We start from the raw sequence: 53967 nt of genomic DNA on the forward strand, positions 1-53967 counted from the left end.
CGAAATCGCACCTTGAGCGAGACCTGGACCGCAACTTGGTCGGTTCCGGCGGGCGACGCCGCGCGGCCGCAGCCTTCGAAGAGCGAACCGCCGCGCAAGTGACGAATCTGCCCTTCAGTGTCCCATGTCGCAATCGTGCTGACTGCGACTTCGCTGACCAACGTTCTGCTCGTCGTCGATCGCTCAGTAGAGAGATGGGCCGTACGCGATAGCAAAAGGCTGAGCCGGTGGCAGGCGCGGGGCGCGGAACACTCGTCACTCGCGCCCGTTCCTCCACGATTGGAGGACAAACCCATGGCAAAACAACCTGAAGCTTTGGCTACCTTCGCGGCAAGCGCCCGTAACGATGGGAAGAAGCCTCGCAACATTGGCCTTCACGCAACGGATGAAACCAGACCTCTCCCCACCAATTCAAAACAGAAAACAGATGCCGCAACGAAGGTTCTGCGAGAGGGTGTGCTCCACAAGGACCAGGGAGCCGACGAAGCCGTCGATGCTCTGCCGGATAGAACGCGAGACATCAAACGGCGCTCCTGACCAGAGCGGCGAATATCGCCGGGTCATCAGACGTTTCGATGGCCTTGGGCTTAGGCGACATTGACTGTTGACCCGGCCCAAGGAGCAGCTTGTCTGAGTGCCTGAGAGCGCACATGTTCGGCGATCCACTATGGAGATGCATATGGCTAACGGCGTCGTGAAATGGTTCAACGAGACCAAGGGCTATGGCTTCATAACCCCGGACGGCGGCGGCAACGACGTCTTCGTCCATATCAGCGCTGTCGAGCGCGCCGGCCTGCGTGGCCTGAATGAAGGGCAGAAGGTTTCTTACGAACTCGTGGCTGACAAGCGGTCGGGCAAGCAATCCGCCGACAACCTCAAGGTCGGATAGAAACAAGGGTCATGCGTTCCCGGGGAGCCCATGCATTGATCGGACTGGCTACGCTGGTCGTCGTAGCTATGCTTTTCGGACTCGCATACTGGTTCAGCAGAGGGCAGACCGATACGGTCGACGTCCGGTTGATCTTCAACGGCAAGGTTTCGGGCTTGGGGCGAGGCTCCAGCGTCCTCTTCAACGGCCTGCGGGTGGGCGAGGTCACGGACATCGAGATCGAGCCCAGTGATCCCCGGCAGATCTACGCCATCCTGAAGATCAGCCGATCGGCTCCCTTGCGGGCGGATACCACTGCCCGCCTGGAAGGACAGGGCTTGGCCGGCATCGTCGCGGTGCAGCTTCGTGGTGGCAGCCCGAACGCCGCTCGGCTGACCACGGCTCCAGGACAGATGCAGCCGACAATCGTCGTCGAAGACTCCGCGAGCATTTTCGAGAAGGTCGGATCGACGGCAAAGAGCATCAATGAGTCCCTTGTCGCGATCGAGGGAGCAATCCAGGCCAACGCTGGGCCGATAACCGAGAAGATCAAGGAGGCCGAGCGCTTCTCGGCTTCCTTGAACGACAGCTCATCTTCCGTTGAGAAACTGATGAAGGGCGTTGAGACCGTAGCGGAATTCGTCACCCCGCTGCCGCAGAAACTGAAGACATTCGGCGACGACTACCTGAATTCCCTGCGTACGGTCGACAAAAATTGGATCGTCGCCATCATTGGAGATTTCGATCGGCTGACCAGCACTCTGGCTGATGTAGCCCCTGATGTGCGAAGCGTTATCAAGACAGCCGCTTCCGTGAGCGAAAAGCTCAACAGAGCCAGTGACAATGTCGATGGCGTCTTGAAGGGAGCCCAGTCATTCCTGAATGCCGCGGTCGATACCAATGGGCGGAGCGCGTTTACCGAGGTTGCCGAAACCGCAAGATCCCTGAGCGCCCTTGCAAGCAGCCTCGATCGCAGCTCAGCCGCCGCTACTGTCGAGATTGTCCGACTGACGGGCGCCGGCTTGAGGAGCGTCGAGAACTTTACAGCAAATGGGCAGGGCAGCCTCTCAGGGTTCATCCGGACCCTCGAAGGCGTCAATCGAGACCCTCAGAGCCTGCTCTTCGGCAGCAAGAACCGCATCCCCGAATATCGCGGTTCGCGCTAGCTGGCGATATTCAAGTTCATCCGTGTAGTCGGGCGGATAGCGCCGGGCGAGAGAGCTCTGTTCGCTGCGTCGCCCCGTATTCGCATGCACTCGCAGCCTAGCTTGAAACGTCAGCCTCGGTTCCGTCGAGGGACAGGCTCGCGACACAGATGGGAACACCGGTTTCGTTCCGAACGACGACACGCAGGCCAATATGATCAGAAGTCGGCAGCTTCTCGCCGATCATAACCGCCAGGATCGACTTTGCGGCATGCTTCGCTGCTTCGAGATCAGGAAAATCCACCCCCTCGTCATCCGTATCAGGGGCAGAACCGTCATCGGTATCAAAGTAAAACCGTGCCATCTCAGCAGAATGCCGCTCGCCCGCCCAAGTTCCTTGTCGAGCCTGAAATCTGCATCACTCGTCGTAGCGCTTCAAACGCAGATAGTTCGGGTCGAAATCAGCGCGCTGGCACAGACCTTCCCAATCCAGAATACGGATTAGATTCGCACGTACTTCTACCAACCTTTCCCGCTTGAGCTCTCGCAATTTCTTGTTGGTGTGAACGGTCGATAACCCCAGCACATCGCCCATTTCAGGCTGGTTGAGCGGCAAGCCGCATGTCACCCCATCCGACAGGCCGATGGCCTTCATTCGCGTCACGTACTCGCAGAGGAAATGCGCGATGCGCGCTGGAGCGCTCCGCTTCCCGAGACTGACTGTCCAGCCTCTCAGAATGGACGCCTCGACCAGAACTTCCAGCCAGAATGCCTTTGAAATCGCATAGGATTTCTGGAGCGTATGCTTGATCGCAACATGAGGGATGAAGCCGACCAGTGCTGGCGATAGCGTCCCGACGGTGTGATCCATCGTATCGATATGGATCGACTGAAGGTCAGGGATATCGCCTGGCATATGCAGCGAGAGAATTTGCCTTCCGCCGTCTCGAACGACCTTGTAACGGCACAGCAAGCCTTCGAGAACGATGCAGCACTGATTGTTATGGCGGCCTTCGAGAATGATGTCTCGACGCGCTTCGTAGCGCCTTATCGAGATAGGCAGGCTAAGGAGAATTTTGGTGTCATCTGCGGAAAGCCTTGATCGCGTTTCCAACTTCCTGACCAACGCATCGAGTTGCGACAAAGGCCGCATCAATGCACATCCAATGTCATCGTGTCGGCGTTCGACAGCGGCACAGAAGGACAGAGGTTCAGCAAAGCGATCGAAGGCGCAGTCATTACGCCTTCGTAGTCGGCTCAACCTCGGCAAGAGATGTCATTTGACAGAGCCAACGGGCAAGTTCGTCGAATTTTAGTGCCCGAGGAGTTCACGCTGCGCCCTTGGCCCTGCGCCCCCCATGTCAGGAAAACGGCACGGAGCGCACCGAGGACTTTCGCGCGAACAGTCTCCCGGCTGGATAGCGAACGGCATCGGGCCTGCCTCACCCCATGATCCCTATGGTCGCGATGTGGGGATGGCACCGAAGGGCGTAGGGTTGCGTTGTACGAGGCACCGCATTTGAACAGCTCAGGGAACTGGGTGATAAGTCCCGGCGTCGCGCCACCCGAATGGCAGGGAGCGAATGGACAAGCAGCTTTATCTTGAACGCCTCGTTCTCAAGCTCGAAACCCATATTCCCTTGCCGCCTGCCGAACGGCAGAAATTGCTGGATCTGCCGCTTACCCTGAAGCGCTTCGAAGCCGGCCAGGACATCGTCAGCGAAGGCGAGATCACCAAGCAGTGCTGCTTGGTCGCCGAAGGACTGGTTTGTCGCTACAAGATCGTCGGCGACGGCGTGCGGCAAATCCTGTCGCTTCATCTTCCCGGCGACATTCCAGATATCCACTCGCTGCTGATCGAGCGCATGGATCATTGCCTGGGAGCGCTGACGCCCGCGGTCGTCGGCCTGATTTCACATGATGCCGTCCGAGCACTCACGCGAGCATCCTATCGGATATCCGAGGCATTCTGGCGAGAAACGCTCATCGAAGCCTCGATCTACCGCGAGTGGATGGTGGGTATCGGGCGCCGCTCCGCACCCAGCCGCTTAGCTCATCTGCTCTGCGAGTTCATCACCAAGATGACAGCCATCGGCTTGTCGGACGGAGTGACCTGCAACCTGCCTTTGACGCAGCCGGAAATCGCCGATGCGCTCGGGCTGTCCACGGTTCATATGAACAAGAAGCTCAGGGAGATCCGGGAAGCCAAGCTCATCCGGCTCCGCGCCAATCGACTGACCATTCTGGATTGGAGAGGGCTTTGCGAATTGGCGGATTTCGATCCGGACTATCTGCACCTCCAGCCCGGTGCCGCCAAAATCGCAAGTGCTTGAGGAACAGCTTGGCGCTGGCTGCATTAGGCAGACATGCCTTGCTATTTCTTCCATACCCGCGACGGAGAGAAGCTCGAATTTGACGAGGAAGGCACAGATTTGCCCGATGACCAAAGCGCGCGAAATGCCGCCAAGGAATTGCTCGCCGCGTTGAACCGCGAGAAGCTGCCCAATGGCGACCACATGTCGCTTTCTGTCACCGTACAGAACGCCGAAGGGGCAGAAATCTACATAGCCAGTTTGCGCCTGGATGGCCTGCCGCCGTCGAAGCCAGCCAAGAAGGGTTAGGCCGTCACCTGCGCGCAGCTTCGCTCGGCCAGCGCCAGTTCATGACGGTCAGCGGATAGGTCTATGCGCGTGGTGCACGCAGATGCATTCGCTGCAATGTCATTTGCTGTTGCTCTGCAAGCTTTGATCGGCGCAAAGAGAGAACCCTCACCGGCTGGTTCTCCGCATGCCTATCTCTCAGGCGTTCTTTCAACGCTCGAACGCCCTGCTCCTGGCTGTCGGCATCGCCGTACTGGTCGTCATCGTCGCCACATCTCTCTGGCTGACAACCGCAAGCGAGCGCTATTTCGGCGAAGTGACCGCAGCCCGCGCCGTGCGAAGCGCAACCGCTGACTTGCTGTCTCTCGTGCAGGATGCCGAGACGGGCCAGCGCGGCTACCTGCTGACACGGGACGAAAGCTATCTTGCTCCCTACAGCGCAGCGGCCTCCCGGCTTCCCGACCAACGCGCTCGGCTTGAACGCGCCGCAGCGAGGCTGCCCGAGGTCACTCCCATCCTGCAGCGGGTCAATAGCGAGCTCGACCAGAAGATGGCTGAGCTCGCGGCAACCGTTGAAGCGACGCGCAAGGGCGACACCGAGACCGCGCTGAACCTCGTCCGCAGCGGCGCCGGCAAGCGCCTGATGGACGAATTGCGCGGCGATCTCAGCGCTATTCTCGCAATCTCGGAAAAGGAGCTGCGGGAGGCGATCGACGCCCAGGTCACGGCTGCGACCAGGTTGCGCTGGACCACGATCATCGGCGCGATCCTGATCCTCGCCATGGCCGGCGCGGCGAGCTGGACGATCATCAGCTACACGCGCGAACTGATCGCGGCGCGGCGCGAGGTCGAAACGCTCAATGTCGGGCTGGAAGAACGTGTGCGCGAGCGCACGGATGCGCTCGTCAAGGCGAACGAGGAGGTCCAGCGTTTCGCCTATATCGTGACGCATGACCTGCGCGCGCCGCTGGTGAACATCATGGGCTTCACCAGCGAGCTGGAGGCGATGTTCAAGCCGATCGAGGCCTATGTCGGCGCCGGGGCCACTGCCACGCCGGAGCAGAAGGCGGCGGCCGAGGAGGCGCTGCGCGTCGATGTCGCCGAGGCGATCGGCTTCATCCGTTCGTCGACCCGCAAGATGGATGGGCTCATCAACGCGATCCTCAAGATTTCCCGCGAGGGCCGCCGCGAATTGCGGGCCGAGAGCGTCGATCTGACCGCGCTGATCGAGACGGCTGCAGCGGCCGTCCACCATCAGGCCAGCGCGGAGGAAGGCGGCGGGATCGAGATCGACGCGCAGGTTCCCCGCATCACGAGCGATCGCCTGTCGCTCGACCAGGTCATGGGCAATCTCCTCGACAACGCCATCAAGTACCGGGCGCCGGATCGCCCCATCCGGATCGCCGTCCGCACGCGCCGGGAGCGCCGCGGCTGGGTGAAGATCGAGATCGAGGACAATGGCCGCGGCATCGCGGCGACGGATCACGAGCGCATCTTCGAATTGTTCCGGCGCTCCGGCTCGCAGAATACGGCGGGCGAAGGCATCGGCCTCGCCCATGTCCGCACGATGGTGCGCAATCTCGGTGGCGACATCGCCGTGCGCTCAGAACTTGGAAAGGGCACGACCTTTACCGTGACCCTGCCCCCCAACCTCGCGGCCGACAGACGGAGTGCCGAAGCGTGACCAATGGAAAGCCCGTCTCGATCATCATGATCGAGGACGATGAAGGCCATGCCCGCCTCATCGAGAAGAACATCCGCCGTGCCGGGGTCAGCAACGAGATCATCCCCTTCACCAACGGCACGGATGCGCTGAACTATCTGTTCGGTGCCGATGGCTCCGGCGCCGTCAGCGCCGGCCGCCAGCTCCTCATCCTGCTCGATCTCAACCTGCCCGACATGGGCGGCGTCGCCATCCTCGAGAAGGTGAAGGCGAACGTGCATACCAAGCGCTCGCCGGTGGTCGTACTCACCACGACCGATGACAGCCGCGAGATCCAGCGCTGCTATGACCTGGGCGCCAATGTCTACATCACCAAGCCCGTGGACTATGACGGCTTCGCCAACGCGATCCGCCAGCTCGGGCTGTTCTTCTCCGTCATCCAGGTTCCGGAAACGCCATGACCGGCTTGCGCGGTCGCCGTTGATGCCGAACCGGCCCATCAACGTCCTCTATATCGACGACGACGCCACGCTCGGGCGCCTCGTGCAGCGCATGCTCGCGCGCCACAACTATGTCGTGGAGCATGTCGAGACCGCCGAGGCTGGCCTCGCGCGTGCGGCAGCCGGCGGGATGGACGTCATCATCCTCGATCACGATCTGGGGACCGCTTCAGGGCTCGATGTCCTGGCTGCGCTGTCCACGGACGCGGCTGCTCCCGCAGTCATCTACGTGACCGCTTCCTCGGAGCTGTCGATCGCGGTGACGGCGCTGAAGGCCGGCGCCATGGACTATGTCGTCAAGACGGTCGGCGAGGATTTCGAGGTGCTGCTGCGGGCGGCGCTGGAACATGCCGTCGTCAAGACGCGCCTGACCCGGGCCCGCGAACAGGCCGAGCAGGAAGTCAGGGCGGCGCGCGACCGGGCCGTAACGCTGCTGGCCGAGGTCAATCACCGCGTCGCTAACAGCCTGTCGCTGGTCGGTTCGCTCGTGCGGATGCAGGCCAATTCGGTCGAGGATCCGGGCGCCAAGGCGGCGCTCGCCGAGACGCAGGCGCGCATCACCGCGATCGGCAACCTGCATCGCAGCCTCTACACCTCGGACGATGTTCGTGCCGTCGATCTCGCCGGCTATCTCCGCTCGCTGCTCGACGAATTCGCCCAATCGCTCGCCGGCTCCGGCCAGATGCCGGTGATCCGCTTCAAGGCGGAAGCCGTGCTGGCGAAAACCGACAAGGCGATCTCGATCGGGCTGATCGCGACGGAGCTGGTCACGAACGCGCTGAAATACGCCTATCCGAACGGCCAGGGCGAGGTCCGGGTCAGCCTCTCCAGCGAAGGCGATATCGTCACGCTCAAGGTCGTCGACGACGGGATCGGCTGGACCGGAACCGGCACGATCAGGGGGACCGGCCTCGGCAGCAAGATCGTGCGTGCGATGGCGAAGAGCCTCGCCACCGAACTGCGCTATGCCGATACGGGCGGACGCGGCACGCACGCCGTCATGGAACTGTCCCTCGCCGGCCTGGCACCTCCGGCGTCCGAAGCGGCCTGAACCGCGTCGGGCGCTGATGAGCTATGCGACGCCCGGAAGCCTGCGCAGCGCCGCCTCCAGCGAAGCGAGATTGTAGGGCTTGCGCAGCGTCGCCGCCTCGGCGACGCTGAGGATCGCGAGGTCGTCATAACCGGTCGCGAAGAGGAAGGGCACGCCGAGCTCGCGCAGGCGATTGCCGATCGGCTCGGAGGTTTCGGAGCCGAGATTGACGTCGAGGATCGCGAGATCCGGCGCCGTCCGGCCCAGGAACGACACGGCCTCTGAGACATTCGCGCAGACCTCGACCTGGCTCGCGCCCAAGGTCGCCAGCATGTCCTCGCAATCCATCGCGATGATGAACTGGTCCTCGACCAGCAGCACGCGCCTGCCTTCCAATGGCCGGCCGGGCTTGCCCTTGACCGGCACGGGGGCCTCCTCGGGAGACGCGGCATCCTCCGTCCAGCGGACGAATTTGGCGGGGATGCAGAGCTTCGCCGTGATGCCCTCGGGCTCGAAGGACAGATCGCTTCGCCCGCCGAGATCGTAGGGGATGCTGCGATCGATCAGGATGCTGCCGAAACCCTGGCGGGACGGCGGCCTGACCGGCGGTCCGCCGCGCTCCTGCCAGACGATCTCGCAATCCCCGCCGGCATTGGCGGACCAGTCGACCATGAGTTCGCCGGTCTTGACGGATAGCGCTCCGTATTTGGCGGCGTTGGTGATCAACTCATGGATCACGAGAGCGACCACCGAAAAGGCGCGGGCATCGAGGGCAACGGACGGCCCGCGAACTGTGATCGTGCCGCCGCTCGTCCGATAGGGCGAAGCTTCCGCGTTGACGAGATCGAGCAAGAGCCCGCCACCGCTCGCCCGCATGGCCTGGTCGTGGGCGATGGCAAGCGCCTCGATCCGCCCCTTCAGCGAAGTGACATAGGCCTCGATCGTCGCGCCTTCCGCGAGCGGATGGGCAACGATCGATTTGATCAGGGCGAGGATGTTCTTGACCCGGTGATTGAGCTCCTGATTGAGCATCTTCTGGCGGATTTCGGCCTTGTTCCGCTCGTCAGCCAAGAGTTCGCTCTGGCGCAGCACGACCTCGATCAGGGTCCGACGCGCGGATTCGGCAAGCTCGCGCTCCACCGGCGTCCAGGTCTTGGAGTGACCAGCCACGGTCTCCTTCCAGACGGCGAAGCTCTGCCGTGGCGTCAGGCGGTCGCCATGGGGGCCTGTCGTATAGGTCTTGTTGGGGTCGCCGCCCCATTCGATCGTATGGACCAGTTCCTTGCGGAAGAAGAACAGGTAGTCGCGCGGAAGCTGGGAGAGCGGGATCGCGAGCATACCCGCGAATGCGTCGGCGAAAATGCGTGCTGACGGCAGTGCCTCGGCCAGCGCCGTGGTTGCCCAGATTCGTCTTTCGCAGACCGACCCAGCGAAAGCGGCCAGTTCCTCAGCGAACTCGGCCGGCGGCGCGCTGCCTTCAGCCCGCCACTCGCCATTCACCCAGACGCCGACGCCGTCACTTTCGACGAGGTTGCGGAACTCCGCGAGATGCTGGCCGAGGAAGCCGGAGGCATCGGTGACATGCGCGGCGGACGAGAGCAGGCCGTTGAGGAAATCCCGCGCCTTCTCCGCTGCGAGCAGCATCTGCTTCTGCGTGAGGGCACCGAGCTGGAGCGCGAAGAACTCGCCGAAGATCTCCGCAGCGATCCGGCGGTTCATCGAGAGCGAGCGCGGGCTGTAATGGTGGCAGGCGATCAGGCCCCAGAGTGCGCCATCGACGATGATCGAGACCGACATCGAAGCCGAGACGCCCATGTTGCGCAGATATTCGCAATGGATCGGCGAGACGCTGCGCAGATGCGCATAGGACAGGTCGAGCGGCTCCCCAGCCGCATCGAGCACGGGCGTGATCGGAAAGCGCTCGCCGCTCGAATCCGAGACGACGCGAATCGGGTTGAGGAGATAGAGTTGCCGCGCCTGCTGCGGAATATCGCTTGCCGGGAAATGCTGCCCCATGAAGCTTTCGAGGTCGGGGCGCTTGGCTTCGCTCACGACCTTGCCCGAGCCGTCTGGCGCGAACTGGTAGATCATCACCCGGTCGTATTGCAGCACCGCCCGGAGCAGACGCGCTGCGTTCTTGATCAGCTGGGCCGGCGTCGTCACGTCCGAGAGCCGGCCGACCAGCGTCCGGGCGAATTCGAGCGGCGAGCTCGGCCCGGCCGGAACGCTCTCCTCGAACTCGATGATGGCGTTGCCCTTGAAGGCATGGATCGAAATGTCGAACTCGCGATCGAGCGCCGGAAGGCGGTAGCGGGGCATCAAGCCGGCTCGGGAGGGCACCCCGGAACGGGCGAGTGCATTGCGCATCTCATGCACGACCGGTCCGCCGAGTATCTCTTCGAGCCTGCGGCCGACGAGCTCGAACTCCCCCAGGCCGAGGAAGGCGCTGGCATTGCTGGAATGGCGCCTGATCGTCACCGCCTCGGCATCGCACACGATCATGCAGCCATGCGGCTGGACGCTGCCGGGGATATGGATCGGCTCGCGATCGCAGTTCGTCAGATCAACAGTCGTCATGCGGGGGAGAGTTCTTCCGAGGTGAAGGCCTGGATGGCATGCATGAAGACCGCCCTGCCCGCTTGAGCTGCGGCACCCCATGCCTGCCGGTCGAGCCCTTCAAGCGCGACCAGCAGCGTGCGCCAGCTGTCGAGGGAGCCGGCTTGCGCCGAGAGGTAGCGGGCTCCGTATTCAGGCCCGAATCCCAGAGCGCCGACTCCCATCACCAGCACGCGCGCGCCCAAGGCGGAGCCTTCGAGAACATAGGCAGCTCCCAGGAAGGCAGCCATGTCATTTGACAGATGGAAATGCTCGGCCGCGGGAAGCGGGAGCGCGAGGTCGGCGAGATCCGCCTCCAGCTCCGGCAGAAGTTGGCGCGGCTGCCATGAGGAGGTGCGCGCGGCATCGACATTCAACAACGCCGCCTCGACCGGCGCGCGATGGCGGTACGTCCCCTGCAGGAAGCGGGCATACGCGATGCGGTTCGAAAAAACGCCGACGATGGCATCCAGTTCGCGATGAAGCTCGCTCGTCTCGTCGCGCAGGAAACTTCTGATCTCAATCATTGCATCGGCATCCAGAATCGTTCCGCATCAGCATTGCTATAACCTGATATCGACGGAAACGGCGCTGTTTTCATTGCGGATTTTCCTGTCGCTCCGGTCCGCCCAGCATTCTTATCCAAGGGATTGGCTTGAAACCGGGCCGAGATCGCCTTAAGAACATACAGTGAACAAAAGGAAGAGTGATGGCACAGCTCTCGGTCCTGGAGAAGCTCGAAATCCTCAGCGACGCTGCGAAATACGACGCCTCCTGCGCGTCGAGCAGCACCACGAAACGGGATTCGCGTGATGGAAAGGGGCTGGGCTCCACGACGGGCGCCGGCATCTGCCATTCCTATGCGCCCGATGGCCGCTGCATCTCGCTGCTCAAGATCCTGCTCACGAATTTCTGCAGCTTCGACTGCGTCTTCTGCATCAACCGTTCGTCGAGCAATGTTCGCCGCGCCCGCTTCTCGGTCGAGGAAGTCGTCGCGCTGACCCTGAATTTCTACCGCCGCAATTATATCGAAGGCCTTTTCCTGTCCTCGGGCATCATCCGCTCGGCCGATTACACGATGGCCGAGCTTGTGCGCGTCGCCGAAACGCTGCGCCGGCAGCATGGGTTCCGCGGCTATATCCATCTCAAGCTGATCCCCGGCGCGAGCCGCGATCTGATCGAGCGCGCCGGGCTTTTCGCCGACCGGGTGTCGATCAATGTCGAACTGCCGAGCGAGGCGGCGCTCGCGCGCTTTGCTCCTGAGAAGCAGGCGGGCGAGATCAAGAGCGCGATGGGCGGCCTCAAGCTGAAGATCGATGAGGCGCGCCAGGAGCGCGACAAGAGTGCGAAGGCCCCGGCCTTCTCGCCGGCCGGGCAGAGCACGCAGATGATCGTCGGTGCCGATGGCGCGAGCGATTCCGCCATCCTAAAGCGCAGCGCCTGGCTCTATGGCAGCTTCGGCCTGAAGCGCGTCTATTACTCGGCCTTCAGCCCGATCCCCGATGCCTCCAGCCAGTTGCCGCTCCAGCCGCCGCCGCTGATGCGCGAGCACCGGCTTTATCAGGCCGACTGGCTGACGCGCTTCTATGGATTCGAGACCGAGGAAATCATGGGGCATGGCGAGATGCTCGACCTCGACATCGACCCCAAGCTCGCCTGGGCCTTGCGCGAGCGCGGGCGCTTTCCCGTCGACGTCAACCGGGCCGATCGCGAGACCCTGCTGCGGGTGCCGGGTCTGGGCACGCGCAGCGTCGATCGCATCCTGGCTTCGCGACGGTTCCGCCGGCTCCGGCTTGAAGATGTCGGTCGATTGACGCGCTCGCTCGCGACGATCCGGCATTTCATTCTCGCGGAGGGCTGGCGGCCGGGTAGCGGACTCGACGCGCCGAACCTGCGGGCCCGGCTGAAGCCGCAACCGCGACAATTGACGCTTTTCCCATGATCGCGGCCCGGCTGAACGGGCCTGCCGATTTTGCCGGCTGGCGCCGCGAGGCACGCCGGCTGGCGCTCGCCGGCGTCCAGCCCGAGGCCGTCGCCTGGCTGACGAGCGAGGACGATGCCGGATTGTTCATGATGGAGAATGCCGCCCCGGTCGCGGGCGGAAGTGCCGCCCTGACCGTGTCTCGCCGTTTCATCGAGCTTGCCGAAAACGTCGTCTGTCATCGAGATGCCGGCCGTTTTGTACTGCTGCACCGCCTGCTGCTGCGTTTGCAGGACGAGCCGCGCTTGCTCGACAATGCAGCCGATTCTGACATCGCACGCGCCGAGGCGATGGCCCGCTCGGTGCGCCGCGACCTGCACAAGATGACCGCCTTCGTCCGGTTCCGGGCGGTGTCGGGCGCGGACGAGGACGGCCCGTTCATCGCCTGGTTCGAGCCGGAGCATTTCATCCTCGAACGCGCCGCAAGCTTCTTCACGGGGCGCTTCGGCGGGATGGTCTGGTCGATCATGACGCCGCAGGGGTCATTGCACTGGGACGGCTCGGCCCTCCAACTCGGTCCCGCCGCCAGTAAGGCCGACGCGCCGGACGGCGATGCCATGGAAGCCTATTGGCTCACCTACTACGCCAACATCTTCAATCCGGCCCGCCTGAAGCCGAAGGCGATGAAAAGTGAGATGCCGGTGAAATACTGGCGGAACCTACCCGAGGCCGAATTGATTGTGCCTCTGATCGCAAGCGCCGCCCGGCGAGCAGAGGATATGGTGATGCGCGCCCCGACGCAGCCACCCGAACGACATGTCCGGCAGCTTCGGCATCGGCCCGAGACGGCCGCCGACGATCCCGTGATCACGTCCTGGCAGGATGCGGCCGCTGCCGCGCAACGCTGCCGGCGTTGCGAGCTTCATTGCCACGCCACGCAGACGGTCTTCGGAGAAGGCCCGCTGGATGCATCTATTCTGTTCGTCGGCGAGCAGCCCGGAGACCATGAGGACCTGGCAGGCCGGCCCTTCATCGGACCGGCAGGGCAGGTTTTCGATCGGGCGATGAGGGAGGCCGGTCTCGATCGGGCGCGCGCCTATGTCACCAATGCGGTGAAGCACTTCAAATTCCAGCTGCGCGGCAAGCGCCGCATCCACGAGAGACCCAATGTCGGGGAGATCAAGGCCTGCCGCTTCTGGCTCGATCTCGAACTGCAATTCGTGAAACCCCGGCTTGTCGTTGCCCTCGGCGCCAGCGCCCTGCGATCGCTGGTGGGGCATGCCGGCTCGTTGGCCAGTGCGCGGGATCGCGAGCTGGCGCTCGAAGATGGCACGCCGCTGCTGGCTACCGTCCACCCCTCCTTCCTGCTTCGCCTGCAGGATGAAGAGGCGCGGTCTCGCGAGTACGCCCGCTTCGTCGTTGATCTCGCCCGTGTGCAGCAACGGGTGTTCCGGCACTAAGCCATCTTGGTGAGACCTGAGCCGCTTTGCCGTGGCTCGCGGATACCGTACGACCGACCAACCGCTCTGCTTTCTCAGGAAAACGGCCTTGCCCGCCAGCGACGTCCATATCGCCTCGTTCCTCTCCGAGATGTTCGATCAGGCGCCGACTTTCATGGCGCTGCTGCAAGGGCCGGAGCATCGCTTCCAGCTGGCGAACCCCAGTTATCTGAGACTGGTGGATGGCCGCGACGTCATTGGAAAGACCGTCTCCGAGGCGCTTCCGGAAGCGGATGCGCAAGGCTTTGTCCGGATTCTCGACGAGGTCTATCGATCCGGCGAGGCCTATACGGCCTCCGGTGCGCGGTTCGTCATGCAGGGGCAGCCCGAAAGCCCGACCGCCGAGCGTTTCCTCGATTTCGTCTATCAACCCCTCATCGGTCCACAGGGCAACGTGACCGGCATCTTCGTGCAGGGAAGCGACGCCACCGAGCGCAGCCTGGCCGAACGGCGCCTGTCCGATAGCACCGCTCTCTACAAGGGACTGTTCGACGCGATCGACGAAGGCTTCTGCATCATCGAATTCTTCGACGGGCCGCACGGGCCGGACAGCGATTACATCCATATCGAGGCCAATGCGGCCTACGCCCGGCACGCCGGAATTCCGAACGTCGTCGGCCAGAAGCTGCGCGAGATGGTCGGTGCTGAAGCCGATTCATGGGTGGAGCGCTATGGCGCTGTCCTGCGCACCGGCACGCCCATTCGCTTCCAGCAGGAACTCGTCGCCACCGGCCGCTTCCTGGAGCTGGCTGCGATCCGGATCGAGCCCGCAAGCAGGCGGCAGGTCGCGGTCCTCTTCCAGGACATTACGGCACGCCGCCAGGCCGAGCTCGCTCTCGCCAAGCTGAACGAGACGCTCGAACAGATCGTGGCGGAACGCACGCAGAAGCTGCTCGCCGCGGAAGAGGCCTTGCGCCACAGCCAGAAGATGGAGGCGATCGGCCAATTGACCGGCGGGGTCGCGCATGACTTCAACAACCTGCTGCAGGTAATCTCGGGCAATTTGCAGCTCCTGGCCAAGGATGTCGCCGGGGACGAGAAGGCCGAGCGGCGCATCGCCAATGCCATGACCGGCGTCGCCCGCGGTTCGAAGCTCGCTTCGCAACTGCTCGCCTTCGGCCGGCGGCAACCGCTGGAGCCGAAGGTCGTCAATCTCGGTCGCCTGGTTCGCGGCATGGACGACATGCTCAGCCGCACCCTCGGCGAGGGCATCGAGATCGAGACGGTCGTGGGCGGCGGGCTCTGGAATTCCCTGATCGACCCGACGCAGGTCGAGAATGCGCTGCTCAATCTGGCGATCAACGCGCGCGATGCCATGAACGGCTCAGGCAAGCTGACGATCGACCTCGCCAATGCCCATCTCGATGACAGCTACGCTGCCCGGCACAGCGATGTCGCAGCGGGACAGTATGTGATGCTGGCCGTCAGCGACACCGGCTCCGGCATGTCGGCCGAGGTGCTGGCGAAGGCCTTCGACCCGTTCTTCTCGACGAAGCCCGAAGGAAAAGGCACCGGGCTTGGCCTGTCGATGGTCTATGGCTTCGTCAAGCAGTCCGGCGGCCACGTCAAAATCTATTCGGAACTCGACCATGGGACCACGGTGAGGCTTTACCTGCCCCGTTCGGTCCAGAAAGAGGCTGTCGAGACTGTCGTCGACAACAGCCCGATCGCGGGTGGGACCGAGACGATCCTGGTGGTCGAGGATGACGAGCAGGTTCGCAGCACGGTGATCGAGCTGCTCACCGATCTCGGCTATCGCGTTCTGCGGGCCAGCGATGCAACAAGCGCGCTTCACGTCGTCGAAAGCGGCGTTGCCATCGATCTGCTGTTCACCGACGTGGTGATGCCCGGACAATTGAAGAGCCCCGAACTTGCCCGGCTCGCGCGCGAGCGCCTGCCGCATCTCGCCGTGCTCTTCACCTCGGGCTACACCGAGAACTCCATCGTTCACGGCGGCCGCCTGGATGCGGGCGTCGAGCTCCTGTCCAAGCCCTATACACGGGAAGCGCTGGCGCGAAAGCTTCGGCTGGTGCTTGCCGCGCAGAAGGCTCGCGCTCCTCAGAAGGCGGAACAGGTATCGGCTGAGGACAAAGGTTCGGAGCCGGCCGCGCCAAAGCCTGCCGCCGTCCTGATTGTCGAGGACGATGCACTGATCCGCATGAATACCTGCGATATCCTCGAGGATGCCGGTTTCTCCGTCATCGAGGCAGGTAGCGCCGAGGAGGCCCTGCCGATCCTGCAGGATCACCCAGTCGATGTGCTCGTAACCGATGTGAAGCTCCCCGGCGCTTCGGGCATCGAGCTCGTGCGGATGGCGAGAGAGCAGAACGGCTCGCTTTGCGTTGTGTTCGCGACGGGTGACACCTCGGAGATCGACGTCAACAACGAGGTGGTCGTCTCCAAGCCCTATAGCCCGTCGGCCATCGTCAATGCGATCGCGAGAGCACGGAGTTCGTAAATCCGTGCCGTGATCGGCCGGCGCTCAGGTTGTACCACCAAGCTCCCCCGCCTTGGGCGAGAGGCGCCACGTCCACTTGCGAGACACCAGGGTCGACAAGAGCGCCCGCGATCCTCCGTGGTCCGCAAACTCCGCCAATCGTTCCGAACCGCGTCTTCAGGAACCTATCCGCTGCGCCAGCCGTTTTGCCTTTACTTTCGCTCGCCAGCAGGAGGGGCTCATGGACAGCATCATTTATCTCGTCGGTCTTGTCGTGGTCATCATGGCCATCCTGTCGTTCCTCGGTCTTCGATAGGAATTCGCCATGTCCATGTCTGGAACAGACGTCGTCGTCGCTCCCGTGACCGTCAACAAGGAGAACCGCTCCTATGTGCAATGGGGCCCAATCCTCGGCGGTGCGGTCATCGCGACAGCCATCTCGACCATCATGACGGTCTTCGGATCGGCGATCGGCCTGTCGATGGTCTCCGCCGATTTCGAGAAGAGCTCCAGCGCCACGGCGCTGGCGGTCGCAGGCGCCCTGTGGGCGCTCTGGGTCATGGCCTCGGCGACCATGGCCGGCGGCTATCTGGCTGGGCGGATGCGCCAGCCGAGCTTCGATGCCAATGGCGAGGAGCGCAAGGTTCGCGACGCGACCCATGGCCTGCTCGTCTGGGCGACCGGAGCGCTTCTGATCACCGTCGTCGCGACATCGTCGCTGTTCGGCGCGGCCAAGACCGCGGTCAGCGGCGTCGCCAATGCGAGCTCGGGCGTGGCCTCGCTGGTTTCGCAGAATGTCGATCCGCTCGCGATGGCGCTTGACAATGTCATGCGCGCCAGCGGTCAGCAGCCGCCGACCGCCCAGGAGCGTGACGAAGCCTCCCGGATCTTCGTCAGCGCGTTGAAGAACGGCAAGATCGAGCAGGTCGACCGGGACTATCTCGCCTCCCGGCTCGCCGCGCGGTCCGGCATCAGCGAGCAGGACGCGCAGAAGCGCATCGACGACGCCTATGCCCGGCTGTCGCAGGCCAAGGAAACCGCCAAGCAGGCGGCCGAGCGTGCACGCAAGATCGCGGTCCTGACCGCCTTCCTGACCGCGGCTGCGCTGCTGGTGGGAGCGGCTGCGGCGGCATGGGCGGCAACGCTCGGCGGCGAGCATCGCGACGAGAACCTGCTGGTCGACCCGACGCTCTGAATGATCGCGCCTGTGCAAGCCCGGCTCCGCCTGGAGCCGGGCTTTTTTGCGATCTGTCGAAACGATCGGATCGCCGCAGCGTTGCTCCAGCAGCACTTTCAGAAAGGGCATGCGATGATCGACCGGAACCACGAACGAAATGACAGCACCAACGGCCCGACCGAGCCGAACCAGCGCCCGCCCGAAAAGCGCGACGACGCTGCTGATGATGCGATGAAGGGGCCGAAGATCATCTCCGAGGGCAATCAGAAGCAGCGCGCGAAGGACCAGGACACTCCTCCCGCCGGTCCACATGCGAAGGAGTCGCAGACGAACACGGAGGCGACGCCGGGTTCAGGCGCACTCCCTCCGACCAAGCCCGTTCGTCATATCGACCCCGGCACTGGCTGACCTTCATCCACCTTCTCTCCGCGAAGTCGCGTTGGAAGGTGTTCCGTGGAAAAGCTGAAGACCTATCGCGCCAAGCGCGATTTCCGGAAGGGAAGTTTCGGCTGCGATATATCCGCGGGCTCAGCGGGATTGAACGTTCAGGATCTCGTGTTTTATGAGCTTGCTATGGCCGATGCGTCGGATCGAGGCTGCTGCGTGGCATGGCGTTGATCAAACTGCCCGCGGTGAATCTCCGCGCTGAAATCCTTGCAGCCACCTTGTCCTCAAACGCCCGAAGACCGTTGGAGATATCGCGGAGTTCACATGCTTCCGCCGAGCCTTCCGGCGCGCCAAACAGGTCTTCGAAGCGCCTCAATGCCCTGGCGAGGTCTTCGAAGTTGCAGATAGGGAGTTTGATCATCTCTCGCAGTCGGCAGATTCGTTGCGTCAGATCGTCCGGATATTCCCACTGGGGCGGGTCGCGGCCTCAGCTGGATCCGGGTGGCCGGCCGTCGAAGCGACATGCTTCTCCGCGGCAGCACCGTCCGGATCATTGGCTTCATAAGGAGGGTGGGGGCCGCTCGCATGACGTGAACGCGGGTTTGGGCCCGCCCTCGACTCGCCCTCATCGCCTGGTTGTCCCGGTCGGCGGGGCGTGTCGAAATGTCCAGGCGCAGACGCCGCGCCGGTCAGCTGGCGATCTTCCCAGTCTTTGACTGTTGCGACCAGCCCAGCCAATTCGTCCGCTTCGGTCGAGCCTGCTTTAACGTCAGCGAGCTGGTGAATTCTGGCTTTAGCCGCCTCATATGCGGCCGTGGAAGCAATTGCCATGGGCCTCATTCCCTTTGCATCCCAGTCGGCAACGAGCTTCGCAATGATGCCAATACTGGGGTTGGTGATGTGAACGCGGGCTGCGCCGTCTTCGACGAACCAATCATCGCCTTCGCGGCGAATGGTGAGCGTCGCGCTCACGTCTTCGCTCCGCTATCGAGTGCCATGCGGCGAAGCTGTGCCTCCACAGCATCCGCTGAGGAGCCGACTTCGCGGACAACGTCCTCCAGCTGCGCCTTGGATACGCCCAGCTTATCCGTCCAGTATCGGATCTGGTCTTTGCTGAGATGGATCTGTGAACGGTCCAGCGGCTCCCGCTTTCTCTCGTCGTCTGGCATGCGAACCTCCTGACGACGAATCAATCGGCCGGAAGGCGTAGAGTTCCGCAAATCCGCGCTATTCTCGATTTCCAGCGCTTTGGATGCGTCGCCCCATGAGCTCGACGAGCTCGCGAACGGTTTTGCATCGTTGCATCGCCTCGTCCGGCATCATGTCGCAATCGTATTCCCGCTCGATCGCGTTGCCGATCAGCGTCAGGTCGTCGATTGTGAAGCCGATATCGTCAACCTTGGCATGGGGTTCGAGCAGCTCGGGTTTGACCAGCCCTTCGACGGCGATGATTTCGAGCAGACGCTCCACCAAGCCAATCTCGGTCGGCTCCAGATCACCGGACCCGATATTTGTGTCGTCATCAGCGCCCATGCGTCGCCCGCCAGATCTCGACATTCAAAGCAAGTTGGATAGGCGCGCGCTGTTCAGGCACAATGTCCGCTGCTCTTGCTGGATCGGCGATGAGCCTGAGAGACGTCTGATGCTCAGCCAGGGATTCGATCATCTTGTCATGAGCCTCATTCCGCCGGGCGCCTGATCGCAACGGCAGTTCCAAGGAAGGAACTCCAAGGCCGTCACCAGCGTTCCCTTGATCTCCTGTCTCACCCCAGACAGCCCAAAACTAAGCCCCGTCAGCTCCGGCTGGCGGGGCCATTTTTCGTTTCGCGACACGTTGATCACCTGAAGTTTTCGGCTTCATGCCTGGAAGGACGAGCGAGTGGATCGCCCTCCCCGCACGGGCGATGCCCGGCCATTCTCGTTTCGGGGGCTCAGCAATCCTGACCGATAATGCAATGGAACGCGTTCGCTTGCCTCCACGTTCTCCCTTCATAGGACCTCAGGAGGATGACATGGACCATTCTAAGCATACGCGTCTCGCGACTACGGAATTGTCACCCGAGATTCTGGAAGGTGCCACGATCTACGGCCCCGGCGATGAGAAAGTCGGCTCTGTTTCCCATCTCCATGGATCCCAGGTCGTCATCGATGTGGGCGGGTTCCTGGGCATCGGTGCCAAGCCGGTATCCGTGGCGATCTCCGAGCTTGAATTCATGCGCGACGAAGATGGCGACGTGCACGCCGTAACGAACTGGACGAAAGACCGGCTGAAGGAGATGCCGGAACACATCGATCCATGATCGTCGGATCGGGAGCGCGAAAAGGTCAGTCGCTGTGTCTTCGAGCCGGAACTTCCCACGCGTTCGCATGTTGTCTGACCGCGCGGCTCCCATGCCAATGAAGCCGTGCCGCTGAGTGGAGCGGATAAAGCCCCGGCCAATCGGCTCCGCTCTTCTACCGCCGATCAGGAAGCGAGCCGCGGATGTACCGGCAGCGACCGATCGGCTGGTAGCCCGTGGAATTCGGTAGTGCTCGTCCCCGCGGCAGAGCAAAGGGCTGGAGGCCCACAAACCCCGTCGGCGATCCCGGCGGGGTTTTGTTATGCAACGGAACGATTTCCACGGATGCCCGTTCGCCGTTTGCGGGAGGAATTTCTAACATGCGCCAGTCCGCGGAATAGGAGACCATATGGGCGTCGTCGATGACGGCCGGCGATCCGCGGAGATTGAGGACGTTGAAGCCTCTTCCCTGGCGCCTCCTAAAACGGCGCCTATCCGCGGCGTACTGAAGTTGCTGGTGCGGGCAAGTTCGTCCCGATCCAGCCTCGGCCGACTAGGCGCATTGCTCATTCTGCTAGCCGCGCTTTCGGCCTTCGCGTTCCTGGGATACCTCTTGCCTTCGCTCCTGTGGTCAGCCGCTCGCTCGTGAGCGCACGGAGCGAAAGCTCGTATATCTGTTCGCGACCCATCGTGCCGTGAGTCACGTCTGGACGCGTGCGCTCAGCTGCAGGTCGTGAGCTGTGCTGAGCAAATCGTCACCGGAGCAGAGCTGCCCGACCGGGCTCCCGGAACGATCCAGCCCCGCCCCAGCGGCTTACCTTCCAAGGTATGGATGGTGACCTCGATATTGCCGGCGCGGCAGGCGTGAACGGCAGCAACATGGACGCCTGGTTCACCATCCCCGCTCGGGAAGCGGGTTGAGACGGGAGCTTCGGCAGATGGGCTGGCGCGCAGGCCGTCTCCCGACTGGATATGGAAGTCGAGCCGTGATCCGTGCACCCAGCCTCGACCGCGATACCAGCGGCCCAGCTTGCGCTTCTCGTCGGCTGTCTCGATGTCGTCGACGTTTGCATTCTCGATCAGAAAGAAGCCGTCCTTGACGGCGACGACGTCCACTTGCGCGCCCTCGTCGGGGCTCTGAAGACGCTTCCTTGCAGCCGGCAATGTGCCAACCACGGGAGCCTTCGCCGACGCCCCCGTACGCACATTGGTCTTTCCGTCAGCATCGACCACGAACGCATGGAACCGGCAGGCCTGAGCTCCAGCGGGCAACGGTGTCTTTTGGGCGTTGGCCGGTTCTGTCGCCAGCAAGAGGACAACGCTGACGGCGCCTGAAACCGATCTGATCGACGATCGATACATGATCCCTCCATAAACGCACGCCCCGCTGGCAAGGCACAGATTAGAAGGCTGCCGCGTCGACCGCCAGTTGCCGGTGACATGCAGAACCACTGCTATGCGAGGGCGTCACGCTCCGATAGGACGTTTCGCGCTGGCCCGCGTCCGTCAGCGACCTTGAAGGGCGAGCAGGTTGACGTCGATCGTCCGGGCGCGGAAGCCAGCCTCGCAATAGCAGAGATAGAACTCCCAGAGCCGGCGAAACGCCTCGTCGAAGCCCAACGGCGCGATTTCTGCCCAGCCTTCCAGGAAGCGCCGACGCCACTCCTTCAAAGTCATGCCGTAGCTGTCGCCGAAGTCGAGCTGTTCGACCACGGCGAGAGCGGCAGCCTCGGCGCTTCGTTTCAGCACCGGAACCGACGGAAGACTCCCTCCGGGAAAGATGTAGCGCTGGATGAAATCGGTGCCCTGCTGGTAGCTCTCGAACAACGCATCGTCGATCGTGATCGCCTGTAGAACGACCCGGCCGCCGGGCCTGAGCGAGCGGCTCAGGGTATCGAAGTAAGACGGCCAGTAGGCGCGGCCGACCGCCTCGATCATCTCGATCGAAACGATGCGGTCGAACTGCCCGGCAATGTCGCGATAGTCCCGGAGTTCGACGGTGACCCGCTCGGACAGGCCTGCGGCGGCGATGCGCTGCCGTGCCGCTTCGAGCTGGGCCGGCGACAAGGTGATCGCCGTCACGCGGCAGCCCTCGCGGGCCAGCCGCTCAGCCAGCGCCCCCCAGCCGCACCCGATCTCCAGGACATGCTCGCCGCCCGAGAGACCGAGCATGGCGATGATGCGGTCCAGCCGGCGCTGTTGGGCGGCCTCGAGCGTCTCGGCCGGCGCCTCGTAGAGCGCCGAGGAATACATCATGCTGGCGTCGAGCCAGCGGCCGTAGAAGTCATTGCCGAGGTCGTAATGCGCCGTGATGTTCCGGCGGCTGCCGCTACGGGTATTGGCGTTGAGGACATGCCGCAGGCGGTTGAGCAGCCGCGCCGGCCAGGCACCTGAAACCAGCTTGCGCAGCGTCGCATCGTTGCGCGCACCGAGCTCGATCAGTGCCGTGAGGTCCGGCGTGTGAAGGTCGCCGTCACGATAGGCCTCGGCCAAGCCGATATCACCGTCGAGCAGAAGCCGGCGGATCGAGCGCCAGTTGTTCAGGATCATCGTCGCCTGAGGCCCCGGCATGCCGGGCGCGCTGCAAATCCGCTCACCGTCTGGCGTGAAGACCGTCAGGTGGCCAACCGCGATCCGGGAGAGCACGCGGCGCAGGAACCAGCGCGACAGGCCCATTCCGCTCGACGGCGCAAACACCTGTTCCGACATGCGAAGGCGATGCTCGGTTTCCGGCCGGCTCATGGCTGCAGCTGTCCTTTCGCATGGGATGAGGCGATGCGGCCTCGACTGAAGGCCGGCTCAGGCGCGGCCGAATGCGGTTGCCAGGGAATGCGCTTCGCCAGCAGCCGCAACGCATGCCAGTGAATGGCAGCGGTGACCTTCAGCGTGAGGAGCGGATGAGTCGCCAGCAGCCGCAACAGCGCAGCGTCGCTGAGTTCCAATCGCTTGCCGCTCAGCGCGGCCGTGATCAGTCGCCCTTCGGCATCGCTACCATCGATGGCGATGGAGACACGCTCTCCCGGTGGTGCGACCGTGAAGTCGTAGCTCATGCCGAGCTTCATGAACGGCGAGACGTGGAAGACCTTGCCGGCCTCCTGCCTCAACGCGCCTTCAGAAGCACGGGCCGGCGCGACATAGCTGTGAACCTCGCCGAAGGTGTTGTGCACCTCGTAGACGGTGGCGCAGAGGCTGCCGTCGCGGCGATAGCAGAAATAGGTGCTGAGGGGGTTGAAGGCATAGCCGAGGATGCGCGGCATGGTCAGCAGCCGGATCGGGCCACCATCATGCGCGATTCCGGCTTTCGCCAGAGTTTCTTCGATCTCGGGTCGTAGAGGCCGACCGCTGCGATCCCCGTAATCCGCGTCACGAAATGCGTAGAAATTGAAGCGGTTGTGCGAGAACAGCTTGAGTTTCGCGGCCAGCCGATCGATTTCGTCGAGATCGAGAAGAAGCCAGAACACGCGATAGGCCAGCGCATGCGGCCGCGGCCGAAACCGACGATGCCTGACACGGCCGACATAGAGGGCCGATTGCAAGGTCATGCCGCCAGCTCCTGCCGGGGAGCGACCGGAATCCGCCCGGATTCATCGCGAACCTGCCAGGGCCGACGGACACCGCCGAGCGCCTCGGCGACCGCGAGCCCCGCCTGCAAGCCGTCCTCATGGAAGCCCGAACCGAAATAGGCGCCGCAGAACCAGCTCCGACGCACGCCCTGCAGCGACCAGAGCCGCTCCTGCGCCTCGAGCGCCGCCGCATCGAAGAGCGGGTGCTCATAGATTTCCTCGTGAAGGATAGTCTCTTCGCGCAGCGTATCCGGCGGATTGAGCGTGACGAAGAAGGGCCGCTCATCGGGCAGGCCCTGGAGTCGGTTCATCCAGTAGGTGACAGCACAGGCGGAATCCGGCTGCGCACGATGACCGATATGGTTCCAGCTCGCCCAGGCGCGGCGACGTTTCGGCATCAGCGCCGTGTCGCCATGCAGCACGGCGCGATTGCGGCTGTAGCGGAACGCGCCGAGGGCCTCGATCTCGCCCGGACCGCGGTCGGCAAGCATCGCCAGCGTCTGGTCGGCATGGGTGGCGAAGACGACATGATCGAAGGTCTCGGTCCAGCCGTCGCCGGTCAGAACGACAGCATTGGCTCCGCGCCGAACCTCCCGCACCGGCGAGCCAGCCCTCACCTCGCCCGGGAAGGCGGTGCGCAGCTTTTGCACATAAGTGCTGCTGCCACCGGTCACGGTGCGCCAGACCGGCCTGTCGGTGAGCTTCAGCAGGCCGTGATTGTGATGAAAGCGCAGGAAGGCTGCTGCGGGATAGGACAGGATTTCCGCGCAGGGCGCCGACCAGATGGCCGCAGCCATCGGCAGGAGATGGTCGTCCCGGAAGGCGGCCCCGTAACCGCCGGCAGCGAGATAATCGCCGAGCGAGACGCCGGCCGCACCGCCCGCAATCGCGTCCTTTGAGGCATTGCGGTAGAAGCGGGTGATGTCCTGCAACATCGCCCAGAAGCGTGGGCGCATCAGATTGCTGCGCTGGGCGAACAGGCCGGCGATGCTGGTACCGCTATATTCGAGGCGCCCGCCGTCGAGCGATACCGCAAACGACATCTCGGTCGGCTGCGTGGCGACACGCAAATGGTCCATCAGCGCGATGAAGTTCGGGTATGTCGCCTCGTTGTAGACGATGAAGCCGGTATCGACCGCGGTCTCCCCGGCAACGCGAACCGTATTCGCATGACCGCCGAGGCGGGGCGCGGCCTCGAACAGCACCACGTCATGCGCCTGACCCAGCAGCCACGCGGCCGACAGGCCGGAGATGCCGGCACCGATCACGGCGAGCCTCATTGCCTTGCCCTGCGCCCGCTCCATCGTCGCGTCCCTGCTTTTCATGACCGATATACGCGGCATGAGCCGGACTGGATTTGTCGCGGGGCCGCCGAAAATGCGCAGGCGGCGTGACCCAACGCCGGGTCACATGCGTAGACGAAGGGAAGCCGGGATAATCCGTGAGAGGTCGGAATGATGCTCGTGAGCAGGCTGAAGCGGATGGCTGCCGCGCTCAGCGCCTATGCGGCGCATCCCGATCCCCGAAGCGCCATGGCCAATACCGTCGCGCTGGTGATCGTTTCGAACCAGCCCTTCTATCCGCTTTATATCGACTGGGCGGTCTCGCCCGTCATCGCGCCGTCCTACCTGACTTTCCTGTCGACGCCGTTCTTCGCGGCTGTGCCGGCAGCCATGCGGCGCAGCACCTTGTTCGGGCGAGCGCTGCTTCTCTCGGCCGGCATCGGCAACACGTTGCTCTGTCGCGCCGCCTTCGGCTCCGGCTCGGGGGTCGAAATCTTTCTGCTTCCCTGTCTCATGCTGGCGCTGATGCTGTTTCGCCGCTCGGAACGCCTCTTCGCCCTCGGCTTCGCGGCTCTCGCCTTCGCCGCCTATCTGCTGCCGGCAGCGTTTCTCGGCGAGCCGCTACACCTTTACCAGACCGACGAATACGCAGCCCTGCAGCACCTGAATTTTTTGAGCGCCGCATCCCTGACAGTCCTGATCGGATGGCTCTTCTCCGGGCATCTCGACACAATTTCGCGCGCCGATGAAACCAACGATGTCCGGGGAGCGTAGAGGAGACGCATCCGCCGAAAGGACTTCGTCATGACGCGCCTTCTGCTTGCTCTCGCCCTCGCTGCCATTGCGATTGAAGGCGCGGCCGCCAGCGACATTGACGGCACATGGCTGCGCGATGACGGCAACGCACGCGTGCGCATCGCGCCTTGCGGCGACAAGATCTGCGCCACCAATCTCTGGATCGGCGACACCAGCAAAGGCGAGGCGGCCGGCGACAAGCTCGTCATGACGCTGGCCCGCCAGCCCGACGGAACCTTTTCCGGCAACGCCTATGACCCCAAGCGCGACTGGACCTACGCGATGACGATCACCGCGACGCCCGGCGCGCTGACCACGCGCGGTTGCATCGTCGGGCGCCTGATCTGCCGCGACGTGAACTGGAAGGCCGTCGAGTGATGGCGCGTGATCTCATCGCGGTGATCCGGCGTGGCGCTGCCCGCGTATCTCGTTCATGGTCGCCGCTCTCGCCCTGACTGTCGACGGCATGCGCGAGGCGGGAGCCAGCGCTCAAGGAGGTCGTTTCATCGCTTTGTTCGACCCCAATAGCCTGATTGCCGCCATTGCGCGCTCGGGGGACCGGGCTGCTTTCGCCACGCTGTTCGACCATTTCGCGCCGCGCGTGAAAGGGCTGCTGATGCGCGGCGGCGCCCCGGCGGAGCTGGCCGAGGAGGTCGCGCAGGAAACGCTGCTCGCGGTCTGGCGCAAGGCTGGCCTGTTCGACCCGGCGAAAGCGAGCGCCTCCACCTGGATTGCCACGATCGCACGCAATCTGCGCATCGACATCGCCCGTCGCGAAACGCGTTCGCGGCTGTCGCAAGTTTACGAGATTCTCCATGACGAAGCCCCCGAACAACCCGATGCGACGCTCTCCGGCGCCGAACGCGACGCGCGTGTGCGGGCCGCGATGACCCAGCTGTCTCCCGACCAGTACCGTGTGGTCGAGCTCGCCTTCCTGGAAGGCTTCAGCCACCAGGACGTCGCCGATCGCCTCGCCATCCCCTTGGGCACGGTGAAATCTCGCCTGCGCCTGGCATTGTCGCATCTGCGCGGCCGGCTGGAGGATCTGCGATGAGCATCATGCATCGCCCATCCGAGGAGACGCTCGCTGCCTTCGCCGCAGGACAGCTCGACGAAGGCCTGGCCGTTGTCGTCGCCTGCCATATCGAGGCGGATTCGGAGAGCCGACGGCGCCTGCGGGAGCTTGAGGCCGTGCAAGGCGCGCTGCTGGATACGATCGAGCCCGTCACGATGGCAACCGCTCCCCGGGATGTGGGAGCGGTCGCGCAAGCCGTACCGGTTCCCGGCATGGCGGGTTCTGCCCCCGAAACCGGGATGCCGCAGGTGCTTCGCCCCTATGGCCTTGGTCCGTGGCGGCCGATCGGCATCCGCATCGCCATGCGGCGCGTCGACGTTCCCGGCGCAGGCGCGCGCGTCTTCATGCTGCGTGCCGGCCCGGGGATCGCCCTGCCGCACCACAAGCATACCGGGTTCGAATGGACCACGATCCTCGCCGGTGCCTACGAGCACGAATACGGGCGCTATGCGGCCGGGGATTTCGACGAAGCGGATTCCGAGCATGACCACACCCCGCGCGTCGACCCTGTCGAGGGTTGCACCTGCATCGTCGCGATGACGGGAAGCGTGCAGCTGCAGGGATGGCTTGGCCGGCTGCTGCAGCCGCTGGTGCGGTTTTGACGCTCTCAGCCTTCGTCGTGGCTCTGGCCTTCGTGGCCGTGGCCATGTCGGCCTTCATGGCATTGGCGACGATGGTGGAGCGCCGCACCGGCAATTCCGGCTGGATCGACGTGGTCTGGACCGCCGGGCTGGGCCTGACCGGGATCGCGGGTGCGTTGCTGCCCTTCGGGGCCGGACCAATGCCGCGGCGCCTGCTCGTGGCAGGGCTTGCACTGGCCTGGGCGCTTCGCCTCGGCCTGCATATCGCGCAGCGCACGAGCGGCATCGCTGAGGATCCTCGTTATGCGAGACTCAAGCGCGACTGGGGCAGCGATGCCCCCCGGCAACTCGCCAGGCTGTTGCAGATGCAGGCGCTGGCCAGCATTCCGCTGGGATTGGGCCTCATCCTCGCGGCACATAACCCCACGCCTTCGCTTGGCTGGGGCGATATCGCAGGCATTGCCATTTTCGTGACAGGGCTGGTGGGCGGAGCGCTGGCCGACAGCCAATTGCGCGCGTTTGCCCGCTCAGGTCGCGGCGGCATCTGCGACCGTGGTCTCTGGCGCTGGTCGCGCCATCCCAACTACTTCTTCGAATGCGTGCTCTGGTGCGCCTATCCGGTGCTCGCGCTGGCAGTCGGCTACCCTTGGGGCTGGCTCGCCGTGTTGGCGCCGGCCTGCATTACAGCGCTGCTGACGCGCATCTCCGGCATCCCGCCTTTGGAGGAGCATATGCTCGCCAAGCACGGCGACGCCTATCGCGCCTACCAAAGCCGAACCAGCGCCCTGATCCCGCTGCCGCCGAAAGGAGCCACGTGATGACGATCATGCAGAAGCTCTCGACCTGGGGCGAAGGCCTCCCCGTTCCCGATGCCGTCAGTCGCATGGTCATCGCCTCGCTGGTCGGGCGAACGGATCGTTCGCTCGCGGGGCAGCCGGCTGATGCCGCAGCTTTTGCGCGCGACATGGCGGCGTTTCCGATCGCCGTTCATACCGACGCCGCCAACGCCCAGCATTACGAGGTGCCGGCCGCCTTCTTCGATCAGGTGCTTGGCGCGCGGCGCAAATATTCCTGCTGCTACTACGCCGATCCCGGCGACACGCTGGCGGCAGCGGAAGAGAAGGCGCTGGAACTGACCGCGGACCATGCCGATCTCGCCGACGGGCAGGACATCCTCGAACTTGGCTGCGGCTGGGGCTCGCTGTCGCTGTGGATGGCGGAGCGCTATCCTAAGGCGCGGATCGTATCGGTCTCCAATTCGGCCTCGCAACGCGCCTTTATCGAGCAGCAGGCGCAGCGCCGCCATCTCGGCAATCTCCGCGTCGTCACTGCCGACATGAACGCGTTTGCTACCGACGAGCGTTTCGACCGTGTCGTCTCCGTTGAAATGTTCGAGCACATGGCGAACTGGCGCGAACTCCTCGGGCGGGTTCGTGGCTGGCTGAAGCCGGACGGCCGCCTCTTCATCCATGTCTTCGCTCACAGGCAGGGCTGCTACCGCTTCGATGCGGCGGATACGGGTGACTGGATCGCGCAGGTTTCTTCACCGGCGGCCTGATGCCGAGTGCTGCGCTCGCACACCAGTTCCCGGACCTCTTCGCGGTGGAGGCCGAGTGGCGCTGGAGCGGCGAGCATTACCGCGCCACGGCAGAGGACTGGCTGGCGAATTTCGATCGCAATCTCGCGAAGATCGACCCGATCCTGCGCGAGACCTATGGCGCGCAGGCGCCGCTCTGGCGCCGCCGCTGGCGCCTGTTCTTCCTGGCGACAAGCGGCTTGTTCGGCCATGCCGGCGGCGAGGCCTGGGGCGTCCATCACTACAGGTTGCGCGCAACCTGACGGCCCGGGGCTAGACCCAGCCCCAGTCGGCAAGGCGGCGGACGACGCCAAAGGCAATCCATGTGCACAGGCCGACGACGACCGCGCCGTAGACGAGATCCACCAGCGTGATCGTCAAGGTCCACGGCCGCAGCGTGGCGTAGTTCGTCAGGTCGTAGGTCGCGTAGGCGAGCAGGCCGATGAGCGCGCCATTGATCAAGGCGGCGCTTGGGCTGCCCTCGCGCAGAGCCGGCATCAACGCGAAATAGACGACCCCGAGCGGGAAACCGAAATAGAACAGCGCCGCAGGCCAGTAGCGCACCTGCTCGACGATCAGGTCTCCCAGTACCGGGCGATAGAGTTTGGCCGTCATCGTGCTCAGCCAGATGGCATCGCAAATGCCGAATGCGATGAGGAAGGCGACATAACCGGCGATGAAGCGCATCGTGACCTCCAGGGGTTCCGCGAGGAGATACGCCAGGCAAGCTGACGTGGTTCAGTGTCGCCGACGATCCTGAACCATCGCGGCGCAGATCCATCCCGACGGCCGGAGCGTATGAATAGCGATGTTTCCTCGACCCTAGGCGGCCATGACGACCCGAATTGCCCGACGCACGATCCTGCCGCTGCTTGCCGGGCTCGCCCTACCTGCTTGCACAGCCCTGCGCCCCGGCGGCCTGACCGAGGGCGCGCGCGATGTCGCCTACGGCCCGCATCCCCGGCAACGGATGGATATCTATGTGCCTCATGGCGATGGAGGTGGGCCGAAGCCGGTTGTCTTTTTCATCTATGGCGGCTCATGGGCCAACGGGGCGAAGGAGACCTATTCCTTTGTCGGAGACGCCCTTGCCGCGCGCGGCTTCGTCACGGTGATCGCGGATTATCGCCTGGTGCCCGAGGTCCGCTTCCCGGTCTTCATCGAGGATGGTGCGCTGGCACTGCGCTACGTGCGGGACAACATCACGCGCTTCGGCGGCGCACCGCGGAACCTCCACCTGATGGGGCATTCCGCGGGCGCGTATAATGCGATGATGCTGACCCTGGACGGGCGTTACCTCGCCGCGGCGGGCATGCGTTCCAGCGACATCCGTTCGACCATCGGCCTCTCCGGCCCTTACGATTTCCTGCCGTTCGACATCGACGTCACGAAAGAAGCGTTCGGAAACGCGCGCGACCCCGCCCAGACGCAACCGATCAATTTCGTGCGCCGCGACGCTCCGCCGATCTTTCTGGCGACGGGCTCGGACGACACAACGGTCCTGCCCCGCAACAGCGAGCGCCTTGCGCGGGCGCTCAAGAAGGCTGGCGCCCAATCGGTCTCCCTGAAGATCTATCCGGGGCTTGGCCATGCCGGCACAGCGACCGCGCTCTCCAGGCTGCTGAAATGGCAAGCGCCTGTCCTCGACGATGCCGTCGCGTTCTTGCAAGCGACGTGAGGAAGTTCCCAACCGCTGGTCAGCGCCTCTGTTGCGGAGTTGCCCGGAAATCGACACACCCCTTGGGTGTCCTTTTGATCGTTGCGGCCGCTCACGATCGGCTCCGAAGTTGAAGCGCCGCATCGCACCGCTGACAGAACACCGTCAGCCGCCGAGCGTGGCCTGACCATCGTCATGACCACGCATGAACCGGCCCATGCGCGAAATCGGCGATCGCCCCGTCCTGCTCTACGGGGCCGGCCGCTTCGAAGCGGGGACGGTGGCCGACATGCGCGCGCCGGAGCGGCTGTCGACCCTCTGTTCTATCGGCATGCAGCGCCCGGACCACGCCGATGGCTGATCCCCCAGGCCCCTGCTTCACGCCGCATCCCGCCGGCGCCGGCGCGGCGCGCGGATGCCTGCATGGGGCAAGGGCGCGCCTTCAACCGGCCGCTGGCGCCGGCGGGCCAGGCAGCGGATCACGCCTGCGCGTGCTTGATCAGGTTGTTGCGGAGCTTGACGATCGACTTTTGCGTCTTCGCGAACTCGTCCGCCTCCATGCCTGTCGCCTTGACCAGACTCCGCTGCGCGCCCCGCTCGCGCAGGCGCCGCCCCTCCTCCGTCAGGCTGACGATCACCTGCCGCTCGTCGCCGGGATCGCGCTGGCGGCGCAGATAGCCGAGTTCCTCGAGCTTCTTGAGGATCGGCGTCAGCGTGTTGGATTCGAGAAACAGCTTCTCGCCGAGGCCCTTCACCGTCTGATTGTCATCCTCCCACAGCGCCACGATCGCTATCCACTGGGTATAGGTGACGCCCAGCTCCTCCAGGATCGGCTTGTAGGCCCGGCCAAAGGCGAGATTGGCCGAATAGACCGCGAAACACATGAAATCGGCGAGATTCCTGGTGGCGAGATCAGGCGGCTTCGATTGGGTCATCAACATCTCCCATATCCGTACAGGCCGGATGCAACCCATATAAATCGCATCCGATTAAATCGGAAGGGATTGACACGCGGCTACGCGCCCCTAGATAAAGCGCATCCGATTAAAGCGGATGCGATTCAAATCAGAAGGCGCAGCATCATGAGCACCAAGGTTCTCTATACCGGCCGAACCCACACCACCGGCGGGCGCGACGGCGCCGCTCGCAGCTCCGACGGCCGCCTGGACGTCACCCTCTCCCCGCCCGGCTCGTCCGGCGCCGGCACCAATCCGGAGCAGCTCTTCGCGGCGGGTTGGTCGGCCTGCTTCATCGGCGCGCTCGGCCACGCCGCCGGCGCGCGCAAGCTCCGGCTGCCCGCGGACACCGCCGTCGATGCCGAGGTCGATCTCGCCAATACCGATGGTGCCTATTTCCTGCAGGCGCGGCTCAATGTCAGCCTGCCCGGAATCGAGCGTGAGGTCGCCGAGGCGCTGGTCGAGGCCGCACATCAGACCTGCCCCTACTCCAAGGCGACCCGCGGCAACATCGACGTGGTGACCACCATCGCCTGACGCTCCAGCCGGTGGCCGCTTCCCCGCCGAGGGAACGGCCATCGGGTTATGGATGGCCGGCCGCCCAGGTAATCCGGGCCTGTCACCGACGACGCCATCGCCCGAGCGGGAGCGCCCCGATGTCGCTTTTCATTCTGTCCTATCTCGCGGGCGTTCTGACGATCGCGTCGCCCTGCATCCTTCCCGTCCTGCCGTTCATCCTGGCGCGCGCCGACCGGCCCTTCCATCGGGGCGGCCTGCCGATGCTGCTGGGACTGGCCGTCGCCTTCGCGGCGGTGGCGAGCCTCGCCGCCTTCGCCGGCGGCTGGGCGGTCGCAGCGAACCAGTTCGGCCGTGCCGCCACACTGGTCCTGCTCGCCATCTTCGGCCTCGGCCTCATCCTGCCCGCGCTCTCTGCCAGGCTCGCGGCGCCATTCGTCGCGGCAGGATCGCGGCTGACGCTATGGGCGCAGGACGGACGCTCACGCCTGGTTTCGTCAGTCGCACTCGGCGTGGCCACCGGGCTGCTCTGGACGCCCTGCGCGGGCCCGGTGCTGGGCCTCATCCTCTCGGGCGCGGCCTTGAGCGGCCCCGGCCCCCGGACCAGTGCGCTTCTGCTCGCCTACGGCCTCGGAGCCGCCACCTCGCTGGCCGCCGCGCTGCTGGCCGGGCGGCTGGCGCTCATGCGTCTGCGCCCGTCGCTACCTTGGGTCGAACGGGCACGCCGGCTCGCCGGTATCGCTGTCATCGGCAGCGTCGCTGTGCTGGGTCTCGGCCTCGATACCAGCCTGCTTCAGCGCCTTTCCACCGAACAGACCAACAAGCTGGAGAACACGCTGGTGAAACTCGTTTCGGATCCGGCGAGCCTCTGGCCGAACTCTGCGGTGGCTGCGAGCCCCGACACGATCGCCGGCCCCCTCGCCTCGCTGCTTGGCCGAGCGGGCTGGATCAACTCGGCCCCGCTCCGCGCCGAGGATCTTCGCGGCAAGGTCGTCCTCCTCAATGTCTGGACCTATTCCTGCATCAACTGCCTGCGCGCGCTGCCGCATGTGAAGAGCTGGGCGGCCAGATACGAAGCGCAGGGCCTCGTCGTCATCGGCGTCCACGCCCCGGAATTCGCCTTCGAGAAGGTCCAGAACAATGTCGCCCGGGCCAGCGCCGCGCTCGGCATCCGCTATCCGGTCGTGCTCGACAACGATTTCCGCATCTGGCGCGCCTTCGGCAACAGCGGCTGGCCGGGCCTCCATATCGTCGGGGCCGATGGCCGCATCCGCCATCAGGCAACCGGCGAAGGCCGCTACGAGCAAACCGAGCAGGTGATCCGGCGCCTGCTGGCCGAAGCGAACGCCACCGGCACCGCCGGCTCCAGCCAGCCGGTCGAGGGCCAGGGCACGCAGAAGGAGGCCGACTGGGGCAACCTGCGCTCGCCCGAGACCTATCTCGGCCATGACAAGGCCGAGCGTTTCGCCTCCCCCGGCTCGCTCACCCGCGACGAGCCGCGCGAATACCGGCATCCGGCCACCCTGCCGGCGAATTTCTGGAGCCTGTCGGGCAACTGGACGGTCGGTCCCGAATTCGCCGCGCTGAACGTCGCTGGCGGCGGGTTGCGCTACCGCGTCCATGCCCGCGACCTGCATCTCGTGCTGGTCCCCGGTACGCCCGACCGGCCCGTCCGGTTTCGCGTCAGGATCGACGGCGCAGCACCGGGCGCAAGCCACGGCTCGGATACCGACGAGCAGGGCTTTGGCACCGTTCGCGATGGCCGGCTCTACCAGCTCGTGCGCCAGGCAGGGCCCGTCGGCGACCGCATCGTCGAGATCGAGTTTCTCGACGCGGGCGTGCGAGCCTACGCCTTCACCTTCGGCTGACCTGACCGATCGCGGCGCAGTACGCACGATGCGCCCGACCGTGCCCGCGCGCATCCTGCTGCCATCCGCGGAGGTGACCCCGGCGACCAAGTGTTTTACATGCAAATCGACCGAGGGCAGCGAGTCGGGATGCCATGCAAGACGCAGCGGATGCTGAAACGCAGCACAAGAACCACGCGGTCTATTTCGTGCCGGGCCTGCATCGCGGCCTGCGCGCGCTGGAGATCGTCGCCGGCGCCGGCCGCCCGCTGGGCATCTCCGAGATCGCGGCCGAGCTCGGACTGACGCGGTCCTCGGTCTTCCGGCTGGTCTACACGCTGCGGCATATGGGCTTCCTGGAGGAGGAGCAGTCCAAGCAGTTCACACTGGGGCCGCGCGTCCTCAATATCGGCTTCGCCTTCCTCGCTTCCAAGGACATCATCGAGATCGCCCGCCCCGAACTTGAGGCGCTGCGCGACGAGACGCAGGTCTCGGCGCATCTGGCGATCCGGGACGAGCGGGACGTGCTGTACCTGAGCTGCGTCCAGACCCGGTCGGGCTTCCTCAGCAACATGAATGTCGGCTCGCGCGTGCCGGCCTATGCCTCGCCGATGGGCTGGCTGCTGCTCTCCGGCCTGCCGCAGGCGGAGATCGCGGAGCTCTTCCGCAATACGGTGCTGGAGCCGCTGACAAACCAGACTCCGACCTCGCAGCAACAGCTGGCCGAGGCCGTCTCGGCGGCGCGCGCGCGCGGTCATGTCCTCAGCCGGGGTATCATGGAGGCGACGGGCAGCTCGATCTCGGCACCGGTCGTCAACCGCCGCGGCGAGGTCGTCGCGGCCATCGACATTTCTGGCCCGGACTCCGCCTTCGACCTCGGCGCCATCGAAGGGCGCTATCTGGCGGCGGTGCGAGCGGCGGCCGCGCGCATCTCCGCCCGGCTCGGCTAGCAGCCGCCGGCAGCTCTAGAGCCCGAGGATCGCGCGCGCCTCGGCCGGCGTCGCAAGCGAACCGCCGAGATTTTCGAGGATCGTGCCGGCTTTCTCGACCAGCTCGGCATTGTCGCGGGCCAGCACGCCCTTGCGGATATAGACATTGTCCTCCAGCCCGACGCGGACATGGCCGCCGAGCAGGAAGGCCTGGGCCAGCAGCGGGAACTCGTGGCGGCCGATGCCGAAGGCCGCCCAGATGCAATCCCGCGGCAATTGCGAGGCGAAGTAGAAGAGCGTCTCGGGGTTGGGGATCGCGCCGTAGCGCACGCCGAGCACGATCTGGATCAGCAGCGGGTTGCGCAGCGTGCCGTCCTCCTGCAGCGCCTTGGCGAGCTGCAGGTCGCCACCATCGAAGATTTCAAGCTCCGGCAGCACGCCCGACGCATAGATGCGCCGGGCCATCTCGGTGACGTTGCGCGGCGTGTTGATCACGACGGCGCTGCCCGAGAACATCGTGTTCAGGTCGAGCGTGCAGATTTCCGGCTTCAGCGCCTCGACATGGGCAACGCGCCGCTCCGGCGTGGTCAAGGTCGTGCCGGGTGCCGCGACCGCGGGATTATCGAGGCCCGGAACGTAGCGCCCGCCCTCCCCGGTTGAGAGGTTGAGGATCACGTCGGAGCCGGACTGGCGGATGCGGTCGACGATCTCCTGGAAGAGGCCGAGATCCATGCTGCCTTTGGTCGTCGCGGGATCGCGGGCGTGGATATGGACGACAGCCGCGCCCGCCTTGCCGGCCTCGATGGCGGCGGTGGCGATCTCGGCCGGGGTCACCGGTAGGCCGGGATGCTGGTCGCGAGTCGTGAGATTGCCAGTGACGGCGCAGGTGAGGATGGTCTTGCGGGACAAGGCGGCGGCTCCTCAGGCGGCGGTGGCGGACAGGGTGGTGTTGAGCGCGCGCCCGAGCTTGCCGACGATCTCGTCGACATGGCCGGCATCGATGATGAAGGGCGGCGCCAGCAGGACATGGTCGCCGTCGACGCCATCGGCCGTGCCGCTCGACGGGTAGCAGATCAGCCCGAGCTCCTGCGCCTCCTGCTTGATCCGGGCCGCCAGGTTCTGCTTCGCCGCAAACGGGCGCTTGCTGTCGCGATCGGCAACCAGCTCGATCGACTGGAACAGGCCGCGCCCGCGGATGTCGCCGACATGCGGATGCTGGCCGAAGGCCTCGTGGAGCCTATCCGACAGCAGCGCCCCCATCCGCTGGACATTGCCGAGCAGGCCATCCTTCTCGATCGTGTCGATCACGGCGATCGAGGCGGCGCAGGCGACGGCATGGCTCATATAGGTATGGCCGTTGGCGAGCAGGCCGGAGCCATCCTCGATCGCCTTGGCGACGCGCTCGCTCGCCAGCATCGCGGCGATCGGCTGGTAGCCGGCGCCCAGCCCCTTGGCGATGGTGATGATGTCCGGCCGCACGCCTTCCTGTTCGCTGGCGAAGAAGGCGCCGGCACGGCCCATGCCGCACATCACCTCGTCGGCGATGAAGAGCACGCCATGACGGTCGCAGATCTCGCGGATGCGGGCGAAATAGCCGGGGACGGCGGTGACGGTGCCGAGCGTCGCCCCGACGATCGGCTCGGCGACGAAGGCGGCGACGGTCTCGGGGCCGAGCCGCTGGATCTCGGCATCGAGCTCGTCGGCGACGCGCAGGCCGTAGGCTTCGAGCGTCTCGTCGTCGCGCCGATTGCGATAAGCGTAGCAGGGCGCGATCTGCGAGGTCTCGATCAGGATCGGCTGATACAGCTTGCGCCGGCCGGGATGGCCACCGACCGCAAGCGCACCCAGCGTATTGCCGTGATAGCTCATCCGCCGCGAGATGAAGCGGCTGCGCTGGGGCTGGCCGATCTCGACGAAGTACTGTCGGGCGAGCTTCATCGCCGCTTCCATCGCCTCCGAGCCGCTGCCGAGGAAGGCGACGCGCCCCTGCCCGAACCCCGCCGGAGCGCGATCGATCAGCATCTGCGCCAGGGTCTCGCTCGGGCCGTTCGTGAAGAAGGAGGTGTGAGCGTATTCGAGCTGGCCAAGCTGGGCCGCGATCCATTCCATCACGCGCGGGTGGGCATGGCCGAGGCAGGAGACGGCGGCGCCGCCGCTGGCGTCGAGATAGCGTTTACCGGCAGCGTCGACGAGATGGACGCCCTCGCCTTTCACCGCGAGCGGCGGCGTGCTGCGAAGGTTGCGGTGGAGCACGGCGGACCGCTTCGGCATGCTGTTCGACGGTGGCACGACGTTCTCCGCGGGCGTCACAATTCTGTTGATATACAAAACACAGTTCCATATAACAAACAATAACGGAGTAGCCGCCCCTTGAGCCTGTCAGCGCAACGCCCCTTCCACGGTATCCGGGTGCTCGACCTGACCCATGTCCTGGCGGGCCCGTTCTGCGCCTATCAGCTCGCCCTGCTTGGGGCCGATGTGATCAAGATCGAGCCGCCCGGAATGCCCGACACGGCGCGCGGACGTGGGCCGGACGATGCGCTCAACGCCGCCGGGCTCGGCATCAATTATCTCGTCCAGGGCTCGAACAAGCGCTCCCTCGCGCTCGATCTCGCCACGACAGAAGGCCATGCGATCCTGCTCGACCTCGTCGCGAGCGCGGATGTGCTGGTCGAGAACTACCGGGCCGGCGCGCTGGCGGCACTCGGGCTCGGGCCGGAGACGCTGCAGGCGCGCAATCCCCGGCTCATCTGCTGCTCGATCACCGGCTTCGCCCGCGGGCATGAGCGCGAGGCGGTGAATGCCTATGACAATGTCATCCAGGCCGCCTCGGGCGTGATGGCGCGTACGACCGGACGCGCGGGCGAGCCGGTGAAATCCGGCGCCTCCTTCATCGACTATGCGACCGGCTATGCCGCCGCCTTCGCGATCTCGGCCGCGCTGTTCCAGCGGCAGGCGAGCGGCGTTGGACAGGTGATCGACTGCTCGATGTTCGAGACCGCCCTGACCCTGATGGCTCCGGAAGCCGCCGCCGCCCTCTATGAAGGCCCGAGCCAGTCGCGCCCGAAAGAGGCCGGGCTCGGCACCTACGAGACGGCGGACGGACTCCTGATGCTCGGGGCCTTCAACGCCCGGCAGAACCGGCGGCTGTGGGGGGCGCTCGGGCGTCCAGACTTCGCCGCGCTTGATGGCTGGCCGCAACTCTGGGCCTTCGCACCGGCGATGCGCGAGGCGCTCGTTCCGATCATGCGCACGCGCACCGCCGCCGAATGGGAAGACTATCTCCACGGCATCGGCATCCCGGCCGAGCGGGTGCGCAGCCTCGACGAAGCCGTGCGCCTGCCGCATCTCGACAAGCGCGGCTTCTTCCACGCCTTGCAACCGGACGCGGCGAGCGCCGCCCCGGTCTCGGTGCCGTTGGCGCCCTTCTCTTATGCAGCAGCCGGCCCGGCGATCGACAGGCCCCCGCCGCGACTGGGCGAGCACAGCACCGAGATCCTCGGCGAGATCGGCCGCACGCCGGCCGAGATCGCCGCGCTGAAGGAACGGGGCGTCATCGCATGATCGGCAGCTTTCCCCGCCATGAGGCCGAGCTGCTCACGCGCCTGCCCGAGGCGCTGCACTGGACCGGCGAGCCGACCGACTGGGTCCGCACGACGCGGCCAGGCCAGCGCCTGCATTCCTTCCTTGAGGGCCCCTGCTTCGACGACGAGGGCCATCTCTGGCTGGCGGACGTGCCCTATGGCCGGCTGTTACGGATCGCACCGGACGGAAGCTGGCAGCTCGCCTTCGAATATGACGGCGAGCCGCATAGCTTGCGCCCGCGCAGCGACGGCACCTGGCTCATCGTCGATTACCGTCACGGGCTGCTCATCTGCGATCCCGCGGCGCAGAAAGTCACCACGCTCTGCGGACGCGTGAACACCGAGCCCTTCCGCGGCCTGAGCGACCTCACCATCGCGCCCAATGGCGATGTCTGGTTCACCGATTCCGGCCGCTCCAGCCTCTCCGACCCGACCGGCCGGGTCTACCGCTTGCGGCAGGGCGAGACCAAGCCGGAGCTGATCCTCGCGAACGTGCCCTACCCGAACGGCATCGCGCTCTCGCCGGATGGCAAGCTCGTCTATCTCGCCGCCACCCGCGCCAACGCGGTCTGGCGCTTCCTGGCCGAGGCGCCCGATCCCGCCTGGCCGATGGCCGGCACCTTCCTCCAGCTCTCCGGCGGTCTCGGTCCCGACGGGCTCGCGGTCGATGCATCTGGCCGGCTCGCCATCGCGCAGGCGCAAGCCGGACGGCTCTATCTCGTCGATGCGCTCGGCGATCCCGTCGCCGTGGTCCATACGCCGGGCGGGCTCTGGACGACGGCCTGCGCCTTCTCACCCGACCAGTCGACGCTGTTCATCGTCGAGGCCCAGACCGGCAGCGTCTTCCGCATTCCCATGGCCCGGCTCCTCGCCGCCTCCCCCTCAGGACAATCCGCATGACCCTGCTGACGAAGGACACGCTCAAGGGCTTCGTGCCGGCCGTCGTCACCCCTTTCGACGAGCGCGGCGAGATCATGGAGGACGCCTTCGCCCATCTGGTCGAGCATCTGATCGGCATCGGCGCGCAGGGCATCTGCGTGGCCGGCGACAATGGCGAGAGCTGGGCACTCGACCGTGACGAGCGCGCGCGGCTCACCCGCATCGCCGTCGATCGCAGCGCCGGGCGTGTCCCGGTGATGATGGGCTGTACGGCGCCGGGCTCCAGGCAGACGATCCAGTATGCGCAAGCCGCGCGCGATGCCGGCGCCGCCGGCATCCTCGTCATGCCCCAGACCTATGTGATGAAGGCGACGCGCGAGGAATTGCTGCGGCGCTTCGACTTGCTGGGCAAGGCGGTCGACATGCCGATCGTCCTCTATAATTCCCCGCGCCGCGCCGTGATCGAGCTCTCGATCGACGATGTCGAGGCGATCGCGGGCATCGCTCCGGTCGTCGGCATCAAGGAATCCAACCGCGATATCGGCCACCTCACCCGCTTGCTGCACCGGATGGGCGACAGGATCGCGGTGATGGTCGGGCCGGCCTATTACATCCTCGCCGGCAGCGCGCTCGGCGCCTCCGGCTTGATCGCGACCGGCCCCGAGCTCCTCGGCAGGACAGCCGGGCAACTCATGGAGATCGGTCGCAAAGCGCCGGGCGCCGCCTATGTCGACGCGCACTACAAGCTCACCATCGTCTACGAGACGCTGATGTCGCTGGGCACCTGGCCCTCCTCCTTCAAGGCGGCGCTGAACCTTCAGGGCCTGCCGGCCGGCGTGCCGCGCGATCCGCTGCTGCCGCTTGCCGGACCGGCGCTCGACAAGCTGCGCGCAACGCTCGACGAACTCGGCCTCCTGCCCGGCGACTGAGATGAAAGGCGATCTGCGCATCCTGCCGATAGGCGCCTGGAAGCGGGAGGTCAGCTTCAGCTTCGACGGCGAGACGCTGAGTGCCGCCGAGGGCGAGACACTGGCCGCCGCGCTCCATGCGCAAGGGCGCCGGGCGCTGCGAATCCATCGCGACGACGGCGGCCCGCGCGGGGCCTTTTGCTTCATGGGCGTCTGCCAGGAATGCGTCGTACTGATCGACGGCCGGCAGACGGAGGCCTGCCGCACCCTCGTCCGCGAGGGCCTCGTCGTCGAGAGGCTGCGATGAGCCCCCCGCTCGATCTCATCGTGCTTGGGGCAGGCCCCGCCGGAGCCGCGGCAGCGATCAAGGCGCGCGCGCTTGGCCTGTCGGTCGCGGTGATCGACGAGGCGGCGGAAGCGGGCGGACAGGTCTATCGCGCACCCTCCGCCGGGCTGGAATCGGCTCCGGCCGATGCCGAGCGGGCGAAGGGCGATGAACTCCGCGCGAAACTCGCGGATAGCGGCGCGATCCTCCATGCCAACCAGCGTGTCTGGTCGCTGACGCCGGGCTTCTCCGTCATCGCGATCGGCCAAGAAGGCCCCCTGACACTGGAAGCGCCCAACCTGATCGTGGCCGCTGGCGCGGTCGAGCGGCATATCCCGGTCTCCGGCTGGACCTTGCCCGGCGTGATCGGGCTCGCCGGGGCCACCATCCTGCTCAAATCGCACCGCGTCCTGCCGGGCCGGCGCGTCGTGGTCGCGGGCTCGGGGCCGCTGCTTCTGCTCGTCGCCAGCAAGATCGTCGCCGCAGGCGGCGAGGTCGCGGCGATCGTCGATGCCTCGCACCGCGCAGGCTGGCTCGCCCGGCTCGGCGCGATGGCAGCGCGGCCGGACCTCATGGCCAAAGGCGCAGGCTGGCTGCTGCACCTGCTGAAAGCGCGGGTTCCGATCCATTCAGGCGCAGCCATCCATGCGATCCATGGCACGGATGGCGTCACATCGGTCGAGATCGGTCGCATCGACGGAGATTGGCGGCCGGTTGGCGATCCGGTTCGGACGATCAAGGCCGATGCGGTCTGTCTCGGCTTCGGCCTCTCGCCGTCGACCGAGGCCACGCGGCTACTCGGCGCCCGGCACCGTTATGCGCCGGAGCTCGGCGGCTGGGTCCCCGAGGTGAGCGCTTTGCTCGAAACCTCCGTGCCGGGCTTGTTCGTGGCCGGCGATGGCGGTGGCATCCGTGGTGCCGATGCGGCTCCGCTCTCGGGCGAACTGGCAGCCATCGGCATCGCGCGCCGGCTCGAACATGGCGGGGATTTGGAACGGGAGGCTGCGACGGTGGCAGCACGCTGGCGCCGATCGTCTCGTTTCGGCGCGGCCATGTCGGCGCTTGCCATGCCGCCACCCGGCGCCGCCGCCCTGATCGATACAGAGACGACCGTTTGCCGTTGCGAGGGCCTGACCCGCGCGACGTTGGACGCCGCGATCACGGCCGGTGCGAGGACGTTGGCCGACCTCAAGGCGACGACGCGCTGCGGCATGGGGCCTTGCGGTGGCCGCGTCTGCGGCGAGGCGGCGGCCATGCTGATCGGCGCGGCGACCGGCCAAAGCCGCGAGACGATCGGCCAGCCGAGCGCCCGGCCTCCCCTGCGCCCGGTCCCGCTCGCCGCTATTGCCGGCACCTTCGACTACGACGACCTCCCGATCCCCGCCCCGGCCCCGTTATGAGCGATCTCTACGATCTCGCTGTGATCGGCGGCGGCATCCTCGGCAGCGCCGCCGCCTGCCGCGCCGCCGCGGGCGGGATGCGGGTGATCGTCATCGAGCAGCGGACGATCGGCAGCGGCGCGTCCGGCGTGAATGCCGGCACGCTCTCGCTGCAGATCAAGCGCGTCAAGCTGATGCCTTACGCCCTCAAGGGCCACGAACTCTGGGAGCATGCCGGCGCGCATGTCGGCTTCCACAAGACCGGCGGCATCACACTCGCCTTCAACCAGCGCGAGGCCAATCTCCTGCACGAGCGCATGGCACTGAAGCGCGAGGCGGGCGCACCGATCGAATTGATCTCGCCGGCCCGCGTTGCCGAGATCGAGCCCAACCTGTCGCGCAAGGTCGTCGCGGCGAGCTGGTGCGCCGAGGACGGCTACGCCAATGCCAGCCTGACGGGCGCCTATTACCGCGCGCTGCTGGAGGCGGCAGGTGTCGCCATCCGCGAACACACGCCCGTCACCGCCATCGACAGCAGCGGCGGCGGTTTCGAACTCGCCACGCCGGCAGGCCCGATCCGCGCCACCCGCCTGCTCCTGGCCTGCGGTGCCTGGCTGAAGAGCGCCGGCGCGATGATCGGGCTCGACCTGCCTGTCCGGGCGCGCGTCAACACCGTCTCCGTCACCGAGTGCGGCCCGGCGCTGGTCGGCACCGTGATCGGCCATGCCACCGGCCTGCTGACACTGAAGCAGAAGCCGAACGGCAGCGTGCTGATCGGCGGGGGATGGCAGGGCACCGGCTCACCGGAACAAGGCTGCGGCGCGGTCGATCCCGAGACGCTGCTGCCGAATCTCAGGCTCGCGATGTTCGCCGTGCCGGGCCTTGACCGCTTCCGCGTGGTGCGCTCCTGGACCGGCTTCGAGGCCAATGTCCCGGATTTCTATCGCTCGCAGGCGCTGCGCCCGGCGTCGAAAACGCCTTCCTGCTGGGCTGCGTGCGCGGGGGCTACACCATCGGCCCCTATATCGGCGCGCTGATGGGCGACCTCATCCTCGGCCGGGAGCCGGAGCTGCCGCTCTTCGACCCCTGCCGTTTCTCCACCGACGCCGCTGCCGCGGCCTGATCGCACAGGTGACTTCACTCATGGCCAAAGATCTCAATCGTCTCGACGAGCGCGTCGCGATCGTCACCGGCGGCGGCACCGGCATCGGCAAGGCGATCGCCGAGGCCTTCGCGCAGGCCGGTGCCCATGTCGTCGTCTCCGGCCGCACCCGCGAGACGATCGAGCCGGTCGCGCAGGCGATCGGCGGTACGGCCGTGCCCTGCGACGTCGCGAAGCTCGACGAGGTCGAGGCGATGTTCGCGCAGGCGCAGGCGATCACCGGCAAGGTCGATGTTCTCGTCAACAATGCCGGCCAGAGCGGGCCGATCGGCAATATCGTCGATGTCGATCTCGATGCCTGGCGAGCTTGCGTCGAGATCAACCTGTTCGGCACGGTGAATTGCCTGCGGGTCGCGAGCCGGATCATGAGCGCGCAGGGTTCGGGCTCGATCGTCAACATGTCGTCGCTGATGGGCCTCAAGGGCTATCCGATGCGCAGTGCCTATTGCGCCACCAAATTCGCCGTCATCGGCCTCACCGAAACGGTCGCGCGCGAGATCGGCCCGGCGGGCGTGCGCGTCAACGCGCTCTGCCCCGGCGCGGTCTCCGGCGAATTGATGGACCGGGTCGTCGCGAAGCGCGCCGCCGTCGAGGGGCGCGATCCCGCGGAGATCATCAAGCAGAACTACACGGATGTCGCGGCGCTGCGCCGCTGGGTGACGCCTGAGGAGGTCGCCGCCGCCGCCCTGTTCCTGGCGTCCGACGCCTCCTCCTCGCTCACGGGCGAGCGCATCAAGACCGATGCCGGCCGCTTCTGACGATGTGTCAGCGATCTTGAATAAAACAAAGTTTTGTATATAAACAAAATCAAAAGAGGGGTGAAGCGATGCGCAGATGGTTCGGCGAGGCCGCGCGATGAGCGATGCGTCCGGCACCAGCAACCGGCTGCCTCCTCTCGCCGAGGACACGGTCGGTCCCTATTACCCCTACTCATTCCTCGACGGCGACCGCAGCGACCTGACGCGGCTGCATTACGGGCTGAGCGTCGGCCCCAAGGGGCAGCAGATCATCCTGCGCGGGCACCTACTCGACAGTGACGGCCAGCCGGTCGACGATGCGCTGGTCGAGTTCTGGCAGGCCAACGCCGCCGGCATCCTGCGCACGCCCGACAGCGATGGCCATCCCGGGCTCGATCCCTTCTTCGACGGGTTCGGGCGCCTGATCACGACCGCTGAACCCTTCGAGTTCAAGACGGTCAAGCCTGGCCCAATCAGGGCCGATAACGGGACGCCGGCGCGCGCGCCGCATATCACGCTGACCATCTTCTCGGACGGGATCACGCGGCTGGTCACGCAGGTCTTCTTCGAAGATGAAGCGGATGCCAATGCCGCCGACCCTCTGCTGGGGAGCCTGCCTCCGGAGCTGGGCGCGCGACTGATCGCGAAACGGATGGGGTCAGCGGGCGGAGACGTCACGCTCTACGAGATCGCGATCGTGATGCGCGGCCCCGGCGAGACACCCTTCTTCGACGATCTTTCGAGCTGAGCGGAGACGTCCATGACCCTGAATCGCGGACGCCTGATGCTGCCCGGCCCGACTGACGGTGCCGCCGAGCGGCGCGTGCCGATCGAACGCCTGCACCTGATCCCGGAAGCGGCTCGGCAGAGCTTCGTGCCCTGGCTCTCCGACCTGCCGGGGCTCAAGCTCGGCGAGAACGACCTCACCCGCATCGCGCCCGGTCGACCGCAGGCCGAGGGCGAGGTCATGGAAATTTCCGGCCGCGTGCTCGACGAGTTCGGCCGGCCCGTGCGCCACACCCTCGTCGAGATCTGGAACGCCAACAGATGGGGGCGCTACACCCATGTGAAGGACCCGGTGCGCGAACGGCTCGACCCGAATTTCCTCGGCTTCGGCCGGACGATGACCGACGAGGCCGGGCGCTACCGATTCCGCACGATCCGGCCGGGCTCCTACCTGGCGCGGCCGGACATCGACCGCTGGCGACCGGCCCATGTCCATGTCTCGATCCGCGGCGGCTCGGCCCGACTGATCGCGCAGATGTATTTCGAGGGCGACCCGCATCTCGCCCGCGATCCGATGTTCATCCTGCTCGGCGAGGCGCAAGGCCGGCATTTCGGCCAGCCCGCCGGCCAGGGCCCGAACGGCGAAGCGCTCTACCACTGGGACATCGTGATCGGCGGCCGCAACACCGCCTATTTCGAGAGTTGACAGCCAGGATCAGCATCTCGGCGCAGCCTTTGTCGGGAGCCGACGAGACGTTCGGATGATCCTCACGTGTCGCTAGCCCGCTCTGAAGAGCGGCGCTCACGTGAATCAGGTCACGCATTCAATCGGCGGCGTGCGACACCGTGATGCCGGCCAAAGCGCTGACTCTGTGCATGACAATCCCGACGCGCTTGCCGGACCCCGCTCCTCGGTTATGCTGGAAAAAACGCATAATCCTGGGAGGGGCGATGATAATCTGGTCGATGATCGTCTGGTTGGCCTGTGCTGCGGTCTTTCTCGAACTGGTCGAACGGGCTCCGTCCATCGACGGTTGAAGCGCGCACTTGATCGGCCCGCGGGGTGAGCGGCCGGCTCGGGAAGCCGAAGCGGCTCGCATGAGTCGCTTGCCCGCAAGGTCGGATGCCTGCGGCGCAGGCAGCCCGGCGCCGCAGGGCGCCCTTGCGGACGGCCTGAGGTCGACCGAAATCACCACGCCATGACGGCGCGCCTCAGGCTGTCCCGGCCGCCGCGAAGGCTTTTCCGACGATCTGCCGCGCATCCTCCTGGATCGCGGCCAGATGCGCCTCGTCCCGGAAGCTCTCGGCGTAGATCTTGTAGACCTCCTCGGTGCCCGACGGGCGCGCCGCGAACCAGCCATCCGCCGCCGTGACCTTGACGCCGCCGATCGGCGCGCCGTTGCCTGGGGCATGGCTCAGGATCGCGGTGATCGGCTGACCGGCGAGCTCCTTCGTCGCGATCTGCTCGGCCGACAGGTTCTTGAGAACAGCCTTCTGGCTCGCGCTCGCCGGCGCATCGACGCGCGCATAGCGGGGCTCGCCGAGCTCCGCCGTCAGCTTGCCGTAGAGCACGCCGGGGTCGCTGCCGGTCTTCGCGGTGATCTCGGCGGCGAGCAGGCCGAGGATGATGCCGTCCTTGTCGGTCGTCCAGGCAGAGCCATCCATGCGCAGGAAGGAGGCGCCCGCGCTCTCCTCGCCGGCGAAGCCGAAGCTGCCCGAGATCAGCCCGTCGACGAACCACTTGAACCCGACCGGCACCTCGACGAGCTTCCGGCCGAGCTTGGCCGCCGCCCGGTCGATGATCGCGCTCGACACCGCCGTCTTGCCGATCGCGGCATCCGCGCGCCAGCCCGGCCGGTTGGCGAAGAGGTAGGCGCTCGCCGCCGCGAGATAGTGGTTCGGGTTCATCAGCCCGCTGCTGCGCGTCACGATGCCGTGCCGGTCGGCATCGGTATCGTTGGCGAAGGCGACGTCGAAGCGGTCGCGCATGCCGATCAGGCTCGCCATCGCATAAGGCGAGGAGCAGTCCATCCGGATCTTGCCGTCCCAGTCCGCGGTCATGAAGCCGAAGGTGGGATCGACCTCCTTGCTGACGATCGTCGCGTTCAGGCCGTAGCGATCGATGATCGGCTGGTAGTAGTCGAGCCCGGCGCCGCCGAGCGGGTCGATCCCGATCACGACGCCGGCCTGCCGGATCGCCTCCATGTCCACGACGCTGGCGAGGTCCGAGACATAGCCGGTGATGTAGTCGTGCCGGTGGACATGCTCGCTCTTCAGCGCGGTCTCGTAGGGGATGCGCAGAACCCCTGCGAGCTTCTCGGTGAGGAAGGCATTGGCCCGCTTCTCGATCCAGCCGGTCGCGTCGGTATCGGCCGGCCCGCCATGCGGGGGGTTGTATTTCAGGCCGCCATCGGCCGGCGGATTATGCGAGGGCGAGATCACGACGCCATCGGCGAGTCCGGCGGAGCGGCCGCGATTATGCGCGATGATCGCATGCGAGATCACCGGGGTCGGCGTGAAGCCGAGTTTCTCGTCGATGATCGTGGCGACGCCATTGGCCGCGAAGACCTCCAGCACCGTCTCGAAGGCATTGCGCGAGAGCGCATGCGTGTCGATGCCGAGGAAGAGCGGCCCGTCGATGCCCTGCTCGCGGCGATAGAGGCAGAGCGCCTGCGCGATCGCGAGGATATGCGCCTCGTTGAACGAGCGCAGCAGCGCCGAGCCGCGATGGCCGGAGGTGCCGAAGGCGACCTGTTGCGAACGCTGCGCGGGATCGGGTTGCTCGTAATAGGCTTTGGTGAGGGCCGCCACGTCGACGAGTTGGCCGGGCTCGAGCCGCTTGCCGGCCAGGGGACTCACGGAATCGCTCATGTAGGCTCTCGTTCTAGGCACGTCAGGATGCGACATCCCTATAGACGCCGGCATGAACAGAGTTGCAACGGAATGCGACAGTCTCGCGGCACAGGCGAGGATCACGCGCCGGCAGCGCGTTCCTTGGCCGCCCTGTCCTGCATCAGAGCCCGCTCCCTGGCGTTCTGCGTCAGCGCCACCGCGCTGTCGAATGCGTCTGCCGCCTCCCGGTGGCGGCCGAGCTTGGCGAGCAGGTCGCCGCGCACGCCCGGCAGCAGATGATAGCGTTTGAGCGCCGGTTCGCCGGCCAGAGCCTCGACCAAGGCAAGCCCTGCCGCCGGCCCATCCGCCATGCTGACCGCAACGGCGCGGTTGAGTTCCACGACCGGCGACGGCGTCACCTGCCCGAGCACGGTGTAGAGCGCGACGATGCGCTTCCAGTCGGTCTCCTCGGCCGTGCGGGCACGGGCATGGCAGGCCGCCAGCGCCGCCTGCAGCAGATAGGGGCCGGGCGCCGCTCCGGCGAGCCGCTGTGCCTGCTCAAGCGCGGCAAGACCGCGCCCGATCAGCAGGCGGTCCCAGCGGGCGCGGTTCTGGTCGAGCAGCAGGATCGGCTCGCCATCGGCACCGACGCGCGCCCGCAGCCGCGAGGCCTGCAATTCCATCAGGGCGACGAGGCCGTGGACCTCGGGCTCGTCAGGCGCCCGCGCCGCGAGGATGCGCCCAAGCCGCAGCGCCTCCTCGCACAAGGACGGTCTGACCCAGTCCTCGCCGGCGGTGGCCGAATAGCCCTCGTTGAAGATGAGGTAGACGACCTCCAGCACCGAGGCGAGGCGCTGGCCGAGCTCGACGCCGGCCGGCACCTCATAGGGCACCTTGGCCTCGCTCAGCGTCTTCTTGGCGCGCACGATGCGCTGCGCCATCGTCGGTTCCGGCACCAGGAAGGCGCGCGCGATCTCGTCAGTCGTGAGGCCGCCAAGCAGACGCAGCGTCAGCGCGATCCGCGCCTCCTTGGGCAGCACGGGATGACAGGCGGTGAAGATCAGGCGCAGCAGGTCGTCGCCGACCTCGTCATCGAGCGCCTCATCGATATCCGGCATCGCCGGCCTTTCACTGTCGATATCGCGGCCGATCTCGTCCTGCTTGCGCCGGGCCATGATCTCGTGGCGGGCGGTGTCCGCGGCGCGGTGCTTCGCGACCTGCATCAGCCAGGCCGCCGGATTGCGCGGAACGCCCTCTTCGGGCCACTGCTTCAGCGCCGCGACCAATGCGTCCTGCGCCAGTTCCTCGGCCCGGCCGACATCGCGGGTCAGGCGTGCGAGCCCGGCGATCAGCCGGGGCGCCTCCATGCGCCAGACCGTCTCGATGGTGCGGTGTGCATCGCTGCCCGACATGGGAAGCGATACACACCATCAGCCCATCGGCTGGCAAGCGGCGCCTCGGTCGCTCAACCCTGCCCTTCGGACTCGGCCTTGAGCCGGTCCCACTGCGCCGCGGTCTCCGGCGTGACGATCTCGCCGAAATCGGCCAGCTCGAACAACGGCCGGATCTCGATCTCGGACGGGCCGGGCATCGGGTTGGGGCAGCGCTTGACCCAAGCGATCGCCTCGTCGAGCGAGGCACATTCCCACAGCCAGTAGCCGGCGACCAGCTCCTTGGTCTCGGCGAAGGGGCCATCGACGACGGCGCGCTTGGTGCCGTCGAACTGGACGCGCGCGCCCTTCGAGCTGGGGTGGAGGCCGTCGCCGCCCTTCATGATGCCGGCTTTCACCAGCTCCTCATTGTAGGCCATCATCGCCTCGAGCAGCTCCTGGGTCGGCGGCGCGCCGGCTTCGCTGTCCTGGGTCGCCTTGACCATCACCATGAAACGCATCGGTTTTCTCCTTTGAAAGGCGGAAGCACGGCTCGCGCCTGGATTGGATTTCGGGATTTACGTCGTTCAGCCGACAAGCTTCGCTGCGGCGGCCTGGATGCGCTCTTCCTGCTCGCGCAGTTCAGGCGTCAGCGCCTCGCCGAAATCCTCCATCTCGAAGATGCGGCGCAATTCGATCTCGGCGCCGTCGTCGAAGGGCGCGCGCTTCAGCCACTCGACCGCCTCGTCGAAGGACTTCACCTGCCAGATCCAGAAGCCGCAGAGCAGCTCCTTCGTTTCGGCGAAGGGGCCATCCGTGATCGCGCGCTCGCTGCCCGAGAAGCGCATGCGGATACCCTTCGCGCTCGGATGCAGGCCGTCGCCCGCCAGCATGATGCCGGCCTTCACCAGCTCCTCGTTATAGGCCCCCATCCGGGTGAGGAGCTCTTCGCTCGGCATGATGCCGGCTTCGCTGTCCTTGCTCGCCTTGACCAGAACCATCACACGCATCGGTCTTCTCCTTGGGTTTGGGAGAACCGGGCGGCTCCGGCGAAAGCCGCCGAAACCCGTTCTCTGACTGCACGTCGAACGGGCGCGACCGGAATCGACAACGCCGGGAATCTTTTTTTGATTTTTTTGCGAAGCCGCCCACGCGCTCCATCCGGAGCCGAACGCGGGCGGCACCGATCCGGTTCAGGCGCTGCGCGGCAGCGCCTCCAGGAAGCGGGCCGGCTCGCCCTGCGACGGCGTCGTCAACTCGCCCTCCCACATCACCTTAAGCCCACGCACGAAGGTGCCGACCGGCCAGCCGGTGACGGTGACGCCGTCATAGGGCGTCCAGCCGCATTTCGAGGCACTCCACTCCTTGGTGATCGTCTCGCGGCGCTTGAGATCGACGATGGTGAAATCCGCATCGTAGCCGACCGCGATCCGGCCCTTGCCTTCCAGCCCGAAGATGCGCTGCGGGCCTGCGCTGCTGAGATCGACGAAGCGCTCCAGCGTCAGCCTGCCGGCATTCACATGGTCGAGCATGATCGGCACCAGCGTCTGCACGCCCGGCATGCCGGAATGGCTCGCCGGATAGGGATGATGCTTCTCCTCATGCGTATGCGGCGCATGGTCGGAACCGAGCACATCGACGATGCCCTGCTCGACGCCCCACCAGATGCGCTGGCGATGGCTGTCGTCGCGGATCGGCGGGTTCATCTGGGCATAGGTGCCGAGCCGCTCGTAGCAATCCGGCGCCACCAGCGTCAGATGGTTCGGCAGCACCTCGACGGTCGCGACATCCTTGTGGTCTTTCAGGAAGACCATCTCCTCGCCGGTGGAGATATGCAGGATATGGACGCGCGCGCCGGTCTCGCGCGCGATCCGCACCAGTCGCTTGGTGCAGGTCAGCGCCACCTCCGGCGAGCGCCAGACCGGGTGGCTCGACGGATCGCCCTCGACCCGCAGGGGCATGCGCTCGCGCAGCATCATCTCGTCTTCGGAATGGAAGGCGGCGCGGCGGCGCGTGCGCTTCAGGATCTCGGCGACGCCCCTGTCGTCCTCGACCAGCAGATCGCCGGTCGAGGAGCCCATAAAGACCTTGATGCCGGCCGCACCCGGCAGCCGCTCCAGCTCCGGCACATCATTGGCGTTCTCATGCGTGCCGCCGACCCAGAAGGCGAAGTCGCAATGCATGCGGTGGCGCCCGCGCCTGATCTTGTCGGCCAAAGCCTCCGGCGTCGTCGTCTGCGGGATCGTGTTCGGCATCTCGAAGACGCAGGTCACGCCGCCGAGCGCCGCCGAGCGCGAGCCGCTCTCCAGATCTTCCTTGTGGTCGAGCCCCGGCTCGCGGAAATGCACCTGGGAGTCGATCACGCCCGGCAGGATATGCAGACCGGTGCAGTCGACGGTCTCGCCGGCCGAAGCCTGCGAGAGGTCGCCCAGCGCCATGATCTTGCCGCCGGTGACGCCGACATCGCGCGCGACGCGGCCATCCTGGTTCACCACGGTGCCGCCCTTGAGGATCACGTCGTAGGTCTGGGGCATGGCTGTCTCCGGCGGTTGAGTGAAAGACCGATGCAGCCTACCTATCGGCCAACGCGTCGTCCCGGAAGCCCAAACAGTTTTCGGGTGGCGCCAGCGTCTCCTTTTCGGCTGTCGAGACCTCGACCCGAAACCAGAACTGGAACGGCTTTATGTCCGCCACACGATTGATCGATCGCGGCGTCATCCGCGTCAGCGGCGACGACGCGCGCGACTTCCTGCAGAACCTCGTGACCAACGATCTCGATCCGGTCGTGCCCGGACAGGCCGGCTACGGCGCGCTGCTGACGCCGCAAGGCAAGATGATCTGCGATTTCTTCATCCTCGCGCTGGCGCCGGAGGATGGCGGCGGCTTCCTGCTCGACACGCCCCTGCTCCAGACCGCCGACCTGATGAAACGCCTGAAGCTCTACAAGCTCCGCGCCAAGGTGGCGCTTGAAGACCTCACCGAGCAGAGCGCGGTCATCGCCTCCGCCGATGGTGCCCCGCTGCCCGAGGATGCCGGCTTCGTCTATGACGACCCGCGCCTGCCGGCGCTCGGCCAGCGTGCCATCACCGATGCCGACGGCGTCGAAACCCTCGTCACGGCCGAGCCGGACGCCTATCACGCGCGGCGCATCATGCTCGGCGTTCCCGCCGGCGGACGCGACTTCGCCTATGGCGACACCTTCCCACACGAGGCGCTGCTCGACCAACTCGGCGGCGTCTCCTTCAAGAAGGGCTGTTATATCGGGCAGGAGGTCGTTTCCCGCATGCAGCATCGCGGCACGGCCCGCACCCGCGTCGTGCCTGTCGTCTTCGACGAGGGCATCGCGGCCGAAACCGGCGCGGACGCGACCGCCGGCGGCAAGCCGCTCGGCACCATCGGTTCCTCCGCGAACGGCCAGGCTCTCGCCATGCTCCGGCTCGACCGGCTCGCCGATGCGCTCGCCGCAGGCACGGCCCCGCTCGGCGGCGGACTGGCCTTCCATCTCGCGGAGAAGCCGGGCTTCATCCGCTTCCCCTTCCCCGGCGAAACAGGCTTCGGAGCCGCCGCAGGAGCAGCCTTATGAGCGACGCCGTCATCGTCAGCGAGGAGCGCATCGCGATCCAGGGCGCGGACGGCAAGTTCCGCTGCCGCTGGCCGGGCGCCGATCCGCTCTACATCGCCTATCACGACACCGAATGGGGCGTGCCGGAATATGATTCCCGCGCGCTCTGGGAGAAGCTGATACTCGACGGCTTCCAGGCCGGCCTGTCCTGGATCACCATCCTGAGGAAGCGCGACGCCTTCCGCGCCGGCTTCGCCGGTTTCGAGCCGGAGGCGGTCGCCCGCTTCACCGAGGCCGATGTCCAGCGCCTGCTCGCCGACCCCGGCATCATCCGCCACCGCGGCAAGATCGAGGGCACGATCAAGAGCGCGCAGGCCTATCTCAGGATCAGCGAGCGCGAGCCCTTCGCCGATTTCCTCTGGAAGCATCTCGACGGCCGCGTGCTGCAGAACAGCTATCGCACGCAAGGCGAAGTACCGACCCAGACCAAGCTCTCCGAGACCGTCTCGAAGGAACTGAAGAAGGCCGGCTTCACCTTCTGCGGCCCGACCATCGTCTATGCCTTCATGGAGGCCTGCGGGCTGGTCAACGATCACCTGACCGGCTGTTTCCGCTGGAGCGAATGCGCCGCACTCGCCCGCGACTCGCGCCCTGCCGCCTGATGGCCCGCAAGCCCGAACCGCCCCGCGCCTGGCAGCGCATGCTCTCGGGCCGGCGGCTCGACCTGCTCGACCCCTCGCCGCTCGACATCGAGATCGAGGACATCGCCCATGGGCTTGCCCGCGTCGCCCGCTGGAACGGGCAGACGCGCGGCGCCCATTCCTTCTCGGTCGCGCAGCACTCGCTGCTGGTCGAGGCGGTCGCCGCCCATCTCAATCCGGACTGGAGCCGCGGCTGGTGCCTGATGGCGCTGCTGCACGACGCGCCGGAATACGTGATCGGCGACATGATCTCGCCGTTCAAGGTGGTGATGGGGGACGCTTACAAGAGCGTGGAATTGCGCCTGTTGGCGGCGATCCATCTGCGCTTCGGCCTGCCGGCTGCGACGCCCGCCATCCTGAAGCGGAAGATCAAGGAGGCCGATACCATCGCCGCCTTCTTCGAGGCGACGCGCCTCGCGGGCTTCGAACGCGAGGAGGCCCTGAAATTCTTCGGCCGGCCGCAGGCGCTGCCGACCGAAGTTCTGTCCTGGCTCGATCCCCTCGATACCGAGGCGGCGCAGGCGCGCTTCCTTTCGCGCTTCACCGCGCTAGGCGAGGCTGGGCTTACAGGGTCAGGCGCACCGCACTAATCTCGCTGGCGATCGCCTTGAAAACCGGGCTGAGCTGCGAGGCGTTCTTGACGTCGTAATACATCTCCGGCCGGGTCGCGCAGTTCTTCAGCAGGGTCGCATCGCCGTCGATGACGCGGATCGTGTAGAGGTTGATCCCGGCATTCTTGACCCCGGTGCAGGCTAGGCTTGTCCGGGCATCGATATCGTTGCCGTTCGTCGTGAAGCGGTTCTCGGTATTGTCGCCGTCGGTCAGCAGGATCATGTACCTCTTGAGATTCGGCTCCGTGGAAGGTTTGGCCTCCATGAAAGGAGCGGGCGGCGACAGCGTGGCCCAGCCCCAGACCGCCCCGA

At 65.8% G+C, this 53967-nt stretch carries 59 protein-coding genes and 1 pseudogene (2 of these 60 running past the window's edge); 38 read left to right on the forward strand and 22 right to left on the reverse strand.

The window, feature by feature from the left end; genetic code table 11:
* From AC3WMA_RS08230 to AC3WMA_RS08245, 4 genes are all read left to right on the forward strand, one after another.
* Nucleotides 1-102, forward strand: the 3' portion of a protein-coding gene (locus AC3WMA_RS08230; RefSeq protein WP_492284913.1) for an OpgD/OpgG family glucan biosynthesis protein. It extends 1452 nt beyond the left edge of the window; 102 of the gene's 1554 nt are visible here — the last part of the coding sequence; the start codon falls outside the window, past its left edge; the stop codon is at nt 100-102.
* Between the two features lie 192 nt (nt 103-294).
* On the forward strand, nt 295-537 hold the full coding sequence (locus AC3WMA_RS08235; protein WP_492284914.1) for a hypothetical protein: 243 nt from the start codon (nt 295-297) through the stop codon (nt 535-537).
* Nucleotides 538-679: 142 nt separating this feature from the next.
* Nucleotides 680-889, forward strand: coding sequence for a cold-shock protein (locus AC3WMA_RS08240; RefSeq protein ID WP_492284915.1), 210 nt, complete (start codon nt 680-682; stop codon nt 887-889).
* A 35-nt stretch (nt 890-924) separates the two neighbouring features.
* Nucleotides 925-2034 (forward strand): MlaD family protein, encoded by a 1110-nt coding sequence (locus AC3WMA_RS08245; protein WP_492284916.1) that lies wholly within the window; start codon nt 925-927, stop codon nt 2032-2034.
* A 97-nt stretch (nt 2035-2131) separates the two neighbouring features.
* Here AC3WMA_RS08245 and AC3WMA_RS08250 read toward each other — a convergent pair whose 3' ends face one another.
* Both AC3WMA_RS08250 and AC3WMA_RS08255 read right to left on the reverse strand, forming a co-directional pair.
* Nucleotides 2132-2377 carry a DUF6894 family protein gene (locus tag AC3WMA_RS08250; RefSeq protein WP_492284917.1) on the reverse strand — a complete coding sequence of 82 codons (246 nt, stop codon included), beginning with the start codon at nt 2375-2377 and terminating at the stop codon, nt 2132-2134.
* Between the two features lie 54 nt (nt 2378-2431).
* On the reverse strand, nt 2432-3157 hold the full coding sequence (locus AC3WMA_RS08255; protein WP_492284918.1) for a Crp/Fnr family transcriptional regulator: 726 nt from the start codon (nt 3155-3157) through the stop codon (nt 2432-2434).
* A 439-nt stretch (nt 3158-3596) separates the two neighbouring features.
* Here AC3WMA_RS08255 and AC3WMA_RS08260 point away from each other — a divergent pair, with 439 nt between their 5' ends.
* From AC3WMA_RS08260 to AC3WMA_RS08280, 5 genes are all read left to right on the forward strand, one after another.
* Complete coding sequence (locus tag AC3WMA_RS08260; RefSeq protein ID WP_492284919.1) at nt 3597-4346, forward strand: Crp/Fnr family transcriptional regulator; 750 nt, start codon at nt 3597-3599, stop codon at nt 4344-4346.
* A gap of 33 nt (nt 4347-4379) precedes the next feature.
* Nucleotides 4380-4634 carry a DUF6894 family protein gene (locus AC3WMA_RS08265; protein ID WP_492284920.1) on the forward strand — a complete coding sequence of 85 codons (255 nt, stop codon included), beginning with the start codon at nt 4380-4382 and terminating at the stop codon, nt 4632-4634.
* 166 nt (nt 4635-4800) lie between these two features.
* A complete protein-coding gene (locus AC3WMA_RS08270) occupies nt 4801-6297 on the forward strand; it encodes a sensor histidine kinase (RefSeq protein WP_492284921.1) in 1497 nt (498 codons plus the stop codon).
* A 26-nt stretch (nt 6298-6323) separates the two neighbouring features.
* Entirely contained in the window at nt 6324-6737 is a 414-nt protein-coding gene (locus tag AC3WMA_RS08275; protein WP_492286073.1) for a response regulator, read from the forward strand.
* A 22-nt stretch (nt 6738-6759) separates the two neighbouring features.
* Nucleotides 6760-7827, forward strand: a complete 1068-nt coding sequence (locus AC3WMA_RS08280) for a histidine kinase dimerization/phosphoacceptor domain -containing protein (RefSeq protein WP_492284922.1) — start codon at nt 6760-6762, stop codon at nt 7825-7827.
* A 21-nt stretch (nt 7828-7848) separates the two neighbouring features.
* Here the strand turns inward: AC3WMA_RS08280 and AC3WMA_RS08285 are convergent, their stop codons facing one another.
* Nucleotides 7849-10383 carry an HWE histidine kinase domain-containing protein gene (locus tag AC3WMA_RS08285; protein ID WP_492284923.1) on the reverse strand — a complete coding sequence of 845 codons (2535 nt, stop codon included), beginning with the start codon at nt 10381-10383 and terminating at the stop codon, nt 7849-7851.
* The gene (locus AC3WMA_RS08290; protein ID WP_492284924.1) at nt 10380-10928 is read right to left on the reverse strand and encodes a biliverdin-producing heme oxygenase; all 549 of its coding nucleotides are present in this window, start codon (nt 10926-10928) and stop codon (nt 10380-10382) included. The genes AC3WMA_RS08285 and AC3WMA_RS08290 overlap by 4 nt, the downstream gene beginning before the upstream one ends.
* A 182-nt stretch (nt 10929-11110) precedes the next feature.
* On the opposite strand from AC3WMA_RS08290, the gene AC3WMA_RS08295 reads away from it, so the two are divergent.
* From AC3WMA_RS08295 to AC3WMA_RS08315, 5 genes are all read left to right on the forward strand, one after another.
* Nucleotides 11111-12343, forward strand: a complete 1233-nt coding sequence (locus tag AC3WMA_RS08295) for a putative DNA modification/repair radical SAM protein (protein ID WP_492284925.1) — start codon at nt 11111-11113, stop codon at nt 12341-12343.
* Nucleotides 12340-13782 (forward strand): UdgX family uracil-DNA binding protein, encoded by a 1443-nt coding sequence (locus AC3WMA_RS08300; protein ID WP_492284926.1) that lies wholly within the window; start codon nt 12340-12342, stop codon nt 13780-13782. Before AC3WMA_RS08295 ends, AC3WMA_RS08300 begins: the two co-directional genes overlap by 4 nt.
* 88 nt (nt 13783-13870) lie before the next feature.
* Nucleotides 13871-16279: a response regulator gene (locus tag AC3WMA_RS08305; RefSeq protein ID WP_492284927.1), complete on the forward strand. Its 2409-nt coding sequence runs from the start codon at nt 13871-13873 to the stop codon at nt 16277-16279.
* A 310-nt stretch (nt 16280-16589) separates the two neighbouring features.
* Nucleotides 16590-17453 (forward strand): hypothetical protein, encoded by an 864-nt coding sequence (locus AC3WMA_RS08310; protein ID WP_492284928.1) that lies wholly within the window; start codon nt 16590-16592, stop codon nt 17451-17453.
* On the forward strand, nt 17454-17843 hold the full coding sequence (locus tag AC3WMA_RS08315; RefSeq protein ID WP_492284929.1) for a hypothetical protein: 390 nt from the start codon (nt 17454-17456) through the stop codon (nt 17841-17843).
* A 163-nt stretch (nt 17844-18006) separates the two neighbouring features.
* On the opposite strand, the gene AC3WMA_RS08320 is transcribed toward AC3WMA_RS08315, so the two are convergent.
* Genes AC3WMA_RS08320 through AC3WMA_RS08335 form a run of 4 tightly spaced genes read right to left on the reverse strand, consistent with a single transcriptional unit; the run spans nt 18007 to nt 19355 of the window.
* The gene (locus AC3WMA_RS08320) at nt 18007-18243 is read right to left on the reverse strand and encodes a hypothetical protein (RefSeq protein ID WP_492284930.1); all 237 of its coding nucleotides are present in this window, start codon (nt 18241-18243) and stop codon (nt 18007-18009) included.
* A 26-nt stretch (nt 18244-18269) separates the two neighbouring features.
* Nucleotides 18270-18794 carry a hypothetical protein gene (locus AC3WMA_RS08325; protein ID WP_492284931.1) on the reverse strand — a complete coding sequence of 175 codons (525 nt, stop codon included), beginning with the start codon at nt 18792-18794 and terminating at the stop codon, nt 18270-18272.
* On the reverse strand, nt 18791-18991 hold the full coding sequence (locus AC3WMA_RS08330; RefSeq protein WP_492284932.1) for a DUF3606 domain-containing protein: 201 nt from the start codon (nt 18989-18991) through the stop codon (nt 18791-18793). The genes AC3WMA_RS08325 and AC3WMA_RS08330 overlap by 4 nt, the downstream gene beginning before the upstream one ends.
* Nucleotides 18992-19049: 58 nt before the next feature.
* The gene (locus AC3WMA_RS08335) at nt 19050-19355 is read right to left on the reverse strand and encodes a phosphopantetheine-binding protein (RefSeq protein ID WP_492284933.1); all 306 of its coding nucleotides are present in this window, start codon (nt 19353-19355) and stop codon (nt 19050-19052) included.
* A 479-nt stretch (nt 19356-19834) separates the two neighbouring features.
* Here AC3WMA_RS08335 and AC3WMA_RS08340 point away from each other — a divergent pair, with 479 nt between their 5' ends.
* Nucleotides 19835-20122 (forward strand): PRC-barrel domain containing protein, encoded by a 288-nt coding sequence (locus tag AC3WMA_RS08340; RefSeq protein ID WP_492284934.1) that lies wholly within the window; start codon nt 19835-19837, stop codon nt 20120-20122.
* 699 nt (nt 20123-20821) lie between these two features.
* On the opposite strand, the gene AC3WMA_RS08345 is transcribed toward AC3WMA_RS08340, so the two are convergent.
* The 4 genes from AC3WMA_RS08345 to AC3WMA_RS08360 all read right to left on the reverse strand — a co-directional run bounded on the left by AC3WMA_RS08345 (nt 20822) and on the right by AC3WMA_RS08360 (nt 24989).
* The gene (locus AC3WMA_RS08345; RefSeq protein WP_492284935.1) at nt 20822-21463 is read right to left on the reverse strand and encodes an SH3 domain-containing protein; all 642 of its coding nucleotides are present in this window, start codon (nt 21461-21463) and stop codon (nt 20822-20824) included.
* Between the two features lie 144 nt (nt 21464-21607).
* The gene (locus tag AC3WMA_RS08350; protein WP_492284936.1) at nt 21608-22843 is read right to left on the reverse strand and encodes a class I SAM-dependent methyltransferase; all 1236 of its coding nucleotides are present in this window, start codon (nt 22841-22843) and stop codon (nt 21608-21610) included.
* Complete coding sequence (locus tag AC3WMA_RS08355) at nt 22840-23643, reverse strand: DUF1365 domain-containing protein (protein WP_492284937.1); 804 nt, start codon at nt 23641-23643, stop codon at nt 22840-22842. Before AC3WMA_RS08355 ends, AC3WMA_RS08350 begins: the two co-directional genes overlap by 4 nt.
* A complete protein-coding gene (locus tag AC3WMA_RS08360; protein WP_492284938.1) occupies nt 23640-24989 on the reverse strand; it encodes an NAD(P)/FAD-dependent oxidoreductase in 1350 nt (449 codons plus the stop codon). The genes AC3WMA_RS08355 and AC3WMA_RS08360 overlap by 4 nt, the downstream gene beginning before the upstream one ends.
* Nucleotides 24990-25118: 129 nt before the next feature.
* Between AC3WMA_RS08360 and AC3WMA_RS08365 the strand changes: the two genes are divergently transcribed.
* From AC3WMA_RS08365 to AC3WMA_RS08390, 6 genes and pseudogenes are all read left to right on the forward strand, one after another.
* The gene (locus tag AC3WMA_RS08365; RefSeq protein WP_492284939.1) at nt 25119-25721 is read left to right on the forward strand and encodes a hypothetical protein; all 603 of its coding nucleotides are present in this window, start codon (nt 25119-25121) and stop codon (nt 25719-25721) included.
* Between the two features lie 30 nt (nt 25722-25751).
* Complete coding sequence (locus AC3WMA_RS08370; RefSeq protein WP_492284940.1) at nt 25752-26120, forward strand: DUF2147 domain-containing protein; 369 nt, start codon at nt 25752-25754, stop codon at nt 26118-26120.
* A gap of 55 nt (nt 26121-26175) precedes the next feature.
* Nucleotides 26176-26796 carry a sigma-70 family RNA polymerase sigma factor gene (locus tag AC3WMA_RS08375; protein ID WP_492284941.1) on the forward strand — a complete coding sequence of 207 codons (621 nt, stop codon included), beginning with the start codon at nt 26176-26178 and terminating at the stop codon, nt 26794-26796.
* The gene (locus AC3WMA_RS08380) at nt 26793-27419 is read left to right on the forward strand and encodes a ChrR family anti-sigma-E factor (protein WP_492284942.1); all 627 of its coding nucleotides are present in this window, start codon (nt 26793-26795) and stop codon (nt 27417-27419) included. The genes AC3WMA_RS08375 and AC3WMA_RS08380 overlap by 4 nt, the downstream gene beginning before the upstream one ends.
* A complete protein-coding gene (locus tag AC3WMA_RS08385) occupies nt 27416-28216 on the forward strand; it encodes a DUF1295 domain-containing protein (RefSeq protein WP_492284943.1) in 801 nt (266 codons plus the stop codon). Before AC3WMA_RS08380 ends, AC3WMA_RS08385 begins: the two co-directional genes overlap by 4 nt.
* Nucleotides 28216-29237: pseudogene (locus AC3WMA_RS08390) on the forward strand (SAM-dependent methyltransferase). Before AC3WMA_RS08385 ends, AC3WMA_RS08390 begins: the two are co-directional and overlap by 1 nt.
* A 10-nt stretch (nt 29238-29247) precedes the next feature.
* On the opposite strand, the gene AC3WMA_RS08395 reads toward AC3WMA_RS08390, so the two are convergent.
* Entirely contained in the window at nt 29248-29661 is a 414-nt protein-coding gene (locus AC3WMA_RS08395) for a DUF2177 family protein (RefSeq protein WP_492284944.1), read from the reverse strand.
* Nucleotides 29662-29806: 145 nt separating this feature from the next.
* Here AC3WMA_RS08395 and AC3WMA_RS08400 point away from each other — a divergent pair, with 145 nt between their 5' ends.
* Together AC3WMA_RS08400 and AC3WMA_RS08405 are read left to right on the forward strand one after the other, a co-directional pair.
* Entirely contained in the window at nt 29807-30652 is an 846-nt protein-coding gene (locus AC3WMA_RS08400) for an alpha/beta hydrolase (RefSeq protein WP_492284945.1), read from the forward strand.
* A 196-nt stretch (nt 30653-30848) separates the two neighbouring features.
* A complete protein-coding gene (locus AC3WMA_RS08405) occupies nt 30849-30992 on the forward strand; it encodes a hypothetical protein (protein ID WP_492284946.1) in 144 nt (47 codons plus the stop codon).
* Nucleotides 30993-31110: 118 nt separating this feature from the next.
* On the opposite strand, the gene AC3WMA_RS08410 is transcribed toward AC3WMA_RS08405, so the two are convergent.
* The gene (locus AC3WMA_RS08410; protein WP_492284947.1) at nt 31111-31566 is read right to left on the reverse strand and encodes a MarR family winged helix-turn-helix transcriptional regulator; all 456 of its coding nucleotides are present in this window, start codon (nt 31564-31566) and stop codon (nt 31111-31113) included.
* A 147-nt stretch (nt 31567-31713) separates the two neighbouring features.
* On the opposite strand from AC3WMA_RS08410, the gene AC3WMA_RS08415 reads away from it, so the two are divergent.
* From AC3WMA_RS08415 to AC3WMA_RS08425, 3 genes are all read left to right on the forward strand, one after another.
* Nucleotides 31714-32124: an organic hydroperoxide resistance protein gene (locus AC3WMA_RS08415; RefSeq protein ID WP_492284948.1), complete on the forward strand. Its 411-nt coding sequence runs from the start codon at nt 31714-31716 to the stop codon at nt 32122-32124.
* A gap of 119 nt (nt 32125-32243) precedes the next feature.
* On the forward strand, nt 32244-33971 hold the full coding sequence (locus tag AC3WMA_RS08420; RefSeq protein ID WP_492284949.1) for a redoxin domain-containing protein: 1728 nt from the start codon (nt 32244-32246) through the stop codon (nt 33969-33971).
* A 134-nt stretch (nt 33972-34105) separates the two neighbouring features.
* A complete protein-coding gene (locus AC3WMA_RS08425) occupies nt 34106-34900 on the forward strand; it encodes an IclR family transcriptional regulator (RefSeq protein ID WP_492284950.1) in 795 nt (264 codons plus the stop codon).
* 15 nt (nt 34901-34915) lie between these two features.
* Here the strand turns inward: AC3WMA_RS08425 and AC3WMA_RS08430 are convergent, their stop codons facing one another.
* Together AC3WMA_RS08430 and AC3WMA_RS08435 are read right to left on the reverse strand one after the other, a co-directional pair.
* Nucleotides 34916-35788, reverse strand: a complete 873-nt coding sequence (locus tag AC3WMA_RS08430; protein WP_492284951.1) for a beta-keto acid cleavage family enzyme — start codon at nt 35786-35788, stop codon at nt 34916-34918.
* A gap of 12 nt (nt 35789-35800) precedes the next feature.
* Nucleotides 35801-37150 (reverse strand): aspartate aminotransferase family protein, encoded by a 1350-nt coding sequence (locus AC3WMA_RS08435; protein WP_492286074.1) that lies wholly within the window; start codon nt 37148-37150, stop codon nt 35801-35803.
* 99 nt (nt 37151-37249) lie between these two features.
* Here AC3WMA_RS08435 and AC3WMA_RS08440 point away from each other — a divergent pair, with 99 nt between their 5' ends.
* The 9 genes from AC3WMA_RS08440 to AC3WMA_RS08480 all read left to right on the forward strand — a co-directional run bounded on the left by AC3WMA_RS08440 (nt 37250) and on the right by AC3WMA_RS08480 (nt 45285).
* On the forward strand, nt 37250-38443 hold the full coding sequence (locus AC3WMA_RS08440; protein ID WP_492284952.1) for a CaiB/BaiF CoA transferase family protein: 1194 nt from the start codon (nt 37250-37252) through the stop codon (nt 38441-38443).
* Nucleotides 38440-39363: an SMP-30/gluconolactonase/LRE family protein gene (locus AC3WMA_RS08445; protein ID WP_492284953.1), complete on the forward strand. Its 924-nt coding sequence runs from the start codon at nt 38440-38442 to the stop codon at nt 39361-39363. The genes AC3WMA_RS08440 and AC3WMA_RS08445 overlap by 4 nt, the downstream gene beginning before the upstream one ends.
* Entirely contained in the window at nt 39360-40271 is a 912-nt protein-coding gene (locus AC3WMA_RS08450; protein ID WP_492284954.1) for a dihydrodipicolinate synthase family protein, read from the forward strand. Before AC3WMA_RS08445 ends, AC3WMA_RS08450 begins: the two co-directional genes overlap by 4 nt.
* A 1-nt stretch (nt 40272) precedes the next feature.
* Complete coding sequence (locus tag AC3WMA_RS08455; protein WP_492284955.1) at nt 40273-40557, forward strand: (2Fe-2S)-binding protein; 285 nt, start codon at nt 40273-40275, stop codon at nt 40555-40557.
* Nucleotides 40554-41975 carry an FAD/NAD(P)-dependent oxidoreductase gene (locus tag AC3WMA_RS08460; RefSeq protein ID WP_492284956.1) on the forward strand — a complete coding sequence of 474 codons (1422 nt, stop codon included), beginning with the start codon at nt 40554-40556 and terminating at the stop codon, nt 41973-41975. Before AC3WMA_RS08455 ends, AC3WMA_RS08460 begins: the two co-directional genes overlap by 4 nt.
* Nucleotides 41972-42991, forward strand: a complete 1020-nt coding sequence (locus AC3WMA_RS08465; protein WP_492284957.1) for an NAD(P)/FAD-dependent oxidoreductase — start codon at nt 41972-41974, stop codon at nt 42989-42991. Before AC3WMA_RS08460 ends, AC3WMA_RS08465 begins: the two co-directional genes overlap by 4 nt.
* Before the next feature lie 106 nt (nt 42992-43097).
* Nucleotides 43098-43874, forward strand: coding sequence for an SDR family NAD(P)-dependent oxidoreductase (locus tag AC3WMA_RS08470; protein WP_492284958.1), 777 nt, complete (start codon nt 43098-43100; stop codon nt 43872-43874).
* Nucleotides 43875-43971: 97 nt separating this feature from the next.
* A complete protein-coding gene (pcaG, locus tag AC3WMA_RS08475; protein ID WP_492284959.1) occupies nt 43972-44601 on the forward strand; it encodes a protocatechuate 3,4-dioxygenase subunit alpha in 630 nt (209 codons plus the stop codon).
* Nucleotides 44602-44613: 12 nt separating this feature from the next.
* Nucleotides 44614-45285: a dioxygenase family protein gene (locus tag AC3WMA_RS08480; RefSeq protein ID WP_492284960.1), complete on the forward strand. Its 672-nt coding sequence runs from the start codon at nt 44614-44616 to the stop codon at nt 45283-45285.
* Between the two features lie 506 nt (nt 45286-45791).
* Here AC3WMA_RS08480 and pgm read toward each other — a convergent pair.
* From pgm to AC3WMA_RS08505, 5 genes are all read right to left on the reverse strand, one after another.
* Entirely contained in the window at nt 45792-47450 is a 1659-nt protein-coding gene (gene pgm, locus AC3WMA_RS08485) for a phosphoglucomutase (alpha-D-glucose-1,6-bisphosphate-dependent) (RefSeq protein WP_492284961.1), read from the reverse strand.
* 101 nt (nt 47451-47551) lie between these two features.
* The gene (locus tag AC3WMA_RS08490; protein WP_492284962.1) at nt 47552-48823 is read right to left on the reverse strand and encodes an RNA polymerase sigma factor; all 1272 of its coding nucleotides are present in this window, start codon (nt 48821-48823) and stop codon (nt 47552-47554) included.
* A gap of 53 nt (nt 48824-48876) precedes the next feature.
* Complete coding sequence (locus AC3WMA_RS08495) at nt 48877-49302, reverse strand: YciI family protein (RefSeq protein ID WP_492284963.1); 426 nt, start codon at nt 49300-49302, stop codon at nt 48877-48879.
* A 66-nt stretch (nt 49303-49368) separates the two neighbouring features.
* Entirely contained in the window at nt 49369-49791 is a 423-nt protein-coding gene (locus tag AC3WMA_RS08500; protein WP_492284964.1) for a YciI family protein, read from the reverse strand.
* 183 nt (nt 49792-49974) lie between these two features.
* Nucleotides 49975-51315 carry a dihydroorotase gene (locus tag AC3WMA_RS08505; protein ID WP_492284965.1) on the reverse strand — a complete coding sequence of 447 codons (1341 nt, stop codon included), beginning with the start codon at nt 51313-51315 and terminating at the stop codon, nt 49975-49977.
* A gap of 149 nt (nt 51316-51464) precedes the next feature.
* On the opposite strand from AC3WMA_RS08505, the gene ygfZ reads away from it, so the two are divergent.
* Genes ygfZ through AC3WMA_RS08520 form a run of 3 tightly spaced genes read left to right on the forward strand, consistent with a single transcriptional unit; the run spans nt 51465 to nt 53634 of the window.
* On the forward strand, nt 51465-52364 hold the full coding sequence (gene ygfZ, locus AC3WMA_RS08510) for a CAF17-like 4Fe-4S cluster assembly/insertion protein YgfZ (RefSeq protein WP_492284966.1): 900 nt from the start codon (nt 51465-51467) through the stop codon (nt 52362-52364).
* Entirely contained in the window at nt 52361-53005 is a 645-nt protein-coding gene (locus AC3WMA_RS08515; protein WP_492284967.1) for a DNA-3-methyladenine glycosylase I, read from the forward strand. Before ygfZ ends, AC3WMA_RS08515 begins: the two co-directional genes overlap by 4 nt.
* Nucleotides 53005-53634 carry a YfbR-like 5'-deoxynucleotidase gene (locus AC3WMA_RS08520; RefSeq protein WP_492286075.1) on the forward strand — a complete coding sequence of 210 codons (630 nt, stop codon included), beginning with the start codon at nt 53005-53007 and terminating at the stop codon, nt 53632-53634. The genes AC3WMA_RS08515 and AC3WMA_RS08520 overlap by 1 nt, the downstream gene beginning before the upstream one ends.
* Here the strand turns inward: AC3WMA_RS08520 and AC3WMA_RS08525 are convergent.
* Nucleotides 53609-53967 carry the 3' end of a TadE/TadG family type IV pilus assembly protein gene (locus tag AC3WMA_RS08525; protein WP_492284968.1) on the reverse strand. The gene runs 1000 nt beyond the window's last position, so the window shows 359 of its 1359 coding nt (coding positions 1001-1359); the start codon falls outside the window, past its right edge — the gene reads right to left on this strand; its stop codon occupies nt 53609-53611. The two genes, AC3WMA_RS08520 and AC3WMA_RS08525, sit on opposite strands and share 26 nt — an antisense overlap.

This window comes from Allobosea sp. FW305-C-101 (assembly GCF_058783685.1).

What these genes read in the sequence shown, in the direction of transcription:
- AC3WMA_RS08235 (WP_492284914.1), top strand. Translation starts at nt 295, where the DNA reads ATGGCAAAACAACCTGAAGCTTTGGCTACCTTCGCGGCAAGCGCCCGT.
- AC3WMA_RS08240 (WP_492284915.1), top strand. Translation starts at nt 680, where the DNA reads ATGGCTAACGGCGTCGTGAAATGGTTCAACGAGACCAAGGGCTATGGC.
- AC3WMA_RS08250 (WP_492284917.1), bottom strand. Translation starts at nt 2,377, where the DNA reads ATGGCACGGTTTTACTTTGATACCGATGACGGTTCTGCCCCTGATACG.
- AC3WMA_RS08260 (WP_492284919.1), top strand. Translation starts at nt 3,597, where the DNA reads ATGGACAAGCAGCTTTATCTTGAACGCCTCGTTCTCAAGCTCGAAACC.
- AC3WMA_RS08265 (WP_492284920.1), top strand. Translation starts at nt 4,380, where the DNA reads ATGCCTTGCTATTTCTTCCATACCCGCGACGGAGAGAAGCTCGAATTT.
- AC3WMA_RS08270 (WP_492284921.1), top strand. Translation starts at nt 4,801, where the DNA reads ATGCCTATCTCTCAGGCGTTCTTTCAACGCTCGAACGCCCTGCTCCTG.
- AC3WMA_RS08275 (WP_492286073.1), top strand. Translation starts at nt 6,324, where the DNA reads ATGATCGAGGACGATGAAGGCCATGCCCGCCTCATCGAGAAGAACATC.
- AC3WMA_RS08280 (WP_492284922.1), top strand. Translation starts at nt 6,760, where the DNA reads ATGCCGAACCGGCCCATCAACGTCCTCTATATCGACGACGACGCCACG.
- AC3WMA_RS08285 (WP_492284923.1), bottom strand. Translation starts at nt 10,383, where the DNA reads ATGACGACTGTTGATCTGACGAACTGCGATCGCGAGCCGATCCATATC.
- AC3WMA_RS08290 (WP_492284924.1), bottom strand. Translation starts at nt 10,928, where the DNA reads ATGATTGAGATCAGAAGTTTCCTGCGCGACGAGACGAGCGAGCTTCAT.
- AC3WMA_RS08295 (WP_492284925.1), top strand. Translation starts at nt 11,111, where the DNA reads ATGGCACAGCTCTCGGTCCTGGAGAAGCTCGAAATCCTCAGCGACGCT.
- AC3WMA_RS08300 (WP_492284926.1), top strand. Translation starts at nt 12,340, where the DNA reads ATGATCGCGGCCCGGCTGAACGGGCCTGCCGATTTTGCCGGCTGGCGC.
- AC3WMA_RS08310 (WP_492284928.1), top strand. Translation starts at nt 16,590, where the DNA reads ATGTCTGGAACAGACGTCGTCGTCGCTCCCGTGACCGTCAACAAGGAG.
- AC3WMA_RS08315 (WP_492284929.1), top strand. Translation starts at nt 17,454, where the DNA reads ATGATCGCGCCTGTGCAAGCCCGGCTCCGCCTGGAGCCGGGCTTTTTT.
- AC3WMA_RS08320 (WP_492284930.1), bottom strand. Translation starts at nt 18,243, where the DNA reads ATGATCAAACTCCCTATCTGCAACTTCGAAGACCTCGCCAGGGCATTG.
- AC3WMA_RS08330 (WP_492284932.1), bottom strand. Translation starts at nt 18,991, where the DNA reads ATGCCAGACGACGAGAGAAAGCGGGAGCCGCTGGACCGTTCACAGATC.
- AC3WMA_RS08335 (WP_492284933.1), bottom strand. Translation starts at nt 19,355, where the DNA reads ATGGGCGCTGATGACGACACAAATATCGGGTCCGGTGATCTGGAGCCG.
- AC3WMA_RS08340 (WP_492284934.1), top strand. Translation starts at nt 19,835, where the DNA reads ATGGACCATTCTAAGCATACGCGTCTCGCGACTACGGAATTGTCACCC.
- AC3WMA_RS08345 (WP_492284935.1), bottom strand. Translation starts at nt 21,463, where the DNA reads ATGTATCGATCGTCGATCAGATCGGTTTCAGGCGCCGTCAGCGTTGTC.
- AC3WMA_RS08350 (WP_492284936.1), bottom strand. Translation starts at nt 22,843, where the DNA reads ATGAGCCGGCCGGAAACCGAGCATCGCCTTCGCATGTCGGAACAGGTG.
- AC3WMA_RS08355 (WP_492284937.1), bottom strand. Translation starts at nt 23,643, where the DNA reads ATGACCTTGCAATCGGCCCTCTATGTCGGCCGTGTCAGGCATCGTCGG.
- AC3WMA_RS08360 (WP_492284938.1), bottom strand. Translation starts at nt 24,989, where the DNA reads ATGAAAAGCAGGGACGCGACGATGGAGCGGGCGCAGGGCAAGGCAATG.
- AC3WMA_RS08365 (WP_492284939.1), top strand. Translation starts at nt 25,119, where the DNA reads ATGATGCTCGTGAGCAGGCTGAAGCGGATGGCTGCCGCGCTCAGCGCC.
- AC3WMA_RS08370 (WP_492284940.1), top strand. Translation starts at nt 25,752, where the DNA reads ATGACGCGCCTTCTGCTTGCTCTCGCCCTCGCTGCCATTGCGATTGAA.
- AC3WMA_RS08375 (WP_492284941.1), top strand. Translation starts at nt 26,176, where the DNA reads ATGGTCGCCGCTCTCGCCCTGACTGTCGACGGCATGCGCGAGGCGGGA.
- AC3WMA_RS08380 (WP_492284942.1), top strand. Translation starts at nt 26,793, where the DNA reads ATGAGCATCATGCATCGCCCATCCGAGGAGACGCTCGCTGCCTTCGCC.
- AC3WMA_RS08395 (WP_492284944.1), bottom strand. Translation starts at nt 29,661, where the DNA reads ATGCGCTTCATCGCCGGTTATGTCGCCTTCCTCATCGCATTCGGCATT.
- AC3WMA_RS08400 (WP_492284945.1), top strand. Translation starts at nt 29,807, where the DNA reads ATGACGACCCGAATTGCCCGACGCACGATCCTGCCGCTGCTTGCCGGG.
- AC3WMA_RS08405 (WP_492284946.1), top strand. Translation starts at nt 30,849, where the DNA reads ATGCGCGAAATCGGCGATCGCCCCGTCCTGCTCTACGGGGCCGGCCGC.
- AC3WMA_RS08410 (WP_492284947.1), bottom strand. Translation starts at nt 31,566, where the DNA reads ATGACCCAATCGAAGCCGCCTGATCTCGCCACCAGGAATCTCGCCGAT.
- AC3WMA_RS08415 (WP_492284948.1), top strand. Translation starts at nt 31,714, where the DNA reads ATGAGCACCAAGGTTCTCTATACCGGCCGAACCCACACCACCGGCGGG.
- AC3WMA_RS08420 (WP_492284949.1), top strand. Translation starts at nt 32,244, where the DNA reads ATGTCGCTTTTCATTCTGTCCTATCTCGCGGGCGTTCTGACGATCGCG.
- AC3WMA_RS08425 (WP_492284950.1), top strand. Translation starts at nt 34,106, where the DNA reads ATGCAAGACGCAGCGGATGCTGAAACGCAGCACAAGAACCACGCGGTC.
- AC3WMA_RS08435 (WP_492286074.1), bottom strand. Translation starts at nt 37,150, where the DNA reads ATGCCGAAGCGGTCCGCCGTGCTCCACCGCAACCTTCGCAGCACGCCG.
- AC3WMA_RS08445 (WP_492284953.1), top strand. Translation starts at nt 38,440, where the DNA reads ATGATCGGCAGCTTTCCCCGCCATGAGGCCGAGCTGCTCACGCGCCTG.
- AC3WMA_RS08450 (WP_492284954.1), top strand. Translation starts at nt 39,360, where the DNA reads ATGACCCTGCTGACGAAGGACACGCTCAAGGGCTTCGTGCCGGCCGTC.
- AC3WMA_RS08455 (WP_492284955.1), top strand. Translation starts at nt 40,273, where the DNA reads ATGAAAGGCGATCTGCGCATCCTGCCGATAGGCGCCTGGAAGCGGGAG.
- AC3WMA_RS08460 (WP_492284956.1), top strand. Translation starts at nt 40,554, where the DNA reads ATGAGCCCCCCGCTCGATCTCATCGTGCTTGGGGCAGGCCCCGCCGGA.
- AC3WMA_RS08465 (WP_492284957.1), top strand. Translation starts at nt 41,972, where the DNA reads ATGAGCGATCTCTACGATCTCGCTGTGATCGGCGGCGGCATCCTCGGC.
- AC3WMA_RS08470 (WP_492284958.1), top strand. Translation starts at nt 43,098, where the DNA reads ATGGCCAAAGATCTCAATCGTCTCGACGAGCGCGTCGCGATCGTCACC.
- pcaG (WP_492284959.1), top strand. Translation starts at nt 43,972, where the DNA reads ATGAGCGATGCGTCCGGCACCAGCAACCGGCTGCCTCCTCTCGCCGAG.
- AC3WMA_RS08480 (WP_492284960.1), top strand. Translation starts at nt 44,614, where the DNA reads ATGACCCTGAATCGCGGACGCCTGATGCTGCCCGGCCCGACTGACGGT.
- pgm (WP_492284961.1), bottom strand. Translation starts at nt 47,450, where the DNA reads ATGAGCGATTCCGTGAGTCCCCTGGCCGGCAAGCGGCTCGAGCCCGGC.
- AC3WMA_RS08490 (WP_492284962.1), bottom strand. Translation starts at nt 48,823, where the DNA reads ATGTCGGGCAGCGATGCACACCGCACCATCGAGACGGTCTGGCGCATG.
- AC3WMA_RS08495 (WP_492284963.1), bottom strand. Translation starts at nt 49,302, where the DNA reads ATGCGTTTCATGGTGATGGTCAAGGCGACCCAGGACAGCGAAGCCGGC.
- AC3WMA_RS08500 (WP_492284964.1), bottom strand. Translation starts at nt 49,791, where the DNA reads ATGCGTGTGATGGTTCTGGTCAAGGCGAGCAAGGACAGCGAAGCCGGC.
- AC3WMA_RS08505 (WP_492284965.1), bottom strand. Translation starts at nt 51,315, where the DNA reads ATGCCCCAGACCTACGACGTGATCCTCAAGGGCGGCACCGTGGTGAAC.
- ygfZ (WP_492284966.1), top strand. Translation starts at nt 51,465, where the DNA reads ATGTCCGCCACACGATTGATCGATCGCGGCGTCATCCGCGTCAGCGGC.
- AC3WMA_RS08515 (WP_492284967.1), top strand. Translation starts at nt 52,361, where the DNA reads ATGAGCGACGCCGTCATCGTCAGCGAGGAGCGCATCGCGATCCAGGGC.
- AC3WMA_RS08520 (WP_492286075.1), top strand. Translation starts at nt 53,005, where the DNA reads ATGGCCCGCAAGCCCGAACCGCCCCGCGCCTGGCAGCGCATGCTCTCG.